Source organism: Bacillus sp. FSL K6-1106 (assembly GCF_038005245.1).
Classification (GTDB): Bacteria; Bacillota; Bacilli; order Bacillales; family Bacillaceae; genus Bacillus; species Bacillus altitudinis.
In genome coordinates this window covers 2,362,645-2,420,315 of the sequence record NZ_JBBOSV010000001.1, presented here as the reverse complement: position 1 = coordinate 2,420,315, position 57,671 = coordinate 2,362,645, and the positions used below count along the sequence as shown (strand labels likewise).

General features: G+C 40.7%; 53 protein-coding genes and 1 riboswitch (2 of these 54 only partly in view). Of the genes, 31 read left to right on the top strand and 22 right to left on the bottom strand.

Annotation, left to right across the window (positions count from 1 at the left end; all coding sequences use genetic code 11):
* The 8 genes from bglA to MHI20_RS12600 form a co-directional block, all read left to right on the top strand.
* Positions 1–956, top strand: partial view of a 6-phospho-beta-glucosidase BglA gene (gene bglA / locus MHI20_RS12635; RefSeq protein WP_340939352.1) — the 3' portion only. It extends 484 nt beyond the left edge of the window; the window shows 956 of its 1,440 coding nt (coding positions 485–1,440); the start codon falls outside the window, past its left edge; it ends in the stop codon at positions 954–956.
* A gap of 374 nt (positions 957–1,330) precedes the next feature.
* Positions 1,331–2,566 (top strand): TerD family protein, encoded by a 1,236-nt coding sequence (locus MHI20_RS12625; protein ID WP_340938780.1) that lies wholly within the window; start codon positions 1,331–1,333, stop codon positions 2,564–2,566.
* Positions 2,567–2,767: 201 nt separating this feature from the next.
* Complete coding sequence (locus MHI20_RS12620) at positions 2,768–4,426, top strand: ribonuclease YeeF family protein (protein ID WP_340939350.1); 1,659 nt, start codon at positions 2,768–2,770, stop codon at positions 4,424–4,426.
* A 30-nt stretch (positions 4,427–4,456) separates the two neighbouring features.
* Entirely contained in the window at positions 4,457–4,819 is a 363-nt protein-coding gene (locus tag MHI20_RS12615) for a hypothetical protein (protein WP_035390066.1), read from the top strand.
* A 157-nt stretch (positions 4,820–4,976) separates the two neighbouring features.
* The gene (locus MHI20_RS12610) at positions 4,977–5,396 is read left to right on the top strand and encodes a hypothetical protein (RefSeq protein WP_100324589.1); all 420 of its coding nucleotides are present in this window, start codon (positions 4,977–4,979) and stop codon (positions 5,394–5,396) included.
* 317 nt (positions 5,397–5,713) lie between these two features.
* Complete coding sequence (locus MHI20_RS12605; protein ID WP_234925080.1) at positions 5,714–5,908, top strand: hypothetical protein; 195 nt, start codon at positions 5,714–5,716, stop codon at positions 5,906–5,908.
* A gap of 9 nt (positions 5,909–5,917) precedes the next feature.
* A complete protein-coding gene (locus tag MHI20_RS19240; protein WP_419763108.1) occupies positions 5,918–6,136 on the top strand; it encodes a YxiF family protein in 219 nt (72 codons plus the stop codon).
* Between the two features lie 315 nt (positions 6,137–6,451).
* Positions 6,452–7,645 carry an MFS transporter gene (locus tag MHI20_RS12600; RefSeq protein ID WP_024720468.1) on the top strand — a complete coding sequence of 398 codons (1,194 nt, stop codon included), beginning with the start codon at positions 6,452–6,454 and terminating at the stop codon, positions 7,643–7,645.
* A gap of 47 nt (positions 7,646–7,692) precedes the next feature.
* On the opposite strand, the gene MHI20_RS12595 is transcribed toward MHI20_RS12600, so the two are convergent.
* The 3 genes from MHI20_RS12595 to MHI20_RS12585 form a co-directional block, all read right to left on the bottom strand.
* Positions 7,693–8,595 (bottom strand): shikimate 5-dehydrogenase, encoded by a 903-nt coding sequence (locus MHI20_RS12595; RefSeq protein ID WP_008344408.1) that lies wholly within the window; start codon positions 8,593–8,595, stop codon positions 7,693–7,695.
* A gap of 18 nt (positions 8,596–8,613) precedes the next feature.
* Entirely contained in the window at positions 8,614–9,795 is a 1,182-nt protein-coding gene (locus tag MHI20_RS12590; RefSeq protein ID WP_007497314.1) for an MFS transporter, read from the bottom strand.
* A 444-nt stretch (positions 9,796–10,239) separates the two neighbouring features.
* Entirely contained in the window at positions 10,240–11,256 is a 1,017-nt protein-coding gene (locus MHI20_RS12585; protein WP_024720466.1) for a LacI family DNA-binding transcriptional regulator, read from the bottom strand.
* 276 nt (positions 11,257–11,532) lie between these two features.
* A riboswitch (glycine riboswitch) is annotated at positions 11,533–11,612 on the top strand.
* Positions 11,613–11,774: 162 nt separating this feature from the next.
* Here MHI20_RS12585 and MHI20_RS12580 point away from each other — a divergent pair.
* On the top strand, positions 11,775–13,121 hold the full coding sequence (locus MHI20_RS12580; RefSeq protein ID WP_340938772.1) for an amino acid permease: 1,347 nt from the start codon (positions 11,775–11,777) through the stop codon (positions 13,119–13,121).
* A gap of 47 nt (positions 13,122–13,168) precedes the next feature.
* Here the strand turns inward: MHI20_RS12580 and MHI20_RS12575 are convergent, their stop codons facing one another.
* A complete protein-coding gene (locus MHI20_RS12575; RefSeq protein WP_268381775.1) occupies positions 13,169–13,849 on the bottom strand; it encodes a DUF3169 family protein in 681 nt (226 codons plus the stop codon).
* The gene (locus MHI20_RS12570; RefSeq protein ID WP_025208285.1) at positions 13,846–14,052 is read right to left on the bottom strand and encodes a helix-turn-helix transcriptional regulator; all 207 of its coding nucleotides are present in this window, start codon (positions 14,050–14,052) and stop codon (positions 13,846–13,848) included. The genes MHI20_RS12575 and MHI20_RS12570 overlap by 4 nt, the downstream gene beginning before the upstream one ends.
* Positions 14,053–14,222: 170 nt before the next feature.
* Here MHI20_RS12570 and MHI20_RS12565 point away from each other — a divergent pair, with 170 nt between their 5' ends.
* Entirely contained in the window at positions 14,223–14,846 is a 624-nt protein-coding gene (locus MHI20_RS12565; RefSeq protein WP_008347394.1) for an NUDIX hydrolase, read from the top strand.
* Between the two features lie 10 nt (positions 14,847–14,856).
* Here MHI20_RS12565 and MHI20_RS12560 read toward each other — a convergent pair whose 3' ends face one another.
* The gene (locus tag MHI20_RS12560; RefSeq protein WP_008347392.1) at positions 14,857–15,345 is read right to left on the bottom strand and encodes a DUF4188 domain-containing protein; all 489 of its coding nucleotides are present in this window, start codon (positions 15,343–15,345) and stop codon (positions 14,857–14,859) included.
* A 4-nt stretch (positions 15,346–15,349) separates the two neighbouring features.
* Positions 15,350–15,901: a PadR family transcriptional regulator gene (locus tag MHI20_RS12555; protein ID WP_008347390.1), complete on the bottom strand. Its 552-nt coding sequence runs from the start codon at positions 15,899–15,901 to the stop codon at positions 15,350–15,352.
* A gap of 182 nt (positions 15,902–16,083) precedes the next feature.
* On the opposite strand from MHI20_RS12555, the gene MHI20_RS12550 reads away from it, so the two are divergent.
* The 5 genes from MHI20_RS12550 (at position 16,084) to MHI20_RS12530 (ending at position 22,511) form a co-directional block, all read left to right on the top strand.
* Positions 16,084–16,977 carry a hypothetical protein gene (locus tag MHI20_RS12550; RefSeq protein ID WP_340938766.1) on the top strand — a complete coding sequence of 298 codons (894 nt, stop codon included), beginning with the start codon at positions 16,084–16,086 and terminating at the stop codon, positions 16,975–16,977.
* A gap of 101 nt (positions 16,978–17,078) precedes the next feature.
* Positions 17,079–17,957, top strand: a complete 879-nt coding sequence (locus tag MHI20_RS12545; protein ID WP_268430804.1) for a hypothetical protein — start codon at positions 17,079–17,081, stop codon at positions 17,955–17,957.
* Between the two features lie 343 nt (positions 17,958–18,300).
* A complete protein-coding gene (locus MHI20_RS12540; RefSeq protein ID WP_340938762.1) occupies positions 18,301–20,160 on the top strand; it encodes a beta-glucoside-specific PTS transporter subunit IIABC in 1,860 nt (619 codons plus the stop codon).
* A 4-nt stretch (positions 20,161–20,164) separates the two neighbouring features.
* Entirely contained in the window at positions 20,165–21,631 is a 1,467-nt protein-coding gene (locus tag MHI20_RS12535; protein WP_340938760.1) for a glycoside hydrolase family 1 protein, read from the top strand.
* Between the two features lie 31 nt (positions 21,632–21,662).
* On the top strand, positions 21,663–22,511 hold the full coding sequence (locus tag MHI20_RS12530; protein ID WP_008347382.1) for a PRD domain-containing protein: 849 nt from the start codon (positions 21,663–21,665) through the stop codon (positions 22,509–22,511).
* An 87-nt stretch (positions 22,512–22,598) separates the two neighbouring features.
* On the opposite strand, the gene MHI20_RS12525 is transcribed toward MHI20_RS12530, so the two are convergent.
* From MHI20_RS12525 to MHI20_RS12505, 5 genes are all read right to left on the bottom strand, one after another.
* Positions 22,599–23,777 carry a response regulator aspartate phosphatase gene (locus tag MHI20_RS12525; RefSeq protein WP_024720457.1) on the bottom strand — a complete coding sequence of 393 codons (1,179 nt, stop codon included), beginning with the start codon at positions 23,775–23,777 and terminating at the stop codon, positions 22,599–22,601.
* A 658-nt stretch (positions 23,778–24,435) separates the two neighbouring features.
* Complete coding sequence (locus MHI20_RS12520) at positions 24,436–25,197, bottom strand: ABC transporter ATP-binding protein (protein WP_340938753.1); 762 nt, start codon at positions 25,195–25,197, stop codon at positions 24,436–24,438.
* A gap of 13 nt (positions 25,198–25,210) precedes the next feature.
* Positions 25,211–27,538 (bottom strand): FtsX-like permease family protein, encoded by a 2,328-nt coding sequence (locus tag MHI20_RS12515; RefSeq protein ID WP_096882093.1) that lies wholly within the window; start codon positions 27,536–27,538, stop codon positions 25,211–25,213.
* Complete coding sequence (locus tag MHI20_RS12510; protein ID WP_144667415.1) at positions 27,535–28,788, bottom strand: MFS transporter; 1,254 nt, start codon at positions 28,786–28,788, stop codon at positions 27,535–27,537. Before MHI20_RS12510 ends, MHI20_RS12515 begins: the two co-directional genes overlap by 4 nt.
* Before the next feature lie 69 nt (positions 28,789–28,857).
* Entirely contained in the window at positions 28,858–29,508 is a 651-nt protein-coding gene (locus MHI20_RS12505; RefSeq protein WP_008347371.1) for a TetR/AcrR family transcriptional regulator, read from the bottom strand.
* A gap of 160 nt (positions 29,509–29,668) precedes the next feature.
* On the opposite strand from MHI20_RS12505, the gene MHI20_RS12500 reads away from it, so the two are divergent.
* The 7 genes from MHI20_RS12500 to MHI20_RS12470 all read left to right on the top strand — a co-directional run bounded on the left by MHI20_RS12500 (position 29,669) and on the right by MHI20_RS12470 (position 36,431).
* Entirely contained in the window at positions 29,669–30,781 is a 1,113-nt protein-coding gene (locus MHI20_RS12500) for a CdaR family transcriptional regulator (RefSeq protein WP_058337137.1), read from the top strand.
* Positions 30,782–30,898: 117 nt separating this feature from the next.
* A complete protein-coding gene (locus MHI20_RS12495; protein WP_144667419.1) occupies positions 30,899–32,170 on the top strand; it encodes a GntP family permease in 1,272 nt (423 codons plus the stop codon).
* A 29-nt stretch (positions 32,171–32,199) separates the two neighbouring features.
* Positions 32,200–33,339: a glycerate kinase gene (locus MHI20_RS12490; RefSeq protein ID WP_056703980.1), complete on the top strand. Its 1,140-nt coding sequence runs from the start codon at positions 32,200–32,202 to the stop codon at positions 33,337–33,339.
* A 93-nt stretch (positions 33,340–33,432) separates the two neighbouring features.
* The gene (locus tag MHI20_RS12485; RefSeq protein ID WP_024720449.1) at positions 33,433–33,771 is read left to right on the top strand and encodes a zinc ribbon domain-containing protein YjdM; all 339 of its coding nucleotides are present in this window, start codon (positions 33,433–33,435) and stop codon (positions 33,769–33,771) included.
* A gap of 328 nt (positions 33,772–34,099) precedes the next feature.
* Positions 34,100–35,029, top strand: coding sequence for an ABC transporter ATP-binding protein (locus MHI20_RS12480; protein ID WP_008347360.1), 930 nt, complete (start codon positions 34,100–34,102; stop codon positions 35,027–35,029).
* Positions 35,026–35,976 carry an ABC transporter permease subunit gene (locus tag MHI20_RS12475; RefSeq protein WP_340938747.1) on the top strand — a complete coding sequence of 317 codons (951 nt, stop codon included), beginning with the start codon at positions 35,026–35,028 and terminating at the stop codon, positions 35,974–35,976. Before MHI20_RS12480 ends, MHI20_RS12475 begins: the two co-directional genes overlap by 4 nt.
* 26 nt (positions 35,977–36,002) lie before the next feature.
* Positions 36,003–36,431, top strand: coding sequence for a DUF4064 domain-containing protein (locus MHI20_RS12470; protein WP_041092650.1), 429 nt, complete (start codon positions 36,003–36,005; stop codon positions 36,429–36,431).
* A gap of 43 nt (positions 36,432–36,474) precedes the next feature.
* Here the strand turns inward: MHI20_RS12470 and MHI20_RS12465 are convergent, their stop codons facing one another.
* The 7 genes from MHI20_RS12465 to MHI20_RS12435 form a co-directional block, all read right to left on the bottom strand.
* Positions 36,475–37,803 carry a CitMHS family transporter gene (locus tag MHI20_RS12465; RefSeq protein WP_216895379.1) on the bottom strand — a complete coding sequence of 443 codons (1,329 nt, stop codon included), beginning with the start codon at positions 37,801–37,803 and terminating at the stop codon, positions 36,475–36,477.
* 294 nt (positions 37,804–38,097) lie between these two features.
* The gene (locus tag MHI20_RS12460; protein WP_340938742.1) at positions 38,098–40,164 is read right to left on the bottom strand and encodes a beta-galactosidase; all 2,067 of its coding nucleotides are present in this window, start codon (positions 40,162–40,164) and stop codon (positions 38,098–38,100) included.
* A 23-nt stretch (positions 40,165–40,187) separates the two neighbouring features.
* Entirely contained in the window at positions 40,188–41,396 is a 1,209-nt protein-coding gene (locus MHI20_RS12455; RefSeq protein ID WP_340938740.1) for a glycoside hydrolase family 53 protein, read from the bottom strand.
* Positions 41,397–41,407: 11 nt separating this feature from the next.
* The gene (locus MHI20_RS12450; RefSeq protein WP_007497274.1) at positions 41,408–42,250 is read right to left on the bottom strand and encodes a sugar ABC transporter permease; all 843 of its coding nucleotides are present in this window, start codon (positions 42,248–42,250) and stop codon (positions 41,408–41,410) included.
* 1 nt (position 42,251) lies between these two features.
* Positions 42,252–43,490 carry a carbohydrate ABC transporter permease gene (locus MHI20_RS12445; RefSeq protein WP_045033662.1) on the bottom strand — a complete coding sequence of 413 codons (1,239 nt, stop codon included), beginning with the start codon at positions 43,488–43,490 and terminating at the stop codon, positions 42,252–42,254.
* 145 nt (positions 43,491–43,635) lie between these two features.
* Complete coding sequence (locus MHI20_RS12440) at positions 43,636–44,901, bottom strand: extracellular solute-binding protein (protein WP_256688854.1); 1,266 nt, start codon at positions 44,899–44,901, stop codon at positions 43,636–43,638.
* A gap of 172 nt (positions 44,902–45,073) precedes the next feature.
* Complete coding sequence (locus MHI20_RS12435; RefSeq protein ID WP_024720441.1) at positions 45,074–46,069, bottom strand: LacI family DNA-binding transcriptional regulator; 996 nt, start codon at positions 46,067–46,069, stop codon at positions 45,074–45,076.
* 171 nt (positions 46,070–46,240) lie between these two features.
* Here MHI20_RS12435 and MHI20_RS12430 point away from each other — a divergent pair, with 171 nt between their 5' ends.
* Positions 46,241–47,140 carry a LysR family transcriptional regulator gene (locus tag MHI20_RS12430; protein WP_335364428.1) on the top strand — a complete coding sequence of 300 codons (900 nt, stop codon included), beginning with the start codon at positions 46,241–46,243 and terminating at the stop codon, positions 47,138–47,140.
* 16 nt (positions 47,141–47,156) lie between these two features.
* Here the strand turns inward: MHI20_RS12430 and MHI20_RS12425 are convergent, their stop codons facing one another.
* The 3 genes from MHI20_RS12425 to MHI20_RS12415 form a co-directional block, all read right to left on the bottom strand.
* Entirely contained in the window at positions 47,157–48,833 is a 1,677-nt protein-coding gene (locus MHI20_RS12425) for a hypothetical protein (protein ID WP_340938734.1), read from the bottom strand.
* 82 nt (positions 48,834–48,915) lie between these two features.
* Entirely contained in the window at positions 48,916–49,326 is a 411-nt protein-coding gene (locus MHI20_RS12420) for a hypothetical protein (RefSeq protein WP_024720438.1), read from the bottom strand.
* Positions 49,327–49,338: 12 nt separating this feature from the next.
* Positions 49,339–50,826 carry a lipase family protein gene (locus MHI20_RS12415; RefSeq protein ID WP_445661734.1) on the bottom strand — a complete coding sequence of 496 codons (1,488 nt, stop codon included), beginning with the start codon at positions 50,824–50,826 and terminating at the stop codon, positions 49,339–49,341.
* A 112-nt stretch (positions 50,827–50,938) separates the two neighbouring features.
* Between MHI20_RS12415 and MHI20_RS12410 the strand changes: the two genes are divergently transcribed.
* The 8 genes from MHI20_RS12410 to MHI20_RS12375 form a co-directional block, all read left to right on the top strand.
* On the top strand, positions 50,939–51,439 hold the full coding sequence (locus MHI20_RS12410) for a DUF1433 domain-containing protein (protein WP_041092634.1): 501 nt from the start codon (positions 50,939–50,941) through the stop codon (positions 51,437–51,439).
* 63 nt (positions 51,440–51,502) lie between these two features.
* The gene (locus tag MHI20_RS12405) at positions 51,503–51,985 is read left to right on the top strand and encodes a DUF1433 domain-containing protein (RefSeq protein WP_340938724.1); all 483 of its coding nucleotides are present in this window, start codon (positions 51,503–51,505) and stop codon (positions 51,983–51,985) included.
* An 81-nt stretch (positions 51,986–52,066) separates the two neighbouring features.
* Positions 52,067–52,546, top strand: coding sequence for a DUF1433 domain-containing protein (locus MHI20_RS12400; protein ID WP_146271823.1), 480 nt, complete (start codon positions 52,067–52,069; stop codon positions 52,544–52,546).
* Positions 52,547–52,590: 44 nt separating this feature from the next.
* A complete protein-coding gene (locus MHI20_RS12395; protein ID WP_340938721.1) occupies positions 52,591–52,959 on the top strand; it encodes a DUF1433 domain-containing protein in 369 nt (122 codons plus the stop codon).
* 99 nt (positions 52,960–53,058) lie between these two features.
* Positions 53,059–53,994, top strand: a complete 936-nt coding sequence (locus MHI20_RS12390) for a nucleoside hydrolase (protein WP_340938719.1) — start codon at positions 53,059–53,061, stop codon at positions 53,992–53,994.
* Between the two features lie 116 nt (positions 53,995–54,110).
* Positions 54,111–54,944, top strand: coding sequence for a MurR/RpiR family transcriptional regulator (locus MHI20_RS12385; RefSeq protein ID WP_340939347.1), 834 nt, complete (start codon positions 54,111–54,113; stop codon positions 54,942–54,944).
* A gap of 185 nt (positions 54,945–55,129) precedes the next feature.
* Positions 55,130–56,674, top strand: coding sequence for a gluconokinase (gntK, locus tag MHI20_RS12380; protein WP_024720429.1), 1,545 nt, complete (start codon positions 55,130–55,132; stop codon positions 56,672–56,674).
* Positions 56,675–56,698: 24 nt separating this feature from the next.
* A protein-coding gene (locus tag MHI20_RS12375; protein ID WP_340938716.1) for a GntP family permease crosses the window boundary here: on the top strand, positions 56,699–57,671 show its 5' portion. It continues 356 nt past the right edge of the window; 973 of the gene's 1,329 nt are visible here — the first part of the coding sequence; the start codon lies at positions 56,699–56,701; its stop codon lies beyond the right edge, outside the window.

Below are 57,671 nucleotides of genomic sequence, written 5' to 3'. Positions count from 1 at the left end.
ATCGTTACAAGGACAAGGTCACGTACTGGATGACATTTAATGAAATCAATAACAAAATGGACGTCAACAACCCGTTGTTCCTTTGGACAAATTCAGGGGTATCTGTCAAAGAAGGCGAAAATGCCAAAGAAGTCATGTATCAAGCGGGCCATCATGAACTGCTTGCAAGTGCATGGGCAGTGGCAAAAGGAAAAGAGATCAATCCGTCCTTTCAAATTGGAGCGATGGTGTCCCACGTGCCAATTTATCCATATTCCTCAAACCCACAGGATGTCATGCTGGCAGAAGAATATATGAGACAGCGCTATTTCTTCCCAGATGTCCAAGTGCGTGGCTACTATCCAAGCTACGCGTTAAAAGAATTTGAGCGCGAAGGCTATCATATTCCATTTGAAGAAGGCGATGAAGAAAGTTTAAGAAAAGGAAAAGTAGATTACCTTGGCTTTAGTTACTACATGTCAACAACGGTCAAAAGCGATGCAGTATCTGATCACAACGGAGACATTGTCAATGGAGCACTGCCACATGGTGTAGAAAATCCGTATATCAAATCAAGCGACTGGGGCTGGTCCATTGATCCGACAGGCTTAAGATATACATTGAATCGTTTTTACGATCGCTATCAAATCCCTCTATTCATTGTGGAAAATGGCTTTGGTGCCATTGATCAAGTGGAAGAAGACGGCTCTATTCATGACCCAGAGCGAATTCAATATCTCGCTTCTCATATTCAAGCACTGAAAAAAGCGGTTGAATATGACGGTGTGGACCTCATCGGCTACACACCTTGGGGCATCATTGATATCGTGTCATTCACAACCGGTGAAATGAAAAAACGCTACGGCATGATTTATGTTGACCGCGATAACGAAGGTAATGGTTCAATGAAGCGTCTTAAAAAAGATTCGTTTACTTGGTATCAAAACGTCATCGCAACGAATGGTGAAGAAGTGTAATAAAGAAATGGCTGGCCCGGATGAGCGTGGGATTCGCTTGTTCGGGTTTTTTTTATTTCCTATGCTTCAATGTAGCTTGAATACAAAGAAAAAAGAGAGTGATCACAATAAAATAATTCATTGGATTGTGAAAGATATTGATGCTAAATGCTAATTGAAGAAGAATCCAAAAACCGAATATCACTGTAACAGCTGGGATGATTTTTTTATACACATTGATTCTCCTTTCGAGAGTAGTTTGTTTTTAGGTGGCATTGTCTCATATCATTGCAGAGATGAAAAGAGAGAAAGATATTAATAGGTTCTATTGCACAATTTGGTATAATTGGTCTATAAAAACGATAAAGGGTAGATAAAGAATAGGAGTTGTTGAAATGAATCAAACTCTGCAAATGGGTGCCAATACCGTACTAAACTCTCCAAAGGGGCAATTATCCATCAGTTATGAAGTGTCATCTTCAATTGATATTTCTTTAACGGCGTTTCTCTTAACAGATTCAAATCTAGTTCAAGGAGATAATGGCATTATTTTTTACAATCAGCCGGAGAGTACTACGGGTGTCGCGACACTTTTACCAGCAGAGATATCAGATCAGTTGAAAAGACATCAATTGAATTTTGATATGAGCAAAGTGCCTGTCGGAATCACAAAGATGGCTATTACACTAACAGAGGATCGAGGAATCGGCTTTTCTCATGTGAAGAATCTGCAAGCAGAAATTCGAACAGGTGATGAGGTCCTATACCTAACACCAGTAAGCTTTACAAATGAAAAGGGTATTGTCGTAGTAGAGCTATACATAAGAAATAGTGAAACGAAAGCACGATCCATCTGGCGTGGCTTCGATTCTGGATTGGAAGGGCTATGCAAGCTTTATGGGGTGGAGGTTGAACCTGATGAACAGGATGTTTCTACACCTCCTCAAATGGTTTCTGAAAAACAAATTAATGAGCCTGCTCCAATGAAAACAGCCGCTAAAGAGAAAGTCGCTGCACCTATTAGCTTAGAGAAAGTTCAAGGTAAAATTAGTCTAGACAAAGGTCATAAACCGATCATCATTGAAAAAACACCAGAGATTACGGCTACAGTATCTTGGGAGTCTGGCACCGATTATGATATTTACGCATTGGTCTATACGAAGTCAGGAAAACAAATAGATGTGGCCATGTTTGGCGCAAAAGGTGTTCCCGCTCTCAAAAGTTACGGTAACGGGGCTGTTGAGCATATGGGAGATGTCGGTAGAGATCGTGAATCAATGAAAACAGAAGTCATTAAACTAAGGTTAAATGATGATATCCTTGCGGTGGTACCCGTTGTTTACTCTGCTCAATCAAATGGAACAGGTTCTTTCTATAGATATAGAGTGACTATGAGTATCGATAATCATCAAGGAACGTCTGTCACGATTCACGCGAAACATGCAAATGACAATGATCGAATTTATTCTTGTGTTCCAGGTATACTTCAAAACACAAAAGATGGCGTGATCATCCGTCCACTAGAGCTTTACAGTAAACCAAACTCTGAGCGTAGACCGAAGTTAAAAATGAAATATTCAAATGAGATCGATGTTTTGATGGATAAAGGACCAATCAATGACTATAAGTAACGTGAACATGTGGCCAGACAGAGTATAATGAACTGTCTGGCCTTTTCTATATCCCTACAATTGATAAACTCTTTTATCCAAATGAGAGGGTAAATTGAATAAAGAGTCCATTCCATTTTTTATGTCATTTAGCCTATTTTTCCGTTTTGGAGGTCACGGTAAAATAGACTTTATGATCAATAATGGAGGGAGTGGCTTAATCTGGGCAAGATACTTGATGCAAAAGCACTAACCAGTGCCATGGATACAAGGGCAAAACACTATCAGGAACTCCGTGAACAAATGATAGATTTAAAAAAGGCATTACAAGGTGTTGCCAACCTCGGTGACGACTTCACTGGAAAAGGTGCCGATAACATTAAAAGCTTCTACAAAGAACTCGCCGGAAATGTGGACATGTTTATTAGCTTCATTGATAAACAAAAAGCCTTTCATGAAGGTGTTTCTGGGACACTTGATGATACAAATTTTGGCGGCGACACCTTTGTAGAAGAACACTTTTTAGACAACGCTGTACATATGGGAATCAAGAATGCCAAAAGCATCGTGAAGGATCAAAAAAAGGCACTCAAAACGATTTTTCAAGATATTGATGACCTCATTTCTCTGGAGGTATTTGATAGTAAAACCTTTGACGAAAAGATTGCAGATGCGGAAGATGAACGGAAGAAAACGGTTAAAGATTTAATAGAACTTGATCAAAATCTAAAAGATGAATATGCTTTGTCAGAGAATGAGGAGAAGGCTACAATGGCATTGTACGCAGAAATGATGAATGCGACAAATGACGGAAAATCCATTTCGCCTATGAATTTTGACAAGAAAGCGTATCAAAATAGCGAAATCTACAAGGCAAAAAGCGATATTGAGAAGCAAACTTCTGAATATCTAAAAATCAAAAAAGATCAGGAAGAAGCCCGCAAGATTGCAAAGGAACAAGAAGCGCTCGCCAACCGTCCGTGGTATGAAAAAGCTCTTGATTACGGAGGAAATATCGTCAATGAACTGACAGGCGTGAACGATGCAAAACGTGCCGCAACAGGTGTCGATCCGATCACAGGTGAAGAACTCACCACAGGACAGCGAGTTGCTGCAGGAGGCATGGCTGCAGCTGGCTACATCCCGATTGTCGGCTGGGCAGGTCGCATTTTCAAAGGCGGAAAGGCTGTCTATAAAACGACTCAAGCCACGTCCGCCGCAGTCAGAGCGGTCGACATTTACAAGACATCACAGAAGTCTTTCGATGCGTTGAAAACATCACAAAAAGGCTTATATGGACTCACCGCGACCAACGGCTTCAGCGAAGCGATTACGGGTCGAGACATGTTTGGAAATAAAGTCTCGAAAGAACAGCAGGAAGCGAGTATGAATGTGGCTTTGGGGATGCTTTTGCCGTTTGGGGCGAAAGGATTTCATGGGAAGATGGGTGTAAAGAGTTCAGGTATACCTAATATTTCAAAAAGGCATGATGAAATTGCTCATAAAAGTTATTATGGTAGAAAAGATTTTAGAATAAAGATAAATAGTGCAGTATATTCTCATCATGATAATAAGCATTTAAAGGCTAGAACTGCTGAAGAAGCGAAACGTTTTAGTGAAACCGGAAGACGAAATGCTCAATACCTACCTGAAATAAATAATAAAGTGATAGAAAAAGAAGCTCTTCAAAGAGGGCATATCATTGATAATGGCAATAATAATTTTTACTTCATTTATGATACTGGTAAAGTTGTTGGTTATGATAATGGAAAATCTACTAGTTGGATTAGAGGAGAACTAACGAGTGGTAATGTGTATCACGGTCATCCAATAGCTGGTGATAGATTAACTAAGTATTTAAACAAATTAGGAATAAAATAACTATAAAATTAACAAAGAGGTCGGATAAAGATGAGAAAGCATGTGAAACTTGATATTCCGGAAGTAAACATCCATCCCTTGAGGATAACTGAAGGTTGGAATGTCCGTTATAATCATTTTTGGGAAATTGACCCTAGAAAGTTAGAAACAGAAGATGAAAGATGGTTTATGTTCACTGAAAGTTTGTTACAGCTTTATCATGAGAAATCATCAATAACATTGGACTTAGGTTGGTATCCCGATTTATCTTCAGATGGCAACTATCTTGTTCTAATAGTTAAAAATACAGATTGGGACAATCCTATTCAGGAGTTTAGCTCTGATGACTATAGCAAAGTGATAGATTTTATAGAATTTCATTTAAAAGAAATTACATCTAACTGGTGGAAATAAAACTGTATGTATTTCTACGAGTTTAATAAAGCTAGTACCCCTCTGTTTTGCCGTTTCTAAGAGCAGTACATGCTTGATGGTGGTGGTCTGATAATGAATAAAAACCAAACAATGCTTAAAAAGAAAAATATGTGGAACCATAATTGGAGCATTAAAAATGTATATAGAACTGGATAAGCTTTTATCCGCTGATACAACGGTAGACTCTTGGTACGATGAAGGGTATATACTAGTAAGTGAGATACTCTCGTTTTTTAGCCTAAACGATTGGGAAGAACTATCAAAACAGGTACTCCATAAACCAATAGAGTGGCAGCGGAAAATTGCGTACTGTCTCGATAATGAGTGCAATGAATATGAGTTTCATATTTTATTGGATTTGCTGAATACTAATGATGTTGAATTATTTGAGATTTGTATTGATACATTAAGAAGTTATCCTATTGAAGAGGGTACAAAAATAGTACTGAAACATCCTCAGATTACAGAACGTATAAATCAAATGTTGACTACTACTGCAAACCTACCAGCAAAGACAGTTCTTCAAGACTTCATTTCAAAAATACATTCAAATTAGTCTGTTATTGCTGAAATTTAATGATGAAATAAGATCTTGATTGGTTTTAAACTGATCAAGATTATTTAATTTACACTGATGAAAAATGTCACATTGTAAATAGAGTAAGTAGGAATGTATTTATTCGGATTTTAAACAAACATAAGATTCATTATTACGTACATTTAATTATACAGAGTCCCCATTTATCTTGATTTCCTAGATTTATATCCAGAAATTTTGATCTGGAAGTCAGTTCATTCCACCGTGTAGCCTGGTGGAATTTTCAAGGGGGAGATGTCTAGAGAGCAATGTTTACGCCTTGTGGAGGTGCTCCTATGAATAATAAAGGAAAAACTAAAATCGAAACCTTAAAAAAAAGCAGAAGAAAGCACTTAATAAACGAATTAAGCTATATGAAAATTCCAGAACCCCCTTTTTTAGAGATCAAAGAAAATCATTTGTTTTGTCAGAAGGGATTTACTTTCCTGCAATCAAGAGAACATAAAAGTCAAATACATGGAGACAACTAACTAGAGCATATAGAAAAGCCTACACAACTGTTAACGGAAATGGCCTTAAGGGTGATAGCGACTCCTAAACAAGGGAGATTGCTTTTTTTCCGAGATCATGAAATTGAAGCGCTTTTAGTGAATGTAGATGAAGTGTTTCATCATTTAACGAAACTTCTTGAGCACATCAAATGCTCAAGTGGATACGGTGATTTCATTTTAATAGCAGAGGATTTTCATTTTGGATGATGCATAGAGCGTACAGAATATTTTTATGAGCTTAGTCTTTGGGGAATGTGAGTTTAGAGGGATTTTTTTCTATAACCATTTCCCTCAAATTTAAGCAATTCACTATCATTACCTTTCACATTCATATAAAATAAGAGCTAGTGAAAATTTGAAGAGATGCTTGATAAATGAAGGGCATGTAAGCTGTGAGCTGCATGAAATGATGAGATGTTTCAAGTACGTGAAGGTTGCAAAGCTGTTTCTCCTCACGCATGAATCTTGTAAGCGTAACCATTATTTGTCACTTCATTGCAATGTGTTGAGGGGTGTGTCAGCATGAGGAATCCGTATTTGAGAACGGCTTCTAGTCTTTATATCAATTATTTTTTATTAGGTATGGTCAATATTATTTTGGCTTCTAATATGCCATTTTTGATCAAACAATTAGATACAAATAGTGCGGGGATAAGTTATATGATATCTGCACTCGGTATTGGCAGGGTGCTCACGTATGGTCTATCGGGCGTACTGTCAGATCGTTTTGGACGAAAGCCGGTCATTTTGGTTTCCGGGGTGCTGATGGCGGTGTTCCTCATCGGAATCCCGTTGTCTCCGAATTATCAAATCGCGTTTGCGTTTGCGATTTTGGCAGGGGTGGCGAATTCGGCGATGGATGCAGGGACGTATCCGGCTTTAATGGAAGCTTTTCCTCAAAACTCGGGATCTGCAAATGTGATGGTGAAGGCGTTTATTTCGATTGGGGCGACCATTCTGCCGCTCGCTATTTTCTTTTTAGCAGAGCATGATCTGTTTTATGGATTTGCGTTTTTTGTACCTGCTTTTATCTATTTAGTGAATGTGATGATGCTGTGGACATTGCCATTTCCGAATCATCGCAAGGTGGAGCAAGTTCAGGTGACGGAGCATGATGGACTTCCTCGCTTCTCATCAGAGCCTACGTTTTGGAGAGAAGGGGTCGCACTGATTGTGATCAGTTTTACATCAAATGGTCTGTACGCCTTGCCGCAAATTTGGCTGCCTACGTACGGTGAGGAAATATTGGGAATGGCTTCTGGCAGTGCTGTGAAGCTGCTTAGTTACTATAGCATGGGTGGTTTGCTGTCTGTCTTATTGCTCGCATTTCTTTTGCGCCGCATTGTTCGTCCGGTCACCGTGCTGCTACTCTATCCGATTATTACATTAGCCTCTATCTGTGTGCTATTGGTCGTGAAGTCTCCAGTCATCGGGACCGTCAATGCTTTTGTATTGGGCTTTTCAACAGCTGGTGTCTTTCAGCTGACGTTAACCGTAATGGCTGAGTTCTTCTGGAAAAACAAAGGGACGATGACAGGAATTATCTCAACAGCAGGCGGAGTGTCCGCCATTGTGATTCCAGTCGTCACTGGTTTGATCGAAACCCACTCGACCATTTTGCAAATCTTTATATTTGATGCGGGTGTGGCTGTTGTGGCGATCATCGGCGCGGTGTATATCCTTTATCGATATCGCCGTGTGATGATACACGAATAAAAAAAGACGACTTCCAAAGCGGAGGTCGTCTTTTTTATGTGTTTCGTTTAGAAACGGTCATTTTCAAACAGAATTTGTTTTACTTGTTCAACTGGCATATCCTCGCCAGTAAAGAGTTTGTACGCAAGGGCACCTTGCCATAGCATCATGCCAAGACCGTTAATCGTTTTGGCACCAGCTTCTTGTGCTTGAGCAAGAAGTTTTGTTTTTTGCGGGTTGTAGACGACATCTGTCACGATTAAGTCTTTGCGTAATACATCAAGGGTATCGTCAATAATGCTGAGCTCATCTAATGGTTTCATGCCAAGGCTTGTCCCGTTTGCTAAGATCGCACTTTCAGCTACTTCACGACGGAAAGCGTCTTTGTCTTCAAGTGGGAAGATATTCGCTTTGACACCGAATGATTTCATTTCGTTGTTGATGTAATTTACATTTTCTTCTGCTTGAACAAAGTATTGATCATTACGAGCAAAAATACTAATTTCACGAATACCTGATTGTGCAAGCTGAATGGCGATCGGTGTTGCAGCGCCGCCAGATCCAACGAGTGTAACCTTTTGTCCAGCTAATTCAACGCCATGTTCAATTAAGTTTCTTACATAACCAAGACCATCTGTGTTGTAACCAACCAGCTTGCCATCTTTGTTCACAACTGTGTTGCTTGCGCGAGTATATTTTGCAGAATCATCTAGTTCATCTAAGTAATCGAGTACTTTCATTTTGTTCGGCATGGATACGTTAAATCCAGCTGCACCCATTGCTTTCATCCCGTTTACTGCTGCTTCTAGTTCATCATTTCCTACCTCAAAAGCAAGGTAAGCATAGTTGATTCCTGTTAGTGTATAGCCAAGGTTGTGCATCCGTGGTGACAGGCTGTGCCCGATTGGTGTTGCAAGAAGACCGACTAATTTTGTTTTTCCATCAATATTACGTTCGTGTATGTTTGTCATGATTGACATCTCCTTTAATTATCTAAACAATTTTTTCATGCGTCGTAAAACAAAGACTGCTAACAATACGCTGATGACCGCAATGATCATATCAAAGAATAAAGTCATTTTAATATCGTACGTGCTGACGAGTCCGCTTGTAATCAGCGGAACAAGGATAAACGCTGAGCTTGCCGCAATGTTGACATATGATGAAGCCGTTGCTTTGTTTGTAGGGAATAATTTCATCATAATACTCATCGCCAACTGGAAAATGCCGGCTGTAAATAATCCTAAGAAAAAGGTACTAACAATGACGATGCCGTACGTTTCGATTTGAAATAGTGAAAGCATGGCAAGGAATGCCCCGATTGGGTAAATAATGGCGACCATAATCGGTGAAATGAATTTATCTAATACGATTGAAAGCAATAGAACAGATACGAGTGCACCAATACTAAAATAAGAAAGAAGCTGTGTCGCTTGTCCTGAGCCAAGCCCAATCAATTTCAACCCGAGCTGTGGAAGCCAAGTTTGCCATACGACAAATAATGCAGTAGACGTGAATCCCATAAGTACAACAGCTAAACCTTCACCAAACATTTTCGGTTCTTCCTTCATTTGCTCTTGAACGGGAAGATCGTTTTGAGAAGCCGTTTGCTTATGATTTGGGAACGGCATAAAGATCAAGTAAATGCCTACAAGTAAATAGAGAAGTCCTAGACCAAAGAATGCCCAGCCCCAGAAGATGTCATGTGCAATAAGGAATGCCAAGATAAATGGAAGAACAGTCGCACCAATTGATACAGACGCCTTTACTAAAACAGAAGCTGAACTTGCTTTTTTAGGAAATGATTCTGTCAAAGCAGGATATGTTCCTGAATCAAGTAATGAGTTCGCAATCCCTGCGGAAATGGCAAAAATGAAAGCCAATGTATAATTGGTCGTTGTTGGAATCCCAATTAAGAATAATAAGTAGAGAAAGTTACCTGTAATAATGACAGGTTTTCGCCCCCAGCTGTCTGCCAGCCGGCCAGAGAAAAAGAGAGCAATTAATTTACCGATACCGATTGCTGATACAAGCAAGCTGATTTTTGGAATATCTACATGGTAGCGTTCAGATAAGCTTTCCATGTTTGATGCCACAATAATATTGATCATGCCTAGCATGAAATAGTTTAAGTACATGCCAAGTGATGATTTAATGTATGGATTTTTCATGTTCCCACTCCTATATTTGAAACCCTGTTCGGGCCAAATTCTTGTTACCCTTTGTTATTTCCTTAAACGAAATAATATTAAGTCCATCACAACACCCCTTGTGTGATTGATGAAAAAATAATGAATATTCATCTGTTCTTCAAATAAGTACATCGTTCTACTAAATAATTAAAAATAATAACAGTTATCATCAGTTGATGGACTTCCTCGATTTGATCAGAATCAAAAGATCCATCTTTAACTGTAGTTGATATGATAAATAACGATATGTTCACAAAAAGGTATAACGATATACTAAAAGAAGCAACGAGATAAATATACTCCTGTGTATAAAATGTGTCAAGTTTATGACTTTGTGATTTAAAAAAAGAAAAATGTAATAAAGAAATAGTTGACTTGCTCAATAAAAAAAGGAGAATCGCTTTGCAATTCTCCTTTTCATGATCATGTCGAGGTTTCTCGAATATGAAGTTGAGGCTTTAATATCAATCGCTGCAGTTCTTCATCCTGCTCGTTCATTTTATGATACAAAAGGTTGGCTGCTTTGACTCCAATGGATCGTGGAAATGATGAGACTGTGGTGAGCGGCGGGTGATACATCTCCGCTTCAGGGATGTTATCGAACCCAACTACATCAATGTCTTCACCAGGCTTGATGTCACGCGCTGCCAATTCTTGAATGACCCCAAACGCCACTAAATCACTGAAGCAAAAAATAGCAGTAGGTGGTTCGGGAAGGTCAATCACTTGGGCAAGGGCTTCTTTCCCGCCTTCACGGGTAGGCACCATATCGATAATAAGAGATTCATCCATCGTCAGGTCCTCATCATCATGGGCTCTTTTGAACCCTTTCATCCGTTCAATCCAAGTCGAGGAGGATTTGATTCCACCTAAGAAGGCGATGCGGCGATGCCCTTTTTGAAGAAGATGACGGACCGCCATCCAAGTGCCTTGTTCATAATCAACGCCGACATAATCACAATGGACATCTGCTAATTCACGGTTTGCCAATACTTTTGGTGTGCGAATGTTGTTTAATTGTTTCACCGTTCGTGTCGAACTTTTCGATGCTGGATTTAAGATGATTCCACCTACTCGGTGCTCTACCATTGTGGAGATGAGCCGCTCCTGCTTATCCACACTATCAAAGGTTGTCCCAAGTAAAACGGTATAGCCAAGTGACTCAAGGGTGGTTTGCACACCGATTAAAAATTCAGAAATAAAGGTGTTTGAAATATCCGTGACGATCACACCTACAATATTTGAACTTTTCGACCGCATGTTGGCAGCGACGCGATCGTACACGTATCCCAAATCCTCCATGGATTGCAGCACTTTTTTCCGGGTGGCTTCAGAGATCCTAGGGTTGTTGCGAACAACGAGTGAGGCCGTTGAAGTCGATACACCGGCATGCCGAGCGACTTCTTGTAATGTCACACGCTGTTTGTTCATTTTTTTCATTTGTCTTCACCAACTTCATTGGATTGCCTAACTATGGTTCATCATCAAGATGGATGTCTCCACCAAACGAGCCGAACATTCTTTGTTTCATTATACCTTAATCAAGGGGTGTTGATGAAGTGATGTCATATCAGCTTCAGATAAGGAGGAAACAACATCTTAAAAGATTACCATTGACAGCTTTCTTTTAGAGGCGTAAAATATAAAATTATTCAGAAATAGCAACATTTAAAGTAAATATCGAAGGCTATGATTGCTGTGGGTCACACTATGGCAGGAGCAGCTTCTGGAGAGACCGCATGTATGTGCGGCGCCGAAGGGTTCACAATCTCAGGCAAAAGGACAGAAGAGTACGAAATATTGTATTTGTGATGCATGGATCATACTGTGTATTGCTTTTCTCTATTTTGCTATTCTTTTATGACCGTGAGATTGGAGCGCATCCAATCTCTTTTTTTATGGACTTTTTGAGAGTTCATTATTTCAGTATAGGATCGTGTCGTAGGAGGGTGTTGAAATTGGCACAACAAGAGTTAAAGCGAGATTTATCAAACCGTCATGTTCAATTAATTGCCATTGGCGGAACGATTGGAACTGGGCTGTTTTTAGGGTCTGGAAAAGCCATTCAATTGGCAGGACCATCGATCATTTTTGCGTACTTAATTGTCGGAATGGCCATCTTTTTTGTCATGAGGGCACTTGGAGAATTGCTCTTATCTAAGGCGGGCTATCAGTCTTTAACGGATATAGCAGAGGATTATCTTGGACCATGGGCTTCCTTTGTGACAGGATGGACGTATTGGTTTTGCTGGATTATGACAGCGATGGCGGATGTTATTGCGGTCGGGGTGTATGTGCAGTACTGGTTTGATATTCCGCAGTGGATTCCTGCTATTATTTGTTTATTGATTTTGCTAGGATTTAATTTATTAACGGTGAAGCTTTTTGGAGAAATGGAATTTTGGTTTGCACTGATTAAAGTGATTACGATATTACTGTTGATTGGCGTTGGAATTGTCCTGTTAATCATTGGTTTCCAAACAGATGCAGGGCCCGTGACGGTAACGAATCTGTGGTCACACGGAGGGTTATTTCCAAATGGTGTGACAGGCTTCTTATTGTCATTTCAGATGGTGATTTTTGCGTATGTGGGCGTGGAACTTGTCGGTGTGTCAGCAGCAGAAACAGCGAATCCGCAAAAAAACATCCCGTCTGCGATTAATAAAATTCCATTAAGAATTCTATTTTTCTATGTAGGTGCGATTTTTGTATTACTATGCATCAACCCATGGACAGAACTCAGTGCATCAGAAAGTCCTTTTGTGAAAACCTTTGGGCTCATTGGGATACCAGTAGCGGCGGGACTCATCAACTTTGTCGTCCTGACATCTGCGGCGTCTGCTTGTAATAGCGGCATGTTCTCAACGAGCCGAATTTTGTATAATCTCAGTCATCAAAAACAAGGACCGGCATCCTTTGGTCGTCTAAATAAACACGCTGTACCAAGTAATGCCCTGTTTGTGTCGACAATTGTGGTGTCAGTAGGGGCTCTTTTAAGCAAGCTAATTCCTGAACAAGCCTTTGGTATTGTGACAACAATCAGTGCCATTTGTTTCATTTGGGTATGGAGTATTATTTTAATATGCCATCTGAAATATAAGAAAACACGTCCTGAACTGCATAAGGTGTCTACCTTTAAAGCGCCATTTACACCTTTTGTGAATATAGCGGTTCTTGTGCTCTTTGCTGCCATTCTTGTCATCATGCTTTTCGCTGACGCAACACGTCCAGCCCTGTTATTAACACCCGTATGGTTTGGGTTCTTATTTTTGATTTATGCACGACAGAAACGACGTTCAGCATAATGAACGAAAAAAGCACAGCCTTTTTAAATGGCTGTGCTTTTGCTTATTTAACGATTTCGAATCTTCAACATATAGTATGCATTAAGAATGATCAGAACAAGTCCAACGACGATGATGGAGAAGAGCTGAGAGTGATTGGCGCCAAGAGAATAGACAATCAAAATAAACATGGCACCGGTCAATAAAATATTCATCATTTGGAAAGTGTGAAAAAGCCCATCGAGCATCACATGCTTTTCGCCTTCATCAGAAATGGCGAGCAGTTTTTTGCCATAATCTTTATCGGTTGGACTAGGTAGGTGACGATTAGGATAGACGAGCTTTAGGACAGAGGTCGACACATAAGAAAGAATGACGGTGATCAAAAATAAGGCAGCATTTGAGAGAATCAGCCAGAGTGGCTGCTCAGTCACGATGGAAATACCAATTGCAATGATCGATAAAATGGTACTCACCGTATTAGCTAACGTTACATCAGTAAAAGTTCGGTACTGTTTTACCTCGAGTTCATCCTCCTCATCACCAGATACTGAAAGAGAGACTCTTTTCTTCATGCGCGAAATGCCTGAAAAACAATAAATGATGAATAGAACTGTCAAGCCAGTGATGACAAGAGTCGCTTCAAATGCAGCTTGCAGAAGTGTCAGCTCAAATTCGGCTGCCAGCAAACAGTAAGCACCGAGAAAACCAAGGAGAGCACCTAAGAGCATTTTGTATACAGTTTTCATGTGAGTTCATCCTCCTCGAATAGAAAAATTTGTTCAATGGGTTCTTGAAAAATACGTGAAAGCCTCATAGCAAGTAAGAGAGACGGCATTAATTCATCTCGTTCCATTAAGCTGATCGTCTGGCGGGAAACCTTTGCCCGTTTCGCAAGCTCCGTTTGGTTTAAACCATCACGTGCCCGCAGCTCTTTTAGCCGATTTTTCATTCTGTCACCTCAACTCTGATCAAAATGTTATCTTGATTGTAAAGTATTATATTCATTTTGACAAGTATAATTGTCAAAACGATAAAAATAATTGTCAGAAAGATCGCCTTTATTCAAAAGGAAATCAATGATACGCTAAAGAAAAGAGAAACAGAAAATAGGTGATGCCCATGTTCATTGATCAATTAAAAAGTGATTTACATCAATCACAGCCGCTATTTATCGGAGAAGAGACAGCGTTCAAAGCGGCAGTCCTTGTTCCTTTGGTGCAAGTAGACGGGGAATGGCATGTTTTATTTGAAGTGCGATCACTGACGATGAGAAAACAGCCTGGCGATATTAGCTTCCCAGGAGGCAAACTCGACGGCGGCGAAACCGCACAAGAAGCTGCACTGCGGGAAACATATGAAGAACTAGGGATTCCGCCCGAATCCGTCAAGGTGTTAGGACAGCTCAGTCCTTATATTGCCTCTCCATCCTTTGTGGTATATCCATTTGTCGGAATCATTGATGAACAGCAGGTCAAACATTCCTTTAATCAAGAAGAAGTAGAGGAGACCTTTACTGTGCCTCTATCATGGCTCAGCCAATACGAACCGTACTTACACCATGTATCGGTGCAGCCAACACCAGGAGAGGACTTTCCTTATGAAAAAATCATGAATGGAGAAAAATACAGCTGGGGGAGTCGTTCGATTGAGGAGTGGTTTTATGATTACGATCGTTACACCATTTGGGGATTAACTGCCCGCATATTAAAACATTTTGTGATGGTTGCAAAAAGAAATTCCTAGAGAATCAGCTCTAGGAATTTGTTGTAGAAAGGCGTTCTTTTGCGGTTTCTTTTCCTTTCCCTTTTCCAATTAGGATGGGCGCTTTAGCTTGGCTCAATCCATATGAAGGCATGTTCACGTAGATAGATTCATATGAGCCGGCTTGAATTTGATACGTTTCATGATAAATTCCGACCGCGTCATTATTTCGTGCTCTTTGGTTAAATCCTTTCCAAGCAGCCAAATGCTTCTCCATCTTGGCGTAGGCAAGGAGGTCCTCTGTTGATTTCCAATATTGGATCATGGTGGTGGTGCGTAAACCGAAGTAATTTTCTGTCCCGAGAAAACCAAGCTCTTCTTGATGTGTATAAAGTTCTTTGATCATCCCCGGCATCGCCTTAAATACTGGCAGCCATTGATGGACAGCCCAGCGTTTATTGATTCTCATTCCGATAATGAACACAACAATCGGTTCAGAATTGTCTGTTGTATACCTGCCAGCACGTATATTTTTTTTCATTTGTTCATCCTTCTTTCTTCATCGATTCACAGGTCTCCACGCACCAATCAATTCCAGCCTGCGCCACTTTCTTTCCGTAATCTAACGTATACAGCCAATACTTCGCATCAGCTTCATCTGGATACAGCTCTTGAATGTTTTGTTCAATCGCAACATATGTCTCATAACGGATACGGAGCTGCCTCTCATAATCCTGTAAAAGCACCAATTTTTTCTCAAACGAAAGATATTGACCAAAGAATAACTTTAATAACACTTCATTTCGTTCTGATGGTACTTGATCGAGCGGCTGCGCCAGCCATTGCCTCAACGTGTCCAGCCCTTTTTCAGTCAGATGATACTCCCGCTTGTCTGAGCGCCCAGTTGTAGAAGCGGGTGAAACCTTCGCAAGCCCTTCCTCGACTATTAACTTTAAAGCTGGATAAATTTGTCCATAACTAATTTTCCAAAAGTGATGCAAGCTCCTATCAATTAATTGCTTCACTTCATACCCAGACTTACAATCTGTCGTTAAAATCCCCAAAATCGCATACGTCGTATCATTGTATTTTTTCATTGATTAACACACCTATCTAAAAGATATATCATTTAGATATATAATAAACGATGTATAACTGCAGATACAAGAGGTATGAGAAAAAAATAAATCCTAGAAAGGAGGTGAAGAGATCACTGATTGGTTAATCAATGAGATGAATCCTTCATATAGAGTGAACGATCATAGTTTGGAGGGGACATATGAGTAAATCAAAAATCTGGATCATGACTATTCTGGCGGTACTACTGATTGGTGGAGGCGGTTGGATAGCCTATCAAGCAATCGCAAAAAAGAGTGGTTTGAATCATCCCTACGCCTTTGCATATAAGACTCATGATCGTGTGAACTGGTTCAAGGTAACGGAAAGAAACGGAAAAGTAACAGGTCATCTGAATGAAACCATTTTAGAGGAAAACCCGAAAAGGCATTATGATCCCAATCTATTTATCAACAAATATCAATTAAATGGGAAATCAATTGAAAACGGTTACGAATTTTATGTGAAGCAAGGGAAAGAAACGGTCACATATGAAGTTCACCTTGCCAAAAAGGATCTTTCTGTGAAAAAACAAGGTGAAAAGCACAGCATCACATACAAAGCAGTTGATCAAAAAAACCTACGTGCTGTTCAACAGGACATTCATACTCGATATGAGAAACTGATGGATGACACGGAAAATAGATTTCATGATTATGTACGAAACTTCATTAAGAAAGTAACAGGCGCTTATGGTTATCTGTATACGGCAGAGGATGGTTCATACCAACTATTTCTAAAAGTAAAACGAATGTATATGCAGTCTGAATGGGCAGGTTCTTTTCTAATGAGAAAGGCCCCAGGAGATGGTGGTGAACCTTATAAAGAAACGAAACATACAGCCGGTGGAGTTTCTGATGGGATGATGTTTGATTTGAGTACTTATCCTGCAATTGAAAAGGGTTTTATTTTAGGTGAGACTGACCGAGACGCAACATACATTAAATTTCCTTTTAAAATGGCAGGCGGGACAATAGAATTTAAAGCGGTCACGAAAGAGGAATATCAAGAACAAACAGAAGCATTCAAAAAGAAGGCGAAAGAATGGCAAAAGTAGATCGTGTTGGAACAGATGAATGTTGTGAATGGCATTTCAGGGCGATCAGAATAAATAGGGATCATGAAGGTTTTTCAAAACATATTTGAGTGGAGGTACGTATGAGTAAACTGAAAATGTGGGTCGTGTCTATCCTGGCAGTACTCATCTTAGGTGGAGGCGGCTGGACAGCATATCAAGCAATCGCAAAAAAGAATTCATTGAATCATGCCCATGCATTTGCGTATAAAACGAAGGATAGAATGAGCTGGTTTGAGATATCTGAGAATAAAGGCAAAGTAACGGGGCATTTGAATGAAAAGTATATAGAAGAAGTGAGGTGGGATCCGCAAATCTATAAAAAACAATTTGTCGTATCTGGCAGTTCAAAAGAAAATGGGTATGAATTCAAAGTCACACAAGGTAAAGAAACGATCGTATACGAAGTTCACTTTTCAGGAAAAGACCTTTCAGTAAAAAAACAAGGTGAAAAGAAAGGCATGATATATAAGGCAATCAATCAAAAAAAGCTAGATAAATATCATAAAGAGATTCAAAAACGATATGATTATCTATTCGATACCGCTGAAGATAGGTTTTATGATAGTATGAGAAACTTCAAGGAGAAAGTGGCGAAAGTATATGGTTTTCTCTATACGGCAAAGGACAAACAACTATTTTTACAGGTGAAAACCATGCATATTGAGCTTGGATGGTCCGGCTTCCTTCTAATCACAACTGTTCCCGGAGAAGAGTGTAAGCCTTATAAAGAAATGAGATTAGAAGTCATGGGTGATACGGATGGAAGAAATTTTGTAATGGGCCATGAACCTTCAATTGAAGATGGGATCATTAAAGGTTCCACTGATCGAGATGTAAAATCAATCAAACTTCCATTTAAAATGACAGGCGGTACTGTAGAGTTAAAAGCGGTTACGAAACAGGAATACCAAAAACAAGCGAAAGCATTCAAAAAGCAGGCGGAAGAAAGAAAAAAATAGATGATATGAAACCAGATGAGTGAACTTATCTGGTTTTTTATTAATAAAGAGTTCTTATTGATGATAAAAAATATTGGTGTATAAAAAAAGTGAGAAAGGTTGCTTCAACTAAATTAAAGAAAATTAATTTAGGTATATAGACCTTAATAATTTTTATAAAAATAAATGTTGACGCTTTCATATAATCAATATATACTAAAAACAAATCCAATATAAATAAATTAGACATGTGACTGGTCATGCAGGCAGGATCTAAAAACGATGAATTTCTTTAATTTGTCGTTTTAGGTCCTTTTTTGTTGCCAAAATATAGGTCTCATGTATGAGAAAAGGAGGAGAAAAAATGGATTACACACAAGTCGCCAAAGATGTTTTACAGCATGTAGGTGGTAAAAAAAACATTGCACACCTTGAACACTGCTCAACAAGACTTCGCTTCACACTAATTGATCAGAAAAAAGCAGATGTACCAGCATTAGAAAAAACACCAGGTGTCATAGCTGTCAGAATGTCAGGACAATGCCAAGTGGTCATTGGGAATGACGTGATTGAAGTGTATCAACAGGTAACAAATTTAATGGGCGGCAGCTCGTCTGGGCAAAGCATGCCATCCAATCAGCCAAAAGAAAAAAGAAAAGCAGGCACAGTTCTATTAGATTTCATTGTGGGTGTCTTCCAGCCGCTTGTTCCGGCTATCGCAGGCGGAGGAATTTTAAAATCATTTCTTCTCCTTTTCTCTTTATTAGGCTGGGTGGATGCAAAAGGCCAAACCTATCAAATACTGAATATGGTGGGTGACGCACCACTATACTTCCTGCCATTACTAGTCGCTGTCACAACGGCAAATAAACTAAAGGTAAACCCACTGGTCGCATTATCAGCAGTCGGTGCACTCCTTCTTCCGAACATGACAGCCATGCTTACTGAAGGTGCGCAATTAATGTCATTCGACGTAAAAAATATAGCTTATGCGTATCAAGTGTTTCCAGCAATCCTTTCTGTATTGCTTTACGCTCAAATGGAAAAATTCTTCACACGATTTTCACCAAAACCAATTCGGATTTTCTTTGTCCCAATGATGTCATTAGTCATTACTGTACCAGTTACGTTACTGTTATTAGGACCACTTGGTTTTACAGCAGGACAAGGGTTTTCATCCGTTATTCTTGCGATGTTTAATACAGTAGGCTGGGTAGCTGTCGCAATTTTAGCAGCGGTACTCCCGTTTATGGTTGCATCAGGCATGCACAAAGCAATGGTCCCTTATGCAGTTACAACGATGGGGAACCTCGGGAAAGAAGCACTTTATTTACCAGCATCACTTGCGCATAATATTGCGGAAAGTGGGGCATGTTTCGCAGTGGCACTTCGCACGAAAGACAAGGTACTCAGATCAACAGCCATATCGGCAGGAATTTCAGCATTTTTTGGCATCACAGAGCCTGCTTTGTATGGTGTGACACTTCAAAATAAACGCGTACTTGGAAGTGTCATGATTGGTTCGTTTGTTGGCGGAATCTTCATTGGATTAGTTGGTATAAAAGCTTTTGTACTTGTTGGTCCTGGATTAGCAAGTATGTCGATGTTTATATCAGATGAGCTTCCTCGAAATCTAATGTTTGCTGTCATTGGAGCTGTCATTTCCTTCGTTGTTGCTTTTATCGCTGCTTTTGTATTAGGTAAGGATAAAAAAGTAGAAGAAAAGACAAATGATCAAGAAGCATTTGCTGAACAAATTGGAGCAGGGGAAACTTTCAAAAGCCCTGTGATTGGTCAAATGATCTCTCTATCTGAAGTAAAAGATGATATTTTCTCTTCAAAGGTCATGGGAGACGGAATTGCCATTGTTCCTTCAGAAGGAGCGTTATATGCACCAGTAGATGGTGAGGTCACCTTGCTGTTCGAAACAAACCATGCACTTGGTATGAAAACGGACAAAGGGGTGGAAGTTTTATTCCACATTGGCATTGATACTGTACAGTTGGAAGGACAGTATTTTTATCCAAAAGTGCAGGCAGGAGATCGTGTACAAGCAGGGGATTTACTCATTGAATTTGATGTAGAAAAAATCATAGAAGCAGGATACGATCCAGTTACGCTTGCTGTCATCACGAATACAGATCAATATGATATTAAGGTACAGCCATTACAAGAGGTCAATCGCCAAGATACATTGATGGTTATCACCCAATTAGGAGGCTAAACATATGACGACAATAAAAGGTTTTCCAAAAGGATTTTTATGGGGCGGCGCCATTGCCGCCAACCAAGCAGAAGGCGCTTGGAATGTAGATGGAAAGGGCCCATCTGTTGCTGATATTGCGATGTACCGGTCTAATTTGAGTGTAGAAGATTATGAAGGGCATCTAGCTGTTACTTCTGAAAATATAGATCGAGCGATGAAAGACCCAGATGATAAAAAGTATCCAAAACGCAGAGGTGTTGATTTCTATCATCACTATAAAGAGGATTTGGCTCTATTTGCTGAAATGGGTTTTAAAACTCTTCGCATTTCTATTGCATGGAGCCGTATCTTCCCAACTGGAGAAGAGAACGAACCAAATGAAAAAGGACTCCAATTTTACGATCGTTTATTTGCAGAAATGAAAAAACACAACATAGAACCGATTGTGACGCTGTCACATTATGAAATGCCGTTAGCACTGAGCGTGAAATATAATGGCTGGGTTGAAAGAAAAGTCGTTGATCTCTTTGTTAAGTTCGCCAATGTATGTTTTGAACGCTATAAACATGATGTGAAATATTGGCTTACCTTTAATGAAATAGATAGTATTCACCGCCACTCTTTTATTACAGCAGGAATTATTCCTGATCGCTGCCCAGAAGGGAAAGAGGAAGAAACGGTTTATCAAGCACTCCATCATCAATTCATTGCCTCTGCACTTGTAACAGCAGATTGTCATCGCATCATACCAGGCAGTCAAGTAGGGTGTATGCTGACAAAATTAACAACGTATCCGCACACTTGTCATCCGAATGATGTGGAGCGGGCATTGAAACAAAACTTAGAAAACTATTTCTATGCAGATGTTCAGGTATTTGGTGAATACCCGTCGCTTATCAAGCGCATGCTTGAGAGAAAAAACATTCATATCCAAATGGAATCAGATGATCTTTCTATTTTAAAAGAAAATACAGTAGATTTTATCTCGTTCAGCTACTATATGTCTTTAACTGAATCAGCTGATGAAGGATTAGAAAAAACGGATGGAAATACCATCCGTGGGGTCAAAAATCCTTACCTTCCATCTACTGATTGGGGATGGCAAATTGATCCGGTTGGTCTGAAAATTTCTTTAATAGAATTATATGATCGTTATCAAAAACCACTGATCATTGTAGAAAACGGCATGGGTGCAAAAGATGTTGTTGAAAGTGATGGATCAATTCACGATGATTATCGTATTAACTATTTCAAAGAGCATTTCCGCCAAATGAGAGAAGCGGTGGAAGAAGGCGTTGACCTATTCGGATATACGAGCTGGGGCTCAATTGATATTATTAGTGCAGGTACATCACAGATGTCAAAACGATACGGGTTCATTCATGTAGATCAAGATGACGATGGAAACGGTACATTAAAACGTTCTCGTAAAGACTCATTTTATTGGTACAAAAAGGTCATTGAAACAAATGGTGAATCGCTTGATTGAAAAACCACAATCATGAAAACAGGTGATGACGATGTTTAAAATCAAAAAAGTTTTAAACTCGAGTGTGGTTCTGGCTGAAGATCAGAACCAACAGGAGATGGTTCTATTCGGCCGGGGGATTGGTTATGGACAAAAACCAGGTCAAATGATTGAAGAAAAGAAGGCAGATCAAGTGTTTATGTCTGTCGATAACATGAGAGCGAAGGAATTTCTCCAACTATTAGATTCAATGCCACAAGAGTTTATCGATTTAACTCAGCATATTGTTCAATATGCTGAAAAACGCTTAAACTCAAGTCTGAATTCTGGTGTCTATTTTACCTTGATGGACCACTTGAATTTTGCAGTAGAACGGCACAAGAAGAATATTAATATTACAAATCGAGTATACTGGGAAATCAAAAACTACTATACCGAAGAATTTGAAGTAGGTAATTATGCGCTTGAGTTAGTCAACAATACATTGGGCATACAATTACCAAAGGAAGAAGCGGCCAATATCGCCTTCCATTTAATTAATGCGTTAGGTGAAGAGTCCGATTCTAAAGATGGCATGAAGTATGCCAAGATGATTGGAAGTATTGTGAATCTCGTCCGCTATACGTTGAATATGAAAATGGATCAAGAGAATATTCATTACAGCCGATTTATTACACATGTGAAATTCTTTGTTGAAAGATTTTACGCAAATAAATTATTATCAGATCAAGAAAATGAGTTGTTTGAACAAATTGCACACTTGTATCCTCAAGCGATGGATGTAGCTTTCAAAATCAAAGATTATATTAAACAGGTGCATAGTATTGTTATTCCTAATGACGAACTTACGTATCTGGCGGTACATATTCACCGCCTCATTTCTTATCAAGAACTAAAATAAATGTGGACCACTTGCCTTGTAACGAGGCAAGTGGTTATTTGTATTGTATCGGTTTATGTTCCGATAGGTCGTTCTGTTGGGCCAAGATCATTTAACGAATTGTAAGACACCGTTTGTCCGAAAACAACGATGGCTAAAGCGAAAATGAGTAAACTCACTTTTTTCATCATAATTCCTCCAATTAAGTGTAGTGTGTTCTAATTGATAGGCATCCTTCAAAAAGAGGTATGCTTGGTGAATTGAACCTAGCTCTTCAAAGTGTTTGGCAGCTAGTGCACTTAATTCACGGGCACCTTCAACATCCTTTAATTCTTTCAGAATACTGATGTCATCGAAACAGGTTTGAGCTTTTTTGGATATGTCTTCAGTGAAATATAGGTGATAGAGAAAATTCATTTTTGCTGTATAGATGGGGTTTCTGTCTATTTCTTGTTTTTGTTTGACCAATTCAAAATAATAGAGAGCTTGCGACTTTTCATCAATGGAGAGTAGCTCTTTTAGTAACATAAACATGGAGTGTTCGAAATAACAAGATGAAAGGTAGTCATCATCACTAAGAGCCTTTTCTAGGGCATCAATACATTTTTTTGATTCTCCAACTTCGGCATATAGAATACTGATATTGTGATAAAGCTGTGATGCTAAAAAATGATCGTTTAATTGATTTGAGATGTGTAATGCTTTTGTGTAGTAATTCTCAGCTCTTTTGAAATCGCCAATATCCATGAAGTTGGTGGCTGCGATCACAAAAGCTGCTGCCAGTCTTCTTTCATAGCCATCATGACCTTTGAAAATATCGATGGCATTCTGAATATAATGAAGTGAAATCAGGCTTTGGCGAAGCATCATATATAGGTTTGCGACCTTCGTATGGAATTCTGCTACTTCTATTTCATCAGGAATGTTTTGTAGTTTTTTCTCAGCAATTTTAAACAGTCCGATGGCTGATGCATAGTCTCTGTTATATGAAGCGTAAAGGGCTTTATATAGGTAAAAATAATATTCAATTAAGTCGTTTGTTTTAGAAGGGTATTCTAGCACTGTCGGTTCATTCAGTTTTTTACCTCTTCGTTCATATAACATGAGCTTAAACTTGCCTTCTAGCAATGAATAGTAGGTCAAGACCTCCTGATTCTCTTCCATCTCTTGAAGTAATTCCTTTAATTCTGTGTAGATTGTCTTTGCATTGTGCACATCATGCTTACGAATGGCAATTCGCCAATCATTTAAACGGTTCCCCACCTGTTCAGCTGAAATGATTTTCATGGAAATTTCACCTCTTTAACATCCTTTCGCCTGTTTCAATAAAAAACGATATCACAATTTTTGGTAAAATATAATCGTTTCTGGGAGGTGATTGACAGGAGGTAATAAAAAGGACCTTATGTCATGAGATGTACGTTATTGTATTGATGATTGATTGTTTATTCAAATGAGTAAAATCTTTTTTTGGAAGTCTAAAAACGTGATAGATACTATTAGTTTTAAGTTTATGGTCGAAAATACCATCCGAATATATGAAATAAAGCTTTTTTAGCTATGAGAGAAGAACAATGAAAGGTCGATCTAGAAGGGAAAATCAGTTATGATGTTGCTAGATGATTTTGGAAAAGAAACTGGTAGTTACTGATAAAGGCGAATATCCGAGACAAGTGTTGACCTTTCAGAAAGGATGTTGAAATGAAAAAAAGATTTCAAATGTTAAACTGGCAAATGACAATTGTGATGACGACGCTTTTACTTGTTTTAGTCACTCTTTATATCTCAAAGAGATACTTTTATAGCAAAGAAATTGAGTTGCTGACAGAATCTTGTCAACAAGAAGACGGCAAAATCATACTAGAAACAAATAGTTTGACTATGGATTACTCCTTTGAGTGTAAGAAAAAATAAAACAGGCAGATTTCTGCCTGTTTGACACCAATTAAAACCCTAAGTTTTGTAACCACTTGTTTAACAAGGCCTCTCGTTTCTCAGCGGTAAAGCGATCGTATTTTCCTAAATTTAAATGGGCTGAAATTTCACCGTCATTCATAAACAAAATTCTTTCAGAGCAAAGGGCCACTTTTGGATCATGGGTGACGAGTAGCAGAGTTGTTCCTTCAGAATTGATTTGTGAAAAAATATCCATGACTTCCTTTGTGGTGCTTGAATTAAGAGCACCTGTGGGCTCATCGGCAAAAAGAATGTTTGGTTCATTCATAAGAGCTCGACAGATAGAGGCTCTTTGGAGCTGTCCTCCTGATACTTCTGATAAATATCTATCAGCTAAATGATCAATATCAAGTTTCTCCATTAAATATTTCGCTCGTTCATTGATTTCTTTTCTCGGCATTTTCTTCGCTAAGTAAGCTGCAGCAATGATGTTATCAAATAGATTGAGGTTTTTTAGTAAGTGGCTGTGTTGAAAGACGAATCCCATCTCTGATAAGCGCAAAGCTGTTAACTGTTTGTCTGTCATTTCTGATAGCAGTTGACCGTTATATTTGATTTCCCCTCTGGAGGATGTCTCTATACCGCTAAGTTGATAAAGCAAAGAGGTTTTTCCACACCCTGAAGGTCCCATAATGGTGACAAATTCTCCACGTTTAATGGTTAAGTGAATATTTCTAAGAATGGTCTGTTTTTGTCCTTTTAATGAATCAATTTGTAAAGACAATTGCTTCGCTTCAATTAATTGTGCCATGTGAAACATCTCCTTATGAAAGAGTATGACGACTGATTTTACTAGAAAAAAAGGACTTCAATAACCACGAGATGACAGTTAAATTCACCATAAACATCAGGAGAGGATACACGATCCAAACCCATTTCGGGGCTAACCACTGAAGGCTGGATGCTCCTAATGATGCTCCGCCTGCACTCATCAACGCCGGACCAATAGTATGAACAGCGATTGCTCCAATGAAGGCGCCGATAGAGAGAACGACGATAAAACTTGTTAAGTATTGATAGGTTAAATCTTTTTGAGAAAAACCAATCGTCCTTAACAAGTGAGTACGATTTAAATCTTTCGCTCTTAACATGTGCAGAAACATCATTAACATTAGGCTGGCTGTTCCAAAAGCTGCGATGGTTGAAAATAATGCAATCACTTTTACTAGAGATGCGGTGCTTCCTATTGTTTGATGCACATATTCTTTCATATCTGTCACTTTTGCAGGAGACATATTTGTTTCAAGTGCTGCTTTTTTCTCTGCCATATCTATTCCTTGTTTTAATTGTATTTGAATGGTTTTCCAAAGGGATGAATGAGGAAAAGGCTGAGATAATGCTTTAGCTGTTTTCCCTCCGTTGGTGACGTCTTGATAAATGCCGGTAACCATTTTTTGAACTTGCTGTCCATTTGTGGCGAGAGTGACTTTTTCGCCTATCTTTTTCTGAAGTGAGTCAGCACTCAACACCGATAAAGCAATCTCTTCCTCCTTCAACGGTTCCCGTCCTTGTAAATAGGTGAGAGGGAATGCTGATAGATCACCTGTTTCTAAATAGAGCGTTTCTAATGTATTCTCCATTGTTTTGGCTTGTAGAGAAGTTGTTTCATAGACGGCAGATGTTTGAATGTCTTGGTCTTCGCTAATCATAGACTCTATTTTATTTGTACTTTTCTCTAAATGATTTCCCTGCCGAATATCAATTCGAAGGTCACTTTTTCCTGAGCCAAGATATGTGACGAAATCGGGTGATTGTAATGTGTACCATAACTGAATCGGCATTAACATTAAAAATGTACAAAGCGCAATAATACAGGTAATTGTTGAATACATCTTTATTCGCGAGAACAGATCTTTCAATCCAAACCAAAAATTTACTGGGAGGAATCTGTTTTTCTGGAGGTACATAGGAATTTGTTTTTTACGGCTTGGTGAGCTTATGCCGCCTTGAATAGCTTGAGCGGCTGATATTTGACCAAATCTCCTTAGGACAGTATAGCTGAATGAGATGACGATCATTGCCGTCAAAATTGACACCAAAAGCGGAATCACCTGATGAATAAAAGAGAAGCGATTCCCCATATATTGCTGAATATTGGCTGTAAACAAATCACCAAACATGAGTGTCATCAAATATCCTGCTATACACCCTATACAGGCAAGCACAGCATACTTCCCAACGTATAATTGTTTGATTTTTGATAAAGGGATTCCTAGTACTTTTAAGATTCCAATTTCACGTTCATCCTCTTCTATAGCGGCGGTCATAGCGAGACGAAGAGAGAGGAGGGAAATGCTAATGAGCAGAAAGCAAACAAGAAGGAGAATGGCGATCACCATACCATCTGTTAGAGCATTCAGCATGCGAAGCAGGGGTAATGTGACAGCAGGCCCCTGTTGTGGCAGCTCAGATGATTGATAGAGTGATTGAAAAGCATCTGCTTGACTAGCATCATGCAATAAAAATTCAATTAAGTACTCCTTTTTTTGAAACACTTGATTCAGTGCTACCCAGTCCGCATCATGCAGAAGAAACCTCTTTGAACTGACAAGACTTGGATTCATTTGGGCATCTCGTAAGAACGTTTTGATTTGAAAAGAGAATTGATGAGAGCCTTTTGAAATGAGTAACCTTTCGCCAATCTTTAAATGGTATTTTTGTTGAAAATAAATAGGGACTGCTACTTCTCCTTTATTGACAGTGAGCTTTTCATTTCGTTCGTTTAAAAGGAAATCAAAATAGCGATTTTGCTTTACAAATAAATGATCCATCACACCCGCTTGAGCAGGCTCCTGCCCGAACTTGATGCTGACGTGTTCGATCGGAATCATTGGAACAATTTGATGTGCCTTTACCATCGACTGTTTACTTGAAAATATATCGACCGCTTTTTCATCTAAGCTGCCATCGTGCATTTGGACAAAGTCTGGTGCTTTGGCTGATTGGAGTAGATCAGAAATGGAACCATTCAGCTGGGCCGTCATTTGCGCAGCGCTTGTTGCTAAAAATGATGTCATCATGATGCAAAGGGTTAAGCCGATTGAAATGAGACGGTGGCGGGTTAGGTCTTTCTTGATAAACGTCAATCTCATGAGGCTGATTCTCCTTCATGTCGAAGCATATTTTTTGTAAGGAAGGCAAGTGCAAACATCAAGGCACTCACGATTAACACGGTCACATACATGCTAGCGGAAAAAGTGTTGAACAAGAACCCATACATCATTTGACCGAGCGGTGCAGCACATTGAGAGACCATTGTTAGATTGGCCATGACTTTTCCTAATTGAGCATTGGGTGTTTTCTTTTGCACATGTGAGATGACAACGATCGAAATCATGGTGAGCAGCATGGCAATTGGGAGACACCCTGCTAAAAAGAGAAAATAGGCTGGAAATGTACCAAATTGAAGAGCCATCTTGGATGTTGAAAAAGCAACAGGCAGCAAAATGACTGCGATGACGAGCAGCCAGCGATACAAAGTAGGAATCCGCCAATGTTTCGCTACAAGACCAACTAGCAGGGCGCCTGCGATGACGGCAAACTCAATGATACCCATTCCTATTCCATACATGATGTCACTGCTTTTCATTGTGACCCTTAAAATAATGGGACCTCCAACGATAAAAAATGGTGTGAGGATGAAATTTAGTAGCGCTGCAAGCAGCATGGCTCTTTTTAAAAATGACTGGCTTCCGATATAGGAAAAGCCTTGTTTCATATCTTTCAAGAGTACTTTGGTCATCGGTTCTGCGAGTGGGCTAGGTGAGAAAGAGATATTTAACCGTAAAAGCATGCATGCTGATAGAAAAAATACAATGCTGCTAACGCCTATGATGACCTGGCTCCCAATGAGTCCGTATAAAACGCCGCCAATGATAGGAGCGACAACACCTGAAAGGGCCTGTACGCCATTCACGATGCCATTCGCTTGTTCTAATTTTTCTTCTTTCACTAGCTGAGGAATACTGGACATCACAGCAGGAGCATAAAACGTACTCATGACACCAAGGAGAATCATGACGGCTCCAATCATATAAAGTGAATCATGACCTGAAAATAACCAGAAATAAAAAGACAGAATCATAATTCCAGTAAGAACATCAAATAAAATCATCAAATTTCTTCTGTTAAACCGGTCAGCAATTGCTCCTGCTAATGGCGAAAGGAGGAGCGGGATATTGGATAAAGCGAAAAGCAGAGCATATAAATCAACACGATGTGTCATATCCAAGACGTGTAAAGATAGAACAAAACGAATCAAGGAAGACCCGAAAACGGAAATAATTTGCCCGAGAACGAGATAGATAAAATGGGTGGAGCCATTTTTGGCTGATAACGACATGAAAATCACTCTCCTTTTAGACCGACCGTCAGTCTATAATATATGCAGGATTGGTATTGAAGTAACCAATCACTGATTATTGTCTTCCGGTTCTCCAGTTAAACGTTGGAGAAGGAAGGAGAAACTTCCCTTTTCTGCATGTAATGAGGCTTCAAGGATTGCGATAAATGCTAGAGCTCGTTGTATGCTTTCCGCTGTGGTCCATTGGAAAAGTCCCTCATCAAAGATAACCTGTGCAGAAGCGAGGAGAAATTCGACAGTTTCTTGCGGGTAATCTGTTTGAAATATCCCTTCTTCTACCCCTTGCTGAATGACTTCTGCTAAAACGGGTGATAGCTCTGTAATGGCTTTGATCAAGCTTTTTTGATGCATCTCTGCATTAGCAGGCTGATGAAATTGTTCAATCATGCCTTCTTTATGGCTGCCCTGTTTAGGAGATTGTGCCATGATGATGCGAAATAATTTATCAACCACTGAGATATCTGGATCAGCGGCAATACGCTTTGCCTCGATGATATCTGCCTTTATGATCCGATCAATGATTGCATCCATCACTTCTTCTTTGGAAGTAAAGTAATAATAGAATGTGCCTTTTGCAATGCCAACGGCTTTGAGGATGTCAATAATCGTGGTTTGCTGATAGCCTTTGGTTGAAAAAAGCTTCTCTGCTGCATTTAAGATGTCATTTTTGCGTTCCTCAGGATGTTTAACGGTTCTCATAAAGCCATCCTTTCTTTTGATTAGACTGTCGGTCGGTCCCTTGATTTGATTAAACACTTTTTGGCGTATCTTTGTCAACGGCTGTTTTTTGAAGCTTTGCATTTATTGTGCAATGACAATATGATACATTGAATGAAAACCCCTTCAGGAGAGATGCTGAATGCAATTTTTAACCAGTGAATTGGCGCAAGAGATGGTTGAACGTACGATGCATATTTTACATCAAAACATCAATGTCATGAATGCAGATGGTGTCATTATTGGGTCTGGTGAACGAAAAAGGATTGGACAAAAACATGATGGAGCACGTCTAGTGCTGTCAAGCGGAGATAGTGTGGAGATTGATCAGGAGACATCCCGCCGCTTAAAAGGCGTGAGACCTGGAATCAATCTGCCTATTTGCTTTCGGGAACAAGTTGTTGGTGTCATTGGGATTACGGGTGAACCAGAGGGCATTCGTCATCATGCCGAGATGGTGAAAATGGCAGCTGAGCTCGTATTAGAGCAGTCTTTTCTACTTGAACGCTTCCAGTGGCGGCAGCGAATAGAGAGTGAAATTGTGAATCAGCTCATCTCCGAGTCTGACATGGGTGATCATCAGCTGAAGCACCGTGCTGACTGGCTTGGAATGGATTTAGACAAGCGGCGAATGGCTATTGTTTTTCAGCCAATTCCATCGTCTGAGGACACTGTACACAAAATGATGCATGCCATTCAATACGATAAGAATGCGGATGATTTACTAGGCATGACCTTCCGTCATGAATTGATCCTGTTAAGACAGCCGATATGTGACCATCAACTCAAGCATGTGATCGAACAGCTACAGCAAACAATGGCAGGTGCAGTTGATGGACAAGTGCTAGTGGGTGTAGGAACTGTCGCTGAGGACATGAGTCAATTACCGTTGTCCTTTCAGCATGCGAGAGAAGCCCTGCGGTTAGGAAAGGTGCTCCATCCAGAGGAAAGCATATATGTTTTTGAATCTTATCAGCTTGAAAGCTTGTTTATAAAAGCGAGAGCCGCCAAAGAGGGCAAACGGTGGAGTGATTTTTATCATCCGCTGATACAAGAAACGGAACTCGTTCAAACGTTAAAGGTTTACATTGAAGAGGGCGGGGATTTACAAAGAATCGTTGATCGTCTATTTATTCACCGTAATACACTGCGATATCGTTTAGATAAAATCCAGGCATTGACCGGAAAAGATCCTCGTCATGTGAAACAGTTGATGGAGCTGTACATAGCACAATTGGACAATCAACTGTCTTAATTGTGCATTTGCACAACTGGATGAAGAAATAAATAAAAGAAGTTCATCTAGATTCACAACTCGATCCCGATGGGTAAACGCTTACAATTAAGAAAAGACAATCAGGAGGGATGGAGTATGGGTGGAGATGTGACAGTGAGTACATTGGGCGCATTGACTGCGCTTGTGATCGCTATTGTTCTCATTCTAAAAAAAGTATCACCTGCTTATGGCATGCTGGCAGGCGCATTTATTGGCGGTTTGGTTGGCGGTGTAGATGTTGTGCAGACCGTGAACGTCATGATGGAAGGCGCAAAGAACATGATTCCGGCTGTTCTTCGAATCATGGCGGCAGGTGTACTGGCAGGGGTTTTAATTGAGTCGGGTGCTGCGTTATCTATTGCGGAGGCCATCGTGAAAAAGCTTGGAGAGGCGAGGGCACTTTTAGCACTCGCACTTGCAACAATGATTTTAACAACGGTGGGTGTTTTTGTAGATGTAGCAGTCATTACAGTAGCACCAATCGCACTTGCCATTGCCAAGCGTGCAAAACTTTCTAAAACGGGGATTTTACTTGCGATGATTGGAGGAGGGAAGGCAGGGAATATCATGTCACCGAATCCGAATGCCATTGCAGCCTCTGATGCTTTTGGTGTCCCGCTTACTTCTCTGATGGCGGCAGGTGTCATACCGGCTATTTTCGGGATAGCCGTCACGTATGTATTAGCCAAAAAGCTTGCGAATAAAGGGACACCTGTTTTGGAAGAGGGAACAGACCAAGGCGAGGTTCAAGTACCTGGTTTTCTACAAGCGCTTGTAGGCCCGCTTGTGACCATTCTCTTGTTAGCCTTAAGACCGTTGTTTCAAATAAATATTGATCCGATGATTGCCTTACCAATAGGAGGAATTGTAGGCGCTCTTTTCATGAAAAAAGGGAAGTTTCTCAATGATTATGCGATGTCAGGGCTGCATAAAATGTCAGGTGTAGCGATCATGTTACTAGGTACAGGCACATTAGCTGGAATTGTATCGAATTCTTCCATGAAAGAGGTATTTATTCAGGTGCTTGACGCTTCGGGATTACCTCCTTACTTGCTTGCACCAACGTCTGGAATTTTTATGTCGGCAGCCACAGCTTCGACAACTGCAGGGACGGCAGTTGCAAGTGGTGTATTTAGCGGAACTCTTATTGGTCTTGGTGTATCTGCCCTTTCAGGCGCAGCTATGATTCACGCTGGCGCAACTGTGCTAGACCATATGCCACACGGAAGCTTTTTCCATGCAACGGCTGGAAGTGTTCAAATGGATATAAAAGAACGGTTGAAATTAATGCCCTTTGAATCGTTAATTGGTTTGACATTAACCGTTGTATCGACCATTATCTTTGGTATTTTCCAGCTGTTCGGCTGAGGACTTAATGAGAAACGAGGGGTTTTTGGATGAAAATTGTGATCGCACCAGATTCATTTAAAGAAAGTTTATCTGCTTATGAGACAGCATGTGCCATTGAACGAGGATTTCGCTCTATTTTGCCAGATGCAGAATATATGAAAATCCCAATGGCAGATGGAGGAGAAGGCACAGTTCAATCGTTAGTGGATGCGACAGGCGGAACCATTGTCAAGCAAGTGGTCACAGGCCCGCTTGGCAAACCTGTGGATGCCTTTTTTGGTATGTTGGGAGATGGTCAGACAGCTGTCATAGAGATGGCAGCAGCATCAGGATTACATCTTGTCCCGCCAGAAAAACGGAACCCCTTATTCACGACGTCTAGAGGGACAGGAGAATTAATGCTTGCAGCGCTGGATAAAGGAGCGAAGCATTTAATCATTGGGCTTGGTGGAAGCGCAACAAATGATGGTGGCGTTGGCATGATGCAAGGTTTAGGGGCTTTTTTTCTCGATAAAGCAGGCCAAGACCTCACGCCGGGCGGTGGATCACTGAATCAATTAGCTTCTATTGATCTATCTCGACTGGATCCAAGATTGCAATCTGTCCGTCTGGAAGTGGCGTGTGATGTGGATAATCCTTTAACGGGTGAAAGAGGAGCGTCTGCTGTGTTCGGTCCTCAAAAGGGAGCAGATACAGAAATGGTTCAACTGTTGGACAAGAATTTATCTCATTTAGCACAAGTGGCTAAGCAGCATCTTCATGTCTCCTTTGGTGATGCGGCAGGTGCAGGAGCGGCAGGAGGACTTGGTGCGAGTTTATTAGGCTTTTTACAGGCTGATCTGCAAAAGGGAATTGATATTGTACTGAAAGCCGTACATTTTGCTGACGTACTCAAGGACGCTGACCTAGTCATTACAGGGGAAGGGCGGATTGATCAGCAGACCATTTACGGCAAAACGCCAATCGGTGTAGCTAAAGCTGCGAAACAATATGGACTCCCTGTGATTGGTATCGCTGGGTCCCTCTCAAAAGACAGTGCAGTCGTACATGATCATGGCATTGATGCACTTTTTAGTATTGTCCCTGGCGTCACGACTCTGGCTGAAGCCATGCATGATGCTAGTGTGCATGTAGAGAGAACAGCAAGGAATATTGCGGCTGTCATGACATTTGGAAGAGATAAGTAAATGATGAAAAATGTTTCCTTTTCTATCACATTCCTCTCTATAGAAATGTGGTAAAATGGTTCTAAATGAAAAAGAAAGTTGGAGGAAACACAAATGTCTAATCTACCGAATTGTCCATCGTGCAGTTCAACTTATACATACGAGGATGGCAGCATGCTTATTTGTCCAGAATGTGCGCATGAATGGTCGCTAGAACAAGAACAAGCGGAAGAGGAACAGCTTGTTGTCAAAGATGCGAATGGAAATCTATTAAGTGATGGTGACACGGTCACTGTGATTAAAGATTTAAAAGTCAAAGGCTCTTCTTCGGTTTTAAAAATAGGAACGAAGGTCAAAGGGATTCGTTTAGTCGAAGGCGATCATAATATTGATTGTAAAATTCCTAGCTTTGGCGCGATGAAGTTAAAATCGGAGTTTGTGAAGAAAGTATAATATATGAAAAGAGGCTGTCGATCATCAGCCTCTTTTTTATTTCGATATTTATAGGTGAAAGGTATAATCTTAAACATCATTTCATACATATGTACCTATTGAAAATCATTCTTTTTTTAAAAAATCAAGCCTCTTTTCTTATAAAAATTCACGCTTTTCTTAACTCTACCTTAAAAAAGGCAGATGATTCTCTAAATTTTGCCTAATCCCCTTCACAACTTTTGGGCATTGCTGTACCATATGGAAGTGTTCTTCTATTTTTGACGGATCATGGTGTTTATCAGGAAATAGATGATAGATGATACTTAGACAAAGAAGGAGAGGTAACGTGACGAACGTTTTAGAACTGCAAAATGTATCTAGGCATATTCGCGGGAAAAAGATTGTTCAAGACTTGAGTTTCTCTGTCCAAGCGGGCGAAGTCTTTGGCTTCTTAGGGCCGAATGGCGCAGGAAAAACGACAACCATTCGCATGATGGTCGGTCTTTCTCCCATTACATCCGGTGACATTCTGATTAATGGTCATAGTATTCAAACCTCATATCAGCATGCCATCCAAGATGTCGGTGCAATTATTGAAAATCCAGAAATGTATAATCATTTAACGGCAAGACAAAACCTTGTTCATTTTGCCAGAATGAATGGAAAAGTGGATGAAGGTCGAATTGATGAACTGCTAGAACTAGTTAGTTTGCAGCATGTGAAACATAAGCGTGTCCGTACGTTTTCATTAGGAATGAAGCAGCGTTTGGGGATTGCTCAGGCATTGATACATAAACCGAAACTGCTAATCTTAGATGAGCCGACCAATGGACTAGATCCAGAGGGAATTCGTATGATACGAGATTACTTGAGAAGGCTGGCAAAGGAAGAAGGGCTTGCTGTCATTGTTTCAAGTCATCTCATGTCAGAAATGGAATTGATGTGTGATCGTTTCGCCATTATCCAAAAAGGAAAGCTGATTGCGATTGAGGATCAGCGTGCAGAGACGAAGCAGGATGATTTGGTCAATTATCGAATGAAAGTAGCATCAAGTGAGCTTGAAGAAGCTCAAAAGCTCATTGAAGCATTTGAGGAAGGCATCACAGTTAGAGAAGAGGAGCAGTACTTATTCTTCTCCATCCTAGAAGAGAAAATGCCACAATTGATTCGTCATTTGAGCGAGGCTTCTATTCATTTGTACGAAATCAAAATAGAAAAACAAACCTTAGAAGATAAGTTCTTAAGCTTAACAGGTAAAAAGGAGGCAGACGTATGATTCGCCTCATTCAAAACGAGTGGATGAAAATCAGTTATCGTGTGGGTACTTGGATTATGGTTGGGCTTCTTGTTTTAGGTATGATTGCGACGTTGATTTTTGCTGTTAAGACAAATGACGGAGATCAAGCATCCGGTGATTGGAAAACTGAGTTGCAAGAAATCAATAAAGCAAATAAGAAAGAATTGAAAGAGGATAATATAGGATTTTATAAGAGATCCCTTGAAACCGATATAGCGATTAATGAGTATCGAATCAAACATGATTTACCGCCAGCCGATCAATTCGGTAAAAATGCATGGACTTATGTGAAAACAAATGCTAATTTGCTTCAGCTGGTCGGTGTATTTGTGATTATTATTGCAGCCACAATTGTTTCGGCTGAATATAAGCATGGTACAATTAAATTATTACTGATTCGTCCGCCATCCAGGTTGAAGGTTCTTTTGTCTAAATACTTTACCGTTCAACTATATTCACTTTTCTTGATCGCTGTCCTATTTATCTTATCCTTTATCTTAGGTGCGATATTCTTTGGACTAAACCATGATTATGTGTATTTGGCTTATCAAAATGGTGAAGTCATTGAACGGTCTCAGTTTGCAAATATGGTCTCTTATTATTTGGCGCATTGTGCTATGTTTGTTGTATTAGGGACACTTTCTTTTGCCATCTCAACGGTGTTTAGAAGTGAGGCCATTTCCATAGCGATTAGTGTATTAGCCTATATTGTGGGAGCATCCATCACAAGCATTTTGATGTTCTTCTTTGATTGGGCGAAATACTTATTGTTTGCCAACGATCCTGTACAGTATTTCGCAGAAACACCTACTTATATCGAAGGCATGTCCCTAGGTTTCTCACTAACGGTCCTAGTCATTTATTGGGCCATCTTCTTGGCGGTTGCTTTAATCGTCTTCCAAAAGCGAGAAGTAAAAACAGGTTAATTTAACTTTTTAGGAGGTTTCTATCAATGATTAAGCGTAAAGGTGAAAAAATTATGGGGATTATCAGTATTGTCCTCAACGTAATTGGTGTTGGTTTTGGGGCGTTGATGCTTTCTGTGGACCCAGCAGTTTATGAAGAATTGAATGAAGTGTTAAAAGAGGAAGGCAGCGCCTTGCCAGTTGAAACACTTGAGGCATCGGTTCATGCCTTTGGCATTCAGTTTATGGTTGTTTCCGCAATTGCGGCTGTCTTAGCCCTTGTTGGTGTGATTGTTTTGAAAACAGACCGCCGTGCCGTGCTTTCTGGTATTCTTTTCTTGGTTTCGGCTGTGACTCTTTTAATTGGAACTGTTGGTCTTGCTTTCGTTCCGATGATCTTGTTGCTGATCGTTGGATTGATGTCACTCATTAGAAAACCGAAAACAGACATTCACACAAGTGAATATCCTTCATAATTCAAAGAAAAAGACATGCGCTGGTTTGCGCATGTCTTTCTTTTTATATGATGCCAATCAGTTTGGCGATGATGAGTAAAACGATACTGAACCCCCACATCCAAAAGAAGGAGTAGCGGATATGTTTCCCCATATCGACCCCTGCAAGACCGATGGCAAGCCATACAGCAGGTGCAAGGGGGCTGACAAAGGTGCCGATGATATTTCCAATCATCATGGCGTATGCCGCAGATGTCCCTGGCACACCAACCTCTGATGTAATCGATTCGACAATCGGCAATAGTGCATAATAATAGGCATCCGTACTTGTCAGCATATCAAGCGGAACCCCAAATATCCCCACAATGATATGTAAAAATGGCAGTAAGAAAGCTGGCAAAATGTGAATACTGTCCACTGCAATCGCCTTCAGCATGCCCGTTCCTTCAAGAATTCCTAAAAAAGAACCTGCGGAGAAAATTACAGCTGCCATCATTAGTGCACTTGGAGCATGCGCCTTAATTCTCTCCATTTGTACATTCACATTCGGATAGTTCACCAAAAGTGCTAGTGAAAGACCAATCATAAACATATAACTAGCAGGAATCACGTTCAGCACGAGAAGGACAACAACAGCTAAAAATAGAATGAGATTGACCCACATTAAGTGATAACGCTTTAAAGACGCATCGCCTGTTTCGCTGATCGATTGAATGGCACGATCCCAATCAGCGCCTTCTAATTGGACAGCAGCTATTTCATTTGCCGCGATTTTCACCCGAATTCGTTTTTCTTCTCTTTTTCCTAAAATGAATGCCATTCCTAATACGAGCACGACCCCGATCAGCTGAATGGGAATAAGCGGTACCCACAGTTCAGATGGGTCCATATTTAGGACACTAGCTGCCCGTCCTGTGGGGCCAGCCCATGGAATCATATTGGTTAATCCAGCACTCGTCCCGATTAACAATAGCAATAAATAAGGACTCATATGTAATTTTTTATAAAGCGGAAGCAGTGCAGGTACAGTTAATAAAAAGGTTGTAGCGCCTGCTCCGTCTAAGTGTGCGATGACCCCAATCAAGGCAGTTCCCATCGCAACTGTGACAACATTCCCTTTTGTCAGCTTGATTAACGCTTTAATTACAGGTTCAAAGAACCCTGTATCTTGTAAAATGCCAAAAAATAAAATGGCGAAGATAAACATGGTCGCCACTGGCAAAACTTTGATAATCCCTTGTTCAAAGAAAGTTTGAATGTCATTGATACCAAATCCTGCGATGAGCGCCCCTATTAAAGGCACCATGACCATGGCGACAATTGGACTTGCTTTCCCCCAAATCAGCAAAACAACAATCGTTAAAATAATCAACAATCCAACAAACGTTAACATAAGCCCCTCCCCCTACAATAAACCGTTTACATTTGTTTGTTTTTTTACCAATGCAATCCCACATTTGCATTGAAAAAAAGAGTATCAAAAATATGAGTATTAGGCAACCGCTTTCATACCTATACAATGGTAAAAAAGGATGGCGGGGCCAATCATGGTGCGGTGTTCAATATGTCAAAAAATTTAGATAAAAAATAATACTTCTATTGATAATCTACTATCGGGAGAAAATATATAGGTATTTAGATTCAACAAAAGGTAAAAAGCGCCCTTTGGATGGACGCCTCTTTCACACTATTTTTTCAAAATAACGTATTCGTAAGGATTCAGTTGTAACTGTTGAGATGTATGCTGTCCAGTCAGCATATTTTCATAGCTTTCCGCTGAATCTAGTGAAATGTTCTGTTGCTGTTCTGTAAAATTCATCATAAACACAAAGTCCTGCGATCCATCTGTTCGTTTCTGGACGCTGACTCCCTCTGGAATTGAAGAGGAGAGGATCGGCTTTATCCCTATTCCTGTGATGAGATCTTCGTAAAAATCATCATAAAACGCTTGCTCATTTTCAGAAGCCATATAGTATGCTTTCCCTTTGCCAAATGGACGGACAGTAAGGGCGGGCTGTCCTTCATAGCAGCCATTCTCAAAATGCCCTAACACAGAGGCTGATTCTGGGTGAATGGATTCGCAATATTGCCCGACATGGTAGGTGCGTCCATTTCCTGTGGTCATTAAAACGTGTTCATCTGGCATCAATGTGTTGATTTCCTCTGCCCAAACACCAAGTACATGGCGGAGAGGGCCAGGGAAACCACCGAGGAAACAGAGGTCGTTTTCATCAACCATGCCGCTCCAGTACGTTGCCACAAAAATGCCACCCTCTTTGACAAATGCTTCGATCTTTTCTGCCACGCCTGGTTTGATCATGTAGAGCATTGGTCCCACAAGCACTCGATAGGATGAGAAGTCCTTTTCCATCCCGACAATATCAACAGGGATGCCCTTTTTCCAGAAACTACGATAGTGAGTTTGGCAAGCCTCTACATAGCGTTTGTTGGTATTATTTAAGCCTTGCGCATCATCAATTGCCCAATGGTTTTCCCAATCATATATGATGGCGACCTCTGGTTGAACGGATGTACCCGCAATCGGTTGAAGCTGCTCCAGCTGTTTTCCTAAATCAGCGACTTCTTGAAACACACGCGTGTGTTCATGTCCTGAATGATCCACAACAGCGCCGTGGAATTTTTCAGAGGCGCCCCGGCCTTGTCTCCACTGGAAATAAAGGACGGAGTCGGACCCGTGGGCAATCGCCTGCATGGCAGAGAGGTGTGCCATTCCTGTATGCTTCACCTTATTCACTTCATGCCAGTTCACGAGGCTTGGTGTGCTTTCCATCACAAGAAACGGCTGACCGCCCTTTAATGAACGATACAAATCGTGAACGAAGGCGACGTTTGACGCTAATTCTGCAGTGGATTCTCTGCCGCTATGCCATGCTGGATAGCTATCCCATGAGATCACGTCGACTTCTTTTGCAAATTGATGATAGTCCAGTCCAAGGAATGGACGCATATGTGGATAGTCGCCCATAAAATTGGTGGTTACTGGCACATGAGGTGTTAATTCTCGTAGCGGTTCAATTTCATTTTGATAAAAATTGATCGTTTGCGCTGTGACAAAACGCTTCCAGTCTAGGTTCATGCCATGAATCATGTGCTCGCCATGAGGGGCTGGTGACTCGATTTGTGACCAATCGGTAAAGGTGTGGCTCCAAAATCCCGTCCACCATGCTTGATTCAAAGCTTCAAGGTCATGGTTGTATTTGTCTTTCAAATAGTCTCTAAATGCTTCCTGGCAAAGATCACAATGACATTCGCCGCCGTATTCATTTGAAATGTGCCACATGATCAGCGCTGGATGGTCCTTGTAGCGTTCTGCAAGCAAACGATTGAGTGTATTCGTTTTTTCTCGATAAACCGGCGAGGTGAAGCAATGATTATGGCGAAGTCCGTGTAAGTTGCGCTGGCGGTTTGCTTCAACGCGTAAGACTTCTGGATATGTTTGCGAGAGCCAAGCAGGTCTTGCTCCGCTTGGCGTGGCGAGAATGGCGTGAGCTCCCTGCGCTGCCAAGCGATCCATGATATCATCCAGCCAGGCAAAATCATATTCCCCTTCTTTTGGCTCGAGCTTGCTCCAAGCGAAAATGTTGATGGAGAATGTTTGACAGTGTGCAAGCTTCATTAATCGAAAATCTTCGTCAATGATCTCCGGCATATGAAGCCATTGATCAGGATTATAGTCGCCACCATGCAAAAAGCCTTTCACATTTGGGTGGACGAGTGGGTAACGCTTTCCCATTTTGTCACGTCCTATCTGTTTAATTACGGTGTCATTTGTTTAAATACATCAAGAGAAGGCAGGGCTTTTCCGTTGAAATCAAACATGGCCTGATTTTCCCAAGCATTCCCGACTGTGCCGGTTGTTTGAATATAAGCGAGCCCGTATTGACTAGACCACGGAGCACCTTTTGCTGGAATCCAAAGCGGCTCCCAATAAAAGAACCCTTTCCCGCGATTGTTTTTTACTTGTGAAATTTTTTCTGATAGATCTCGTATAAAAGATGCCTGCCCTTGTGGTGATGCTGGATAACCGGCCGTATTGACTGAATCTTGGTTAAATGAGTTATCGAGGTTGTCACCATTTGCTGTTGTAAAGCCGTAGGCGGTTTCTACCACGATGACATCTTTGTTATAGCGGGCGCTAATATCATTCATGTTGCTAGTAAGACCGCTAAATCCCCCGTCCCAATACGGGTAGTAAGATAAACCGATCGTATCGAACGAAACGCCTCGTTTCGTGATTTCATCAAACCACCAGCGAGATGCACCATTGTCCCCTCCATGTGCAAGATGAAGCATGACTTTGATGTTTGAATCGACAGAGCGGACAGCATTTGTCCCCGCTTTTAGCAAAGCAGCGAGTCGGTCAAATTCACCGCCGCCTTCACCCCAGCTCTTTCCGTTCGGCCAAAGCATACCTGAATTCAATTCATTCCCGACCTGTACCATATTTGGTAGGGCATTTTGTGCTTTCATCGCTTTAAGTACATCGCTTGTGTAAGTGCCAACAGCTTTTTCTAAATCGCTTTGGGAGAGATTGGTCCAAGCTTTCGGTTTGAACTGTTTACCGGGATCGGTCCAGAAATCACTGTAGTGAAAATCAAGCAGCACTTTCATATTTTGTGCTTTTGCACGTTTCGAGAGAGCAATGGCGGTATTTAAATCGTTTGTCCCCCCGTTATAGGCACGGCCTTGGTTGTCGTATGGATGGTTCCAGAGTCTGATGCGCACATAGTTGACACCTTTCTCTTTTAATAGCTTGAGCGGATCAACCTGCTGCCAGTTTTGGTTGTAGTATTTGCCGCCGCTTCGCTCCACTTCTGCGAGCATGGAGATATCGGCTCCTTTGATGAAATCACCTTGCAATCCATTGATCGGTTTCACCGAAATCGTATCAGCCTTTGCTTCAGGCAGAATACCTAACCCCACCAGAAAGAAAACGACAACAGTGACAAGCAACCATTTTTTCATCAAATCTCCCCTTATCCTTTTGTCCCGCCTTGTGTGAGGCCGGATACAAATTGTTTTTGTAAAACAAGAAACAATAAAGCAACTGGAATCGCAATGAGTAAAGCCCCTGCTGCAAAGGTCGTGTAGCTGGCACCCATTTTGTCTGATACAAGATTGTATAGACCGATTGGGAGCGTATACATTTCGGGTGAGCGGACAATGACACTGGAGATGATGAAATCACCCAGTGGTCCTGTAAATGAGTTGATGGCAACAACGGCTAAAATCGGCTTGGCAAGCGGCATAATAATTTGGATGAAAATCCGGAAATGCCCTGCGCCATCCATTCTGGCTGATTCATCGAGATCCTTTGGAATCGCATCAAGATAGCCTTTCATTAAATACGTATTCATCGGAATTTGTCCGCCTGCATAAATCAAAATCAATGCGAGGTGGCTGTTAATGAGTCCAAGCATTTGAGCCAATACAAATATGGCAATCAGCGCTGAAAATTGAGGAATCATTTGCAGCAGCAAAAAGAGCATTAGCCCATTTTTGCGTCCTTTGAATCGGAACCTAGAAAAGGCATAGCCTGTAAAGCTGACAAGTATCAACGTTAAGAGCATAGTCGCAATACTGATTTTCATTGAGTTCCAATACCATTTTGCATAAAGTGCTCCCTGACCGAAGAAGAGTTCTGTAAAGTGGCTGAACGTTGGATTCTTCGGAAACATGCTTGTGCTCATCAGGCTGTTCCCAGGATTAAAGGAAGCGCCGATCGTCCAAAGGAGTGGATATAGAATACAAACGGAGGCAATGAAAAGGATGAAATAGGTGATACTCAGGCGAATGAGCTTATTTTGTTTTGATCCCATATCACATCATGTCCTCCTCTTTGAATGAATTCGTTCTCTTAAATTGCCAAAGTGCAATGGCAATGACGAAGATTGATAGTAAGATCGTAACAGCGGCAGCGAGTGCATATTGAGAAGACTGCATCGTCAGTTTGTAAATCCAAGACACCAAGATGTCTGTGCCCCCAGCAGTTGAGCCAGCCACAGGCGGTCCTCCGCCATTAAATAAGTAGATGATATTAAAGTTGTTAAAGTTAAACGTATATTGCGTGATTAATATAGGTGCAATTGAATAGAGGACAAGCGGTAATGTAATGGAACGGAATTTCTGAAAGAAATTTGCCCCATCAATGGTTGCAGCCTCGTATAAATCTTCAGGAATGGCCTGCAAAACGCCAGTTGTCATAATGAACACAAAAGGAAAACCAAGCCAAGTCTGCATCGCAATAAGAGCGATTTTGCTCCAAAATGGATCTGTCAGCCATGGTTTTGGATCAATTCCAATCGATGCAAAAAGGGTATTGTTGATCGCACCAAACGTGTCGTTAAACAATCCAGCAAACACCAAAATGGTCACAAATCCTGGAACAGCCCACGGCAGAATCAAAATCGTTCTGAAAAACCGTTTTCCTTTTAAATCTTTTTGATTGAGCAGAACCGCTAGGAAAATGCCGACAGCACATTGAAGGGTCGATGCAGCCAACGTCCATACGACCGTCCAGCCTAGTACATCAATGAATGTGTCTCTCCAAATATCGATTGAAAAGATATTTTGAAAGTTTTTGATGCCTACCCAATCAATGAGATTGGCAGGAGGCGAGTGGTATAAATCATAGTTTGTAAAGGCCAGCGCAAAGCTGAACATAATAGGAAAGACAACAGAGAATAGAAGTAAAAAGAAAGCAGGAGTGCTCATTAAGTAAGGAAAGCCTTGATCAATGAGCTGATGGTATTGAGCACGGATGGAATGAAGCGGAACCCCTTGATCACGTTTCTTTCCGTTCATAAATGCATCTCGTATCATGAGTACATAAAAACCGATGCCAAATCCAGCTGTTAAAAGTGCAATAATTCCTTTTGCTAAAAGGAAAACAGAGTTGTCACGAGGCAGCATCGTACCAAGTGTGAACAGCCCCCAGAAGCCAATATTGAATAAATCATAAAACACAAGTAGAAAAGAAACGCCAAACAGGAAAAAGAGTGCCCCTTTGCCATACTGTTTGTTGTATATTTGCCCCATCCCGGGTATAAGAGAGAACATTAGCGCCCGTCTCCGGTGTGTCTTTGATTCCACTATGTGTGTGCGGTCTAGTTCAAGGTTACCCGTCACGTTTAACACCTACTTCATATGAAATTAGATCAAGTGCAGGCAGCATGATAGATGAACAGCTACCTGCGCTTGATGTTTATTTGGAGTGATTCGCTTTAATTTGCGAGTCGATTTGTTTAACCGCATCATCAAATGCCTTTTTCACATCGGTACGGCCAGTCGCAATCAGCCCTAATGCGCTGTCAATCGGCTTCCACACCTCTGCCATCTCTGGATTGTTCGGTGTCAGCGTGGCATATTTCGTTTGCTTTGAAACAGCATCCGCATTAGCGTTTTCAGTAATGACTGGGTCTTTCATCAGCTTTTTCACTGGTGGAATTTCCTCTGTTACTTCAAAGCGCTTTTTCGAATTTTTTTCGTTCGTGATAAACTCAACAAATTTCTCGGCAAGTTCTTTATTTTTAGAATAAGAGGAGACGTTGTAGCTCTTTACACCTAAGAACGAGCTCATATGTTTTCCGTTAGGGAGTGTTGGCAGTTCCGTCACGCCATAGTCGATACCCGCTTCTTTATAAGGACCAAATGACCATGGACCAGAAATCACAGCCGCTGCCTTTTTCTCAGTGAATAAGGAATTGAGGACATTGATTCCTTGCTCACCAATGATGCCTTTCGGGAAGAGTCCTTCGCTAAAGAATGTCTGAATGTATTTTCCGCCTTCGATGGCACCATCGTTATTAAGACCAATATCATTGACGTCATAAGAACCATCGTTTTTCTGTTTGAAAATATAGCCACCTGAACCGCCTAATACACTTTCTGCGTAGTAAATTTCATCCCACTTCGCAACAAAACCGTATTTCCCGTCCTTTGTCAGCTTTTTCGAAAGGTCATACCAGCCATCGAGTGTCGTTGGTGCCTTTTTGACAAGGTCTTTGTTATAGAAAAGCACAGTGGTTTCAACGGATTTTGGCAGGCCATACAGCTTGCCATCTATCGTTTGTGATTGAATCGATTCGTCTGTGAAGGAATTGATCACTTTTTGATCTGGTTTGATTTCTTGTAACAATCCCTCTGTGACAGCTGATCCAATTTGGTCGTGAGGCATGGTGATGACATCTGGACCAGTGCCGGCTGCGCCATCAAGACGAAGCGCTTCAATTTGGTCGGCATATGCTTTTTCGACTACTTTGACTTTCACGTCGTTTTGTTTTTCAAATTCTTTGACGGCGTCTTGAATCCCATCAGACTTTTTGACATCCTCCCACACTAGCAAGGTCTTTGTACCTGTAGATGCCGGCTGTGTACCGCTTGAATTGTCATCTCCTGGTCCGCATGCTGACAGCAGCAGCACAGCAGTACCAACGACTGCCGATAATGTCGCCCATTTTCCCTTTTTCATTCGTAATCCCCTCTCGTTCTTTTTTCACAGATGATAAGAAAACGCTTTCTTAATGTGAGAATATCAACTTGAGTAAAAAAAGTAAACACATTTTATTAAATTTATTAAGTAAAATTTTTTACTGAAATAAAGAGAAAAGAAGCCCACCATATACGGCAGGCCTTCCAGCTGTTTATATCGTGCTTTTCCGAAAGACAGGTTCTGAGGCAATCAGCACGGTTTTTGGTAATGTTCTGCCATCAACAAGTCTTTCTAAAAGTAAATCGACAGCTGTTTCGCAAAGTAAAGAGGTATGGATGTGATAAGTTGTGAGCGGTGGTGACACATATTGAGAGACGTGAATATCGTTGATACTAAAGACACTCACTCGATTTGGTAAAGAAAAACCGCGTTCATTTAATGCTTGTAAACAGCCTATCGCAAGAGGATCACTTGCGACACAAAAAGCGGTTGGCAGGTGATCGCCGAGCTCGTCGATCGCCTTCATCATCAATGAATAGCCTTCATCTACAGAGAAGTGGTGACCGATATAGACCAATTGTTCATCCAGTTTGTTGTGTGCTGTCATGTACTGGCGGAAGGTCGTTTCACGAATATCTGGAATCCGCCTATTTGTATTGAGATCAAGATCTGTCCCGCCAATAAATCCGATGGATGTGTGCTGTTTTTCGATAAAAGAATCGATAATCTTTTCTACAATTCGTTTCAGGTTTGGTTTCACAGAATCAAAGCGGTCTTCATCTGGTGATGTATCAATAAAGACGATATGTTTTGTGATCGCATATAATTGATCAAGCTCAGTTTTTTTAAATCGACCGATGGCGATGATGCCTTCTGTAGAAGGATCAATCGATTGAAGACCATCAGATGGGTTGTAAGCGGTAACATTTAAGCTTCTGGTATTGGTGAGTTCCTCAATGCCTAGACGAATGGATTTGAAATAAATATCTTCAAGCTCTTCTTTTTCGGTCATCCAATAGAGAAAGGCAATTTTTTTTAGTGAATGTTTGAATGTCTTTTTTTGATAGGACAAGGCTTCTGCTGCCGCGTATACTCTCTCACGTGTTTGATCCGTAACCGATAGATTGGGATCTTGGTTCAGTACGCGAGACACGGTGGCGATGGATAATCCGGCTTTTTCCGCAATGTCCTTTATTTTAGCTGCCAAGTCAGCACCTCCTATAGAAAATATCTCCTTTCAGTATAGAGTCTTTAAAAAAATTAGTAAATATTTTTATTAAATTGATTGGTTTAGGCTGTTCTTTACGAGTTGGAAAGGAATTAGTAAGATATATGTATTGAAGATGTAGGATTAAGATTTCTGATAGGAGAGGGACAGATGTATTATGATGCACTGAAGACATTTGTGACAGTTGTGGAGGAGAAAAACTTTACAAAAGCAGCCCAGAAGCTGCGGATTTCTCAACCGAGTGTCAGTCTTCACATTAAGAACTTGGAGCAGGAATTTCAGACGGTTCTGCTCAATCGTTCGCCAAAGCAATTAACGGTGACGCCAACTGGGGATATGCTGTACCATCGATCAAAACAAATCATTCGTTTATATGAACAGGCGAAGCAGGATATTTATGAGCATCATCATCTGGCACGAGGGAAGCTCACGATTGGAGCGAGTTTTACCATTGGGGAGTATGTGCTACCGCAAATTTTGGCACAATTTCATCAGCTCTATCCGCATGTTGATATTGAAGTAGTCATTGATAATACAGAGGCGATCGCTAGACATGTTCGGTTGTTCCATGTCGACATCGGACTGATTGAAGGACAAACCAATGACAAAGAACTCTCTGTAGAAACGTTCCTAGAGGATGAACTGTATATCGTTGCCCCATTAGACCATCCGTTTGCAAAGAAAAAGGATGTCACCATTGATCAATTGCAAAATGAAACATGGATCACAAGAGAAGAAGGATCTGGGACAGGAGAATACTTACAGCACGTCCTGAAATCAAATGGACTGAAAGCGCGGACCTTTGTGACGTTTAGCAGCAATCAAGCGATAAAAGAAGCTGTCATTCATGGAATGGGGCTATCTGTTTTATCTAAATATGTCCTCCAGCGGGGCAGCATTGGCGGGGAATTGGCTGTCATTTCTGTGAGGGGAATGGACTTTAAACGGACATTTTCCTCTGTCGAATCCCCGATGACAGGTGGGAATAAAAATAAGGAATTGCTTGTTGAGTTGTTGAGAAAAGAGAAAAAAGACGCTTCTCCGCAGTAGGAGAAACGTCTTTTTTTTATAATCCTTTGATGTTGATTTCATCGACTGGGAGGAAAATCTCACCTGTATCTGTGTACTTCATGTTGACTTGATCGCCTTCTTTTAAATAAATAATAAGAGGCTCTTTTTCAGATGACATGGTGTAGTTTTTCCCATCGTCTAGTAAGAAGGTGACGGTTGTATAATCACCGGTCTTTTCCTTATACACCCTCTTCACTTTGCCTGTCGACTCTTTCTTTTCTTGCTTTGATGAACTATTGACTGTACCGCCGCCTTTTTGAAGAGCAGTTTTATAGGCTCTTAGTGCTTCATTTGGTGTAGAAGCGTATGCGGCGATTTCAGGATTGGCTGCCGAAACAATAAAGTAGTTTTGCAGGAACCCGTTTGAATCGAGAACAGGTGTAAGCCAGCTGGCTTCCCCGTAGAAATTATAAAGAATCGGCATGCGGCCCTTCCATTTCTTCTCGATAAATCGTTTCTCAATAATTTGCAAAGCTCCCTGTGAATCCATGTAGGATTCTTCAAGATTACCCGTATAATACGTGGCTTTTCCTGTTCGGGCATTTGTTAGTGCATACCCGAGCATGGAATCAACGCCCTCTTTTGGACTGGTGAAATCTGTGAAGTAATACATATCCCCTTTTGAATCAAACACCGGACTTACATTGGCTTCAGTCCCCTCATCAGAAGACAGCTTCACATCTGATTTTCCAAACATACTGTTCCAGAAACCATGTACATAGTTGCCGAAGTAACTATTTTGCAGACTGACGGCCTCTGGTGACACAGCGCCATCAATAAAGGCTGGTACTTTGTCTAAGGAATATTTCTTCGTTTCACCCGTTTTGGCATCCACAACAACTACACCGGAAGCTTTAAACCCGTTTCGTGCAGAGATGAAATCTCCAAATGTTTGGATGTAATAAGGCTTGCCATCATCATTGATCTCGAGTTGCGTGTCTCCATAGAAAATCAAATCTGGGTACTGAAGACGGATATGCCGCTCAATTTCCTTATTGAAATAGGAAGAAGGCGTATAGACCATCTCGGTTTTCACAAACTTTGGATTGGCAGATGAGTCGGTCGCACTTAGTGTAAAGTAACCCGGTGTGCTACCAGAACGAATCCATTTAAAGAAATCGGAGAACTCGACGGGAGCGATATACACATACTCACCATTGACCTTCTGAATTTGCAAGCTGCCAAGCTCGTAGTAACTCGTGTTTGGCACCTGTCCGAACGATTTCTTCATCTTATTGCGAGCAAATTGCGGTGGTACACTCGCAGGTGTTTCTGTCTCATCGAACGCTTTGATTTCGACTTTTTGCTCCATTTTAGACACGTCGAATTTCTCATTTGCATTGAATAGAAAAGCGGTTGCCATATAAACACCGAGCAGCAATAAAATGAGAAATAATACGCCTTTGATCTTCCGCTCCAATCCCACTGATAAAAAGGCACCTGCTGCTGTCACAACAAGTCCAATGAGCCACAGTGATGATGGGTTGCGGTCTAAATTGGTGATGTAGTAGAAGCCGAAAATCCCGATGATAAACAGCAGTGCCAGTCCCGCAATCCACATAAGCGGCACCTGTTGTTCAGTCCCTTTCTTTCTAACGATTAACCTGAGTGGTGTGAGCAAAAGGGTCAGGACAAGACCGATCACAACCGAAAATAACAACATATATCCCACAAACAGAACTCCTTTCAAATCAATCACTCTTTTAGTATATACGAGTGAGACGGGGAAAAGATTCACCGGATGGCAGGTTCATTTAAATGCCGATCGAATCAATGGCTGATTGAACATCTTCTTTCAGCTCAAAAAATGTGAGTCTTTTTTCGATTTTTTCGATTAACGCGTCAATGGCTTCACCTGACATATGGGTTTGGATGTTCCTTTGATGTTTGTACACGTTAATCAGAAGGTCATCAATCAGATCTACTATTTTTTTGGCTTCTTGGCGATCCTCTGCAAATTCATTTTGAAGTTGATGCCGGATGGCTCTGATCAGCGCTGTTTTCTGTTCTTCTTTGATCTTTGCCTTCAAAGCAGCCAGCTCTGCTGGTGTCATATCTTCCGTGTTAAAGTTTGCTTGAGAGAAGATGGAGCTAGATGTATGCGTATCTGTCACTCTCTGCAAAAAACGATCTGCGTCTGTTGGTTGTTTCTTTGAAAATTCCATTTGTCGTACTCCTTAAGAAATACCCATATTCTTGGCAAGGGTTGTATCTGCATCGTGGTATTGTTTTCCTAGCTGGCTCATATCATCTGATATTGAGTCCATCCACCTTTTCATATCCATCGCATGATCAATCGCTGCATCATACTTTTTGACCGAATAGAACTCATTTTCAAGACCCTCTGTTTTTAAGTGGCGAATCACAGCATCCACATCTGAAGCCGTCAGCTGGTCATACGAGCCAAAACCGACAATTTGTTTGTATCTTGAACGGACGCGTTCCACCGATTGATCCACTTTGTCATCGAGTTTCTCAATTTTACGAATGATTTGCTGCATATGGTGCTCGGCATATGTAGAGAATTTACGACCTGTGTTCATGAGAACATGCGACTTGATTAAAATCGCTACCACACTTTGCGGATGGACATTTGATTGGCTCAATTGATGTAACATGGCGGCAGTGAGAGAAGGGTTTTTTCTCAACATATCATCAATGGTTTGAACGGAGCCATCTGACGAAAAGGAATACCGGTCTAAGCCATGGCTGCCGGCGAGGGCTTCAAGAAATAAATTCGCATCAAGTGAAGGGTTCACACTCATTGCCCGATTGAGGAGATTTTTCATAAATTGGACGGCCTTTGAGGAGTCCTCAGTGTAATCGACGCCTTCAGGTAAAGCGGCATCATACATCACTTTCACACGACCGATTTCTGTCGTATGACGATTTAAGAGAGATAGCCCGTCATTGAGATTGATATATTCTGTTAATCTACTACGGTAATCACCTTTTAATGCTTTGGCTTGCAGACCATCCGATAGATTTGGGTAAATATTCGGATTCTCAAAGGTGACCCCGCCTTGAATAAAATCATTTTTGACAAGAACATAAGAAGCATTTGACCCGCCAAGTGAATGCCCTGTCACATACATCTTCGCATTCGGCATTTTCTTATGGATCTCTTTTGCATACTGGTCCGCTTGCACCATTTGATTCTCTGCGCCGTGTTCAAAAGGGATATTTTTAATCAAATACTTCGTATCTGAAATCAACCAATCTTGTACAATCTCATTTGTATAGGTCGTTGTCCCTGTCGTCATCTTCGTCGTCACTTCCTTTGACGTCTCTGACTGGCTAAAAGGAGGCAGCTTTGTCAAAATGGTAGAAAGAAGATCATCTGACTCTTTTTTTCCATGTTTTTTAATGGTATCTTTATATTGGCCTGCGCCAATCGGTTCTGAGCCGCGGTAGGCGATGACGGCGTTTTTGATTTTGGTGAGGTCTTTTCCGCCATCGGAGCGCTCGAAATCTTCTTCTGATACAAGGGTTAGTGAGTTAAGCCCTTTTTTTGTTTCTTGGTGGTCAACAACATACATTATTTTACCATTTTTCAAGTGTATATCTTTAGAATTTTCATAGTTGAAGATATCATAAGAGGCTGATGATATTTCATTATATTCTTTATCGCTAAGTTGATTAATTGCATATTTTTTGGCCAACATTTACACTCCTGTAATAATTATCATGTATATTATAAGATATTGTATGGTAAATATCTATAAAAAAAGGTATAAAAACCTATCGATTGAATATTTAAAAGGTGGGATATTTTTTGTGAAAAAGACATTTAAGGTTGTACTGATTGTTTTGATTACTATCGTTTTTATTCTAGTATTATCACTTGTTTTTCAAAAAGATAAAGAAAAAAAATTGAATGAATCAGAAGGTGAAACAATCGTGAAAGAGAAGAACGATTTAGAACAAGCAAAAGAATTCGCAGAAGAAATGAAACCGAAAGTAGAAGAACGTTTGCATAAAATAGATATTCACAACTTTATTAAAACCATTACGTTCGATAAGGGAGTAAATGTTAATCCAATGGGTTATATAATAATTAGAGGGTATATTAATGGTAACCCAGAAAAGTATGACTTCTCTGCATCATTAGAATATCGATCTAAGGAAGTAGGTACCATGACTTTTTCTCCTGAATTATCTTATCGATTTAAAGACTGGGATAAATTCAAAGATGAACCTGAACTAAAGGAAAACTATCTTAAAAGACTTTCCGAAAAAGAACGTGAACAGTATCTTAAAGATATTGGAGAAAAATAATAAAACAGGTAATCACCTACCTGTTTTTTATTTTTTATTATTAAGAAGGTGGCAACGGTAGACATGAAAAACACAATAAAGCTTTTATCTGTATTGTTTGTAGTCATCCTTGTCGCAGTGACTTCGTTAATCGTTCAGGTTAAGCATATTCAATCTAATAATGCGGTCAAGGAAAAGAGTGATCAAGCAAAAGCAGAAGAACTTGTAGAGAAGATGAAACCCAAGATTGAAGAGCACTTACACAAAAGAGATATTCATAACTTTATCAAAACCATCACGTTTGAAAAAGATGTGACCATTAACCCAATGGGAGATATTACGATTGATGGTTATGTAAATGATGAACCGGAAAAGTACGGTTTCTCAGCTTCTTTACAATATAGAGCTAAAAAAATCGGTTCAATGAGTTATGACCCTGATTTATCAGACCGCTTTATAGATTGGGAAGAATATAAAGATGAGCCGGAAGTGAAAGAAAATTACCTTAAAAGTTTTACTAAGGAGGAACGTGAACAGTATCTGAGAGACATTAGAGAAAAAGAGTAAAACAGGTACTAGCCTACCTGTTTTTATTTTGTCAAATTCAATAGTCAGCTGATTAAAGTTCATCAAGGAGTTTTGCTTTTTATGAAAAATATCATGAAATTTTCTATCATAATTGTGGTCGCCGTCATCTCCGTAACTGTGTTTGTTGTAGAGTACATTCATCAGAGTTTTTCAGATGAAGTAGTGCAAGAGAAAAGCGATCAAGAAAAGGCCGAAGAATTCGCAGAAAAGATGAAACCAAAAATTGAAGAATATTTACATGAAAAAGATATTCACAATTTTATTAAAACCATCACATTTAAAAAAAATGTATCTATAAGCCCTATGGGTTATGTCACAGTTGATGGATATATAAATAATGATGCAGAAAAATATCATTTTTCTGCATCATTAATATACAAATCTAATGAAATAGGTTCGATGAGTCATTCTCCTGATTTATCATATCGCTTTAAAGACTGGGATAAATATAAAGATGAGCCTGAAATAAAGGAAAACTATCTTAAAAGACTCTCTGAAAAAGAACGTGAACAGTACCTCAAGGATATTGGGGATAAATAACAAAAAGTTAATTTTTCATTATTAAGAAGGTGGCAACGGTAGACATGAAAAACACAATAAAACTTGTATCTGTTTTGGTCGTTATCATCATTGTCTCAGTGACTTCGTTAATCACTCAGCACAATAAGCAAAGTAAAACAAATGATGTGGTAAAAGAAAAGAGCGATCAAGAAAAAGCAGAAGAGCTCGCAGAAAAAATGAAGCCTAAAATAGAAGAATGTTTACGCAAAGAAGACATCCATCACTTTATTAAGACCATAACGTTTAAGAAGAGGGTAACTATTGATCCAATGGGCTACATCGTAATTAGAGGATATATAAATGATGAGCCGGAAGTGAAAGAAAATTACCTTAAAAGTTTTACTAAGGAGGAACGTGAACAGTATCTGAGAGACATTGGAGAAAAAGAGTGAAAAATATCCGTTAGCCGTATGTTCTTTAAAAAACGATGACCAAAGTAATATGCTATCATTCCCCTAACAACACTTACAAACAAGGGAGAGCTTTCAAACATGGCAAATAAAAAGAAATTGATCTTGGATGTAGACACTGGAATTGATGATGCGATTGGTATTTTGCTTGCGGTGAAAAGTAAGCGGTTTGATATGTTGGGGATCACAACGGTGTGCGGGAATGTGTCTGTTGAAGCGGCGACACTGAATACGTGTAAAGTGCTTGAGCTGGTTGAGGCAGAGGAAATCCCTGTCATCAAAGGTGCAGTAACGCCTCTTTTGAGAGCCCCTCATTATGAACATCGGGTGCATGGGGAGGATGGAATTGGCGGCGCTTTAAAGGACGCCCGGCCTAAGAAGACCGCAGATGAAGGTTTTGCGCCTGATTTTATCATTGACCAAGTGCTGAAGTATTCGAAGCAGGTTACGCTTGTGTTGACAGGACCGTTAACGAATTTAGCCCTTGCGGTAAAAAAATGCCCTGAGCTGATTCATCACGTGAAAGAAGTCATTTTTATGGGGGGTGTCGTGCAGGGACAGGGGAATGTCACACCGGTTGCGGAATTTAATACATATGCAGATCCAGAAGCGGCGAAATTGGTGCTGGAGGCTGGTTTCCCTTCATTGACTCAAGTAGGGCTGGATGTCACGAGACAGGTCTTGTTAACGGATGAGAGAATTAATGCCATTCAAAATGAAACGTTAGCCGGTTATATCAGAGAGAGCACAAGCATTTACCGCCAGCGCTATTTTGAGCGGAATGGGGTGTGGGCATGTGCCATGCATGATCCGCTTGCTGTAAGTCTTGCAATTGATAAACAACTTGTGAATACACGGGCTTTTCATGTAGAAGTGGAGACGAAGAGTGAGTTCTGCGATGGTCAAATGATATGTGATTTTCAGCACCAATGGGGAAAAGATCGCAACCTTCAAGTGTGTATGGATGTAGATGCTGAAAGGTTTTTTGATTTAATGATCAAAGTCTTGAATTCTTAAAAAAGAAGTCTGTGCAAACAGGCTTCTTTTTTATAAGATGGGAACATGAGGAAATGTATGCGCTCACATGAATAGAGAAGGAGTGAAGTCAATTGGCTTTTGTCAGTTTAAGTAGTATGGATAAGATAAGGGCAGCAAGCAGAGGATTGCCGCCAAAACTGAAAGCAATTGCTGAGCACATTACGAGTGAGCCCCGCGACATCATCCATTTGTCGATTGTCGAGCTTGCCAAAAAGACAGCGAGCTCAGAGGCAACGATTTTTCGTCTTTGTAAAAGGCTTGGATTTGAGGGGTATCAAGATTTGAAGATTGCTATTGCCCAGGAAATAGACCAAACGAAGCCTGATTATGTAGATGAAGAGATGAGTCTTGACGATGATACTGCCGTTTTTATGCAAAAGGTATTTCAGGCGAACATCACTGCATTAAAGGATAGTTTTCAATTGTTGAATCCAGAAGATGTAGAAAAAGCCGTACAATTAATCCATGAAGCAGAGCGCTTAGAGTTTTATGGCAGCGGTGGGTCTGGCCTCATCGCCACAGATGCTTTTCACAAATTTATGAGAACAGGCATCAACTGTATTGTTCATACAGATTCTCACTTTCAAGCGATGTCGGCAGGTCTGCTTGATCAAAAGAGCACAGTGCTTGGTATATCTCATTCTGGTCGAAATAAGGATTTACTGGATGCGATGAAAACAGCCAAGGAAAAAGGAGCAAAAACCATTGGCATTACAAGCTATCAGCGTTCTCCATTGAGTCAGCTTGCAGATGTCACGCTGTATACATCAACGCAAGAAACGGCTTTCCGAACGGAAGCGATGTCTGCTAGGCTTGCCCAGCTTACTGTGATTGATGTGCTATATTTTGCGCTTGCACATTTAAGGCAGCAGGAAACATTAACAAACTTAAGGCAAATGAGAGAAACCATTTCTCAAAAAAGAGTGTAATGGTTTCAAAAATAAATTTTTCTATTAGTGAAAAATGCTGTTGTGGTAACGATTCTAAGGTTTTAAATGAAAATTATTTTCTTTTTGATCGTTGAATGTCGAAAAAAATATTCCTATAATGGGATTTATCAGGTACACCGGCACCACGACACTTTATTTCAAATCAATGATTGGGCGTGATACAGATGAAGGGAAACCAGGCGGTAATTGGTTTGGATATTGGAACAACAAGTACAAAGGCGGTTTTATTTGGACCACAGGGGAAAGTCATATCAAAGCATTCTGTTCCTTATGACCTCATTCACCCCCAGCCAGCATGGGTTGAGCAGAACCCTGAACATATTTTAGATGCTGTGATTGCGAGTGTAAGAGGCGCATTGACGAAAGCAGCATTTGATGCAAAAAACCTCATAGGTGTGGGAATTAGTACGGCGATGCATTCCTTAATCGTCATGGATGAGAATGGAAAAGCATTAACAAACAGTATCATTTGGGCTGATAACAGAAGTGCAGAACAAGCGAAACGAATCATAACGGACTTAGATGGCTTTCAAATTTATAAAAGAACCGGAACACCGATCCATCCAATGTCACCGCTTTCAAAAATACGATGGATCAAGGAAATGACACCTGACGTCTTCAATCAGGCAGCAAAATTCATTTCCATCAAAGAGTATGTTCTTTATCATTTCTTCGGTCAGTATGTGGTCGATTATTCAATCGCATCAGCAACAGGACTGTTCCGATTGGAAACGCTTCAATGGGACGAGGAGGCACTACGTATTGCAGGAATTCAGGTGAATCAGCTGTCTGAACTTGTTCCAACGACGCATCAGCTGCGTGGTCTTCAGCCAGAAATTGCGCTGCGAATGGGCATTGAAGAAGATACACCATTTGTTGTGGGTGCAAATGACGGTGTACTAGCGAATCTTGGTGTTGGTGCGATTGGCAAAGGTGAGGTAGCAGTCACGATTGGGACAAGTGGTGCAGTACGTACAGTCGTAGATCAGCCAATTACAGATGAGCAATCAAGAACATTTTGCTATGCATTGACGGACAAGCATTGGGTCGTCGGAGGACCGACCAATAACGGCGGAATTATGCTGAGATGGCTCAAGGATGAATTTGGGTCTTCCGAGGTGGAGGTAGCAAAGCGTCTAGGTGTAGACCCTTACGATCTAATGATTGATATTGCAGAAAAGGTTCCAGCTGGCTCAGAAGGACTGCTGTTTCTACCATTTTTAACAGGTGAGCGAGCACCTTATTGGAATCCAAACGCAAGAGGCACGTTCTTCGGGATCGGTCTTCAGCATAAGCGCGAGCACTTTATTAGAGCCGTGTTAGAAGGCGTCATTATGAGTGTTTTCTCGATCGGTGTGGCACTAAGAGATTTAACAGGTCCAGCGAAGGATGTCAGGGCTTCTGGTGGATTTGCGAGATCCCCGCTATGGCGGCAGATTTTGGCGGATACAATGGGCAGAGAAGTGCTTGTTCCAGAGAGCTACGAGGCTTCAGCACTTGGGGCGGCTGTCCTTGCACTTCATAGTTTAGGTCATATGGAAGAGATAGAAGAGGTACAGGAATGGATCCGTATTTCTGCCCGCCATGAACCAAATATGAAGAACAACGAAACATACATAGAGCTGTTTTATTTATATGAGCGTCTCTATGACAAACTGAAGGATGAATTTGATGTCATTAGTGCGTTGCAATTAAAACAAAATCGTTAAACATCGGGGAAAAGGTGGGAGAACATGCTTTTATTCATTGTGATTGCGGCGATTGTCCTTTTACTCATTCTCATTACAGTCGCTAAGTTGAATCCGTTTGTGAGTTTGATCATTACCTCTATGCTAGTAGGCTTTGCTACAGGAATGGATTTACAGGAAATCATTCAATCGATTAAAACGGGATTAGGGAACACGTTATCGTTACTGGCGATTGTGCTAGCGCTTGGGACCATGCTTGGGAAAATGATGGCTGAGTCAGGGGGCGCTGAGCGGATAGCTCAAACACTCATCAGTCGTTTTGGGACGAAGAATGTGCATTGGGCGATGATGTTTGTAGCCTTTATCGTGGGGATACCTGTCTTTTTCCAGGTCGGATTCGTTCTTCTCATTCCTTTACTCTTTACCATTGCGATTGAAACGGGCATTTCGCTCGTGACGATTGGGATTTCATTAATCGCAGGATTGTCTGTTGTGCATGGGCTAGTTCCGCCTCATCCAGCTGCCATGGCAGCAGTAGGCATCTATCATGCCAACGTGGGGAAAACGATTTACTTTTCAATCATCGTCGGTTTGCCAACAGCTATTATCGCTGGACCGCTGTACGGTAAGTGGATTGGAAAACGGATACATAAACCAGTTCCAGAGCTGCTCAGAAAGCAATTCACGGAACGACATGCTGATCGGAAGCTTCCTGGTTTTGCGAATACGATGTTTACCATTTTGGTGCCGGTCATTCTTATGCTGCTTGCCACGTTGGCGGATATTATTTTGCCAGAGGATAGTATGTGGTATCAGATGTTCAAGTACATTGGAGATCCCATAACAGCTTTATTAATTGCGACAGTGTATTCTTTCTTTAGTCTTGGCTTTATACAAGGGATGAGCCGTGACCGAGTGCTGTCATTCAGTAACGATTGTTTGGGACCGATCGCTTCCATTCTGCTTGTGATTGGTGCAGGCGGAGCGTTCAATAATGTACTAATCGATTCAGGCGTTG

Bases quoted from the DNA above. Each gene is read 5' to 3' on its own strand.
- MHI20_RS12625 (WP_340938780.1), top strand. From the start codon at position 1,331: ATGAATCAAACTCTGCAAATGGGTGCCAATACCGTACTAAACTCTCCA.
- MHI20_RS12615 (WP_035390066.1), top strand. From the start codon at position 4,457: ATGAGAAAGCATGTGAAACTTGATATTCCGGAAGTAAACATCCATCCC.
- MHI20_RS12610 (WP_100324589.1), top strand. From the start codon at position 4,977: ATGTATATAGAACTGGATAAGCTTTTATCCGCTGATACAACGGTAGAC.
- MHI20_RS12605 (WP_234925080.1), top strand. From the start codon at position 5,714: ATGAATAATAAAGGAAAAACTAAAATCGAAACCTTAAAAAAAAGCAGA.
- MHI20_RS12600 (WP_024720468.1), top strand. From the start codon at position 6,452: ATGAGGAATCCGTATTTGAGAACGGCTTCTAGTCTTTATATCAATTAT.
- MHI20_RS12595 (WP_008344408.1), bottom strand. From the start codon at position 8,595: ATGACAAACATACACGAACGTAATATTGATGGAAAAACAAAATTAGTC.
- MHI20_RS12590 (WP_007497314.1), bottom strand. From the start codon at position 9,795: ATGAAAAATCCATACATTAAATCATCACTTGGCATGTACTTAAACTAT.
- MHI20_RS12585 (WP_024720466.1), bottom strand. From the start codon at position 11,256: ATGAAAAAAATGAACAAACAGCGTGTGACATTACAAGAAGTCGCTCGG.
- MHI20_RS12575 (WP_268381775.1), bottom strand. From the start codon at position 13,849: ATGAAAACTGTATACAAAATGCTCTTAGGTGCTCTCCTTGGTTTTCTC.
- MHI20_RS12570 (WP_025208285.1), bottom strand. From the start codon at position 14,052: ATGAAAAATCGGCTAAAAGAGCTGCGGGCACGTGATGGTTTAAACCAA.
- MHI20_RS12565 (WP_008347394.1), top strand. From the start codon at position 14,223: ATGTTCATTGATCAATTAAAAAGTGATTTACATCAATCACAGCCGCTA.
- MHI20_RS12560 (WP_008347392.1), bottom strand. From the start codon at position 15,345: ATGAAAAAAAATATACGTGCTGGCAGGTATACAACAGACAATTCTGAA.
- MHI20_RS12555 (WP_008347390.1), bottom strand. From the start codon at position 15,901: ATGAAAAAATACAATGATACGACGTATGCGATTTTGGGGATTTTAACG.
- MHI20_RS12550 (WP_340938766.1), top strand. From the start codon at position 16,084: ATGAGTAAATCAAAAATCTGGATCATGACTATTCTGGCGGTACTACTG.
- MHI20_RS12545 (WP_268430804.1), top strand. From the start codon at position 17,079: ATGAGTAAACTGAAAATGTGGGTCGTGTCTATCCTGGCAGTACTCATC.
- MHI20_RS12540 (WP_340938762.1), top strand. From the start codon at position 18,301: ATGGATTACACACAAGTCGCCAAAGATGTTTTACAGCATGTAGGTGGT.
- MHI20_RS12535 (WP_340938760.1), top strand. From the start codon at position 20,165: ATGACGACAATAAAAGGTTTTCCAAAAGGATTTTTATGGGGCGGCGCC.
- MHI20_RS12530 (WP_008347382.1), top strand. From the start codon at position 21,663: ATGTTTAAAATCAAAAAAGTTTTAAACTCGAGTGTGGTTCTGGCTGAA.
- MHI20_RS12525 (WP_024720457.1), bottom strand. From the start codon at position 23,777: ATGAAAATCATTTCAGCTGAACAGGTGGGGAACCGTTTAAATGATTGG.
- MHI20_RS12520 (WP_340938753.1), bottom strand. From the start codon at position 25,197: ATGGCACAATTAATTGAAGCGAAGCAATTGTCTTTACAAATTGATTCA.
- MHI20_RS12515 (WP_096882093.1), bottom strand. From the start codon at position 27,538: ATGAGATTGACGTTTATCAAGAAAGACCTAACCCGCCACCGTCTCATT.
- MHI20_RS12510 (WP_144667415.1), bottom strand. From the start codon at position 28,788: ATGTCGTTATCAGCCAAAAATGGCTCCACCCATTTTATCTATCTCGTT.
- MHI20_RS12505 (WP_008347371.1), bottom strand. From the start codon at position 29,508: ATGAGAACCGTTAAACATCCTGAGGAACGCAAAAATGACATCTTAAAT.
- MHI20_RS12500 (WP_058337137.1), top strand. From the start codon at position 29,669: ATGCAATTTTTAACCAGTGAATTGGCGCAAGAGATGGTTGAACGTACG.
- MHI20_RS12495 (WP_144667419.1), top strand. From the start codon at position 30,899: ATGGGTGGAGATGTGACAGTGAGTACATTGGGCGCATTGACTGCGCTT.
- MHI20_RS12490 (WP_056703980.1), top strand. From the start codon at position 32,200: ATGAAAATTGTGATCGCACCAGATTCATTTAAAGAAAGTTTATCTGCT.
- MHI20_RS12485 (WP_024720449.1), top strand. From the start codon at position 33,433: ATGTCTAATCTACCGAATTGTCCATCGTGCAGTTCAACTTATACATAC.
- MHI20_RS12475 (WP_340938747.1), top strand. From the start codon at position 35,026: ATGATTCGCCTCATTCAAAACGAGTGGATGAAAATCAGTTATCGTGTG.
- MHI20_RS12470 (WP_041092650.1), top strand. From the start codon at position 36,003: ATGATTAAGCGTAAAGGTGAAAAAATTATGGGGATTATCAGTATTGTC.
- MHI20_RS12465 (WP_216895379.1), bottom strand. From the start codon at position 37,803: ATGTTAACGTTTGTTGGATTGTTGATTATTTTAACGATTGTTGTTTTG.
- MHI20_RS12460 (WP_340938742.1), bottom strand. From the start codon at position 40,164: ATGGGAAAGCGTTACCCACTCGTCCACCCAAATGTGAAAGGCTTTTTG.
- MHI20_RS12455 (WP_340938740.1), bottom strand. From the start codon at position 41,396: ATGAAAAAATGGTTGCTTGTCACTGTTGTCGTTTTCTTTCTGGTGGGG.
- MHI20_RS12450 (WP_007497274.1), bottom strand. From the start codon at position 42,250: ATGGGATCAAAACAAAATAAGCTCATTCGCCTGAGTATCACCTATTTC.
- MHI20_RS12445 (WP_045033662.1), bottom strand. From the start codon at position 43,490: ATGTTCTCTCTTATACCCGGGATGGGGCAAATATACAACAAACAGTAT.
- MHI20_RS12440 (WP_256688854.1), bottom strand. From the start codon at position 44,901: ATGAAAAAGGGAAAATGGGCGACATTATCGGCAGTCGTTGGTACTGCT.
- MHI20_RS12430 (WP_335364428.1), top strand. From the start codon at position 46,241: ATGTATTATGATGCACTGAAGACATTTGTGACAGTTGTGGAGGAGAAA.
- MHI20_RS12420 (WP_024720438.1), bottom strand. From the start codon at position 49,326: ATGGAATTTTCAAAGAAACAACCAACAGACGCAGATCGTTTTTTGCAG.
- MHI20_RS12415 (WP_445661734.1), bottom strand. From the start codon at position 50,826: ATGTTGGCCAAAAAATATGCAATTAATCAACTTAGCGATAAAGAATAT.
- MHI20_RS12405 (WP_340938724.1), top strand. From the start codon at position 51,503: ATGAAAAACACAATAAAGCTTTTATCTGTATTGTTTGTAGTCATCCTT.
- MHI20_RS12400 (WP_146271823.1), top strand. From the start codon at position 52,067: ATGAAAAATATCATGAAATTTTCTATCATAATTGTGGTCGCCGTCATC.
- MHI20_RS12395 (WP_340938721.1), top strand. From the start codon at position 52,591: ATGAAAAACACAATAAAACTTGTATCTGTTTTGGTCGTTATCATCATT.
- MHI20_RS12390 (WP_340938719.1), top strand. From the start codon at position 53,059: ATGGCAAATAAAAAGAAATTGATCTTGGATGTAGACACTGGAATTGAT.
- MHI20_RS12385 (WP_340939347.1), top strand. From the start codon at position 54,111: ATGGATAAGATAAGGGCAGCAAGCAGAGGATTGCCGCCAAAACTGAAA.
- gntK (WP_024720429.1), top strand. From the start codon at position 55,130: ATGAAGGGAAACCAGGCGGTAATTGGTTTGGATATTGGAACAACAAGT.